This window comes from Metapseudomonas boanensis, assembly GCF_018704125.1.
In the GTDB taxonomy this organism is placed as follows: Bacteria; Pseudomonadota; Gammaproteobacteria; order Pseudomonadales; family Pseudomonadaceae; genus Metapseudomonas; species Metapseudomonas boanensis.
In genome coordinates this window covers 1-45,615 of the sequence record NZ_JAGTIS010000024.1, presented here as the reverse complement: position 1 = coordinate 45,615, position 45,615 = coordinate 1, and the positions used below count along the sequence as shown (strand labels likewise).

The 45,615-nt window shown below is 61.8% G+C and carries 39 protein-coding genes and 1 pseudogene; 19 read left to right on the top strand and 21 right to left on the bottom strand.

Going from position 1 to position 45,615, the window contains the following annotated elements; translation table 11 throughout:
• On the bottom strand, nt 1–142 hold a 142-nt coding region (locus J7302_RS24710; RefSeq protein WP_285899577.1), incomplete at its 3' end, for a serine dehydratase beta chain.
• A 498-nt stretch (nt 143–640) separates the two neighbouring features.
• Between J7302_RS24710 and J7302_RS24705 the strand changes: the two genes are divergently transcribed.
• Nucleotides 641–1,039: a thioesterase family protein gene (locus tag J7302_RS24705; RefSeq protein WP_215381063.1), complete on the top strand. Its 399-nt coding sequence runs from the start codon at nt 641–643 to the stop codon at nt 1,037–1,039.
• Nucleotides 1,040–1,058: 19 nt separating this feature from the next.
• Nucleotides 1,059–1,481, top strand: a complete 423-nt coding sequence (locus J7302_RS24700; RefSeq protein WP_215381061.1) for an acyl-CoA thioesterase — start codon at nt 1,059–1,061, stop codon at nt 1,479–1,481.
• Between the two features lie 231 nt (nt 1,482–1,712).
• Here J7302_RS24700 and J7302_RS24695 read toward each other — a convergent pair whose 3' ends face one another.
• Entirely contained in the window at nt 1,713–2,015 is a 303-nt protein-coding gene (locus J7302_RS24695) for a hypothetical protein (RefSeq protein ID WP_215381059.1), read from the bottom strand.
• A 332-nt stretch (nt 2,016–2,347) separates the two neighbouring features.
• On the opposite strand from J7302_RS24695, the gene J7302_RS24690 reads away from it, so the two are divergent.
• On the top strand, nt 2,348–3,388 hold the full coding sequence (locus J7302_RS24690; RefSeq protein ID WP_215381057.1) for a threonine aldolase family protein: 1,041 nt from the start codon (nt 2,348–2,350) through the stop codon (nt 3,386–3,388).
• 897 nt (nt 3,389–4,285) lie between these two features.
• Complete coding sequence (gene fusA, locus J7302_RS24685) at nt 4,286–6,331, top strand: elongation factor G (RefSeq protein ID WP_215381055.1); 2,046 nt, start codon at nt 4,286–4,288, stop codon at nt 6,329–6,331.
• Between the two features lie 374 nt (nt 6,332–6,705).
• Here fusA and gbcB read toward each other — a convergent pair whose 3' ends face one another.
• On the bottom strand, nt 6,706–7,806 hold the full coding sequence (gene gbcB / locus J7302_RS24680; protein ID WP_215381052.1) for a glycine-betaine demethylase subunit GbcB: 1,101 nt from the start codon (nt 7,804–7,806) through the stop codon (nt 6,706–6,708).
• Between the two features lie 354 nt (nt 7,807–8,160).
• Here gbcB and gbcA point away from each other — a divergent pair, with 354 nt between their 5' ends.
• Together gbcA and J7302_RS24670 are read left to right on the top strand one after the other, a co-directional pair.
• Complete coding sequence (gene gbcA / locus J7302_RS24675; RefSeq protein ID WP_215381050.1) at nt 8,161–9,453, top strand: glycine-betaine demethylase subunit GbcA; 1,293 nt, start codon at nt 8,161–8,163, stop codon at nt 9,451–9,453.
• A 560-nt stretch (nt 9,454–10,013) separates the two neighbouring features.
• Nucleotides 10,014–10,331 (top strand): hypothetical protein, encoded by a 318-nt coding sequence (locus tag J7302_RS24670; RefSeq protein ID WP_215381048.1) that lies wholly within the window; start codon nt 10,014–10,016, stop codon nt 10,329–10,331.
• Nucleotides 10,332–10,389: 58 nt separating this feature from the next.
• Here the strand turns inward: J7302_RS24670 and J7302_RS24665 are convergent, their stop codons facing one another.
• From J7302_RS24665 to J7302_RS24640, 6 genes are all read right to left on the bottom strand, one after another.
• A complete protein-coding gene (locus tag J7302_RS24665) occupies nt 10,390–11,277 on the bottom strand; it encodes an MrpH family fimbial adhesin (protein WP_215381046.1) in 888 nt (295 codons plus the stop codon).
• A gap of 87 nt (nt 11,278–11,364) precedes the next feature.
• Nucleotides 11,365–11,865 (bottom strand): fimbrial protein, encoded by a 501-nt coding sequence (locus tag J7302_RS24660; RefSeq protein WP_215381043.1) that lies wholly within the window; start codon nt 11,863–11,865, stop codon nt 11,365–11,367.
• Entirely contained in the window at nt 11,862–12,350 is a 489-nt protein-coding gene (locus tag J7302_RS24655) for a fimbrial protein (protein WP_215381041.1), read from the bottom strand. The genes J7302_RS24660 and J7302_RS24655 overlap by 4 nt, the downstream gene beginning before the upstream one ends.
• A 63-nt stretch (nt 12,351–12,413) precedes the next feature.
• A complete protein-coding gene (locus J7302_RS24650; protein ID WP_215381037.1) occupies nt 12,414–13,145 on the bottom strand; it encodes a fimbria/pilus periplasmic chaperone in 732 nt (243 codons plus the stop codon).
• Nucleotides 13,142–15,583: a fimbria/pilus outer membrane usher protein gene (locus J7302_RS24645; protein ID WP_215381034.1), complete on the bottom strand. Its 2,442-nt coding sequence runs from the start codon at nt 15,581–15,583 to the stop codon at nt 13,142–13,144. Before J7302_RS24645 ends, J7302_RS24650 begins: the two co-directional genes overlap by 4 nt.
• A 311-nt stretch (nt 15,584–15,894) precedes the next feature.
• Nucleotides 15,895–16,422 carry a fimbrial protein gene (locus tag J7302_RS24640; protein ID WP_215381032.1) on the bottom strand — a complete coding sequence of 176 codons (528 nt, stop codon included), beginning with the start codon at nt 16,420–16,422 and terminating at the stop codon, nt 15,895–15,897.
• A gap of 640 nt (nt 16,423–17,062) precedes the next feature.
• On the opposite strand from J7302_RS24640, the gene J7302_RS24635 reads away from it, so the two are divergent.
• From J7302_RS24635 to J7302_RS24615, 5 genes are all read left to right on the top strand, one after another.
• Nucleotides 17,063–17,647, top strand: coding sequence for a fimbrial protein (locus tag J7302_RS24635; RefSeq protein ID WP_215381029.1), 585 nt, complete (start codon nt 17,063–17,065; stop codon nt 17,645–17,647).
• A 76-nt stretch (nt 17,648–17,723) separates the two neighbouring features.
• Complete coding sequence (locus J7302_RS24630) at nt 17,724–18,476, top strand: fimbrial biogenesis chaperone (RefSeq protein WP_215381027.1); 753 nt, start codon at nt 17,724–17,726, stop codon at nt 18,474–18,476.
• 233 nt (nt 18,477–18,709) lie between these two features.
• Nucleotides 18,710–21,169, top strand: coding sequence for a fimbria/pilus outer membrane usher protein (locus J7302_RS24625; RefSeq protein WP_251702254.1), 2,460 nt, complete (start codon nt 18,710–18,712; stop codon nt 21,167–21,169).
• A 434-nt stretch (nt 21,170–21,603) separates the two neighbouring features.
• The gene (locus tag J7302_RS24620; protein ID WP_215381067.1) at nt 21,604–22,230 is read left to right on the top strand and encodes a response regulator transcription factor; all 627 of its coding nucleotides are present in this window, start codon (nt 21,604–21,606) and stop codon (nt 22,228–22,230) included.
• A 496-nt stretch (nt 22,231–22,726) separates the two neighbouring features.
• A complete protein-coding gene (locus J7302_RS24615; protein WP_215381022.1) occupies nt 22,727–23,356 on the top strand; it encodes a response regulator transcription factor in 630 nt (209 codons plus the stop codon).
• Between the two features lie 18 nt (nt 23,357–23,374).
• Here J7302_RS24615 and J7302_RS24610 read toward each other — a convergent pair whose 3' ends face one another.
• The 5 genes from J7302_RS24610 to choX form a co-directional block, all read right to left on the bottom strand.
• Entirely contained in the window at nt 23,375–24,316 is a 942-nt protein-coding gene (locus J7302_RS24610; protein WP_215381020.1) for an alpha/beta hydrolase, read from the bottom strand.
• A gap of 37 nt (nt 24,317–24,353) precedes the next feature.
• Nucleotides 24,354–24,839, bottom strand: a complete 486-nt coding sequence (locus tag J7302_RS24605; protein ID WP_215381018.1) for a thioesterase family protein — start codon at nt 24,837–24,839, stop codon at nt 24,354–24,356.
• Between the two features lie 97 nt (nt 24,840–24,936).
• Nucleotides 24,937–25,902, bottom strand: coding sequence for an L-carnitine dehydrogenase (locus J7302_RS24600; RefSeq protein WP_215381016.1), 966 nt, complete (start codon nt 25,900–25,902; stop codon nt 24,937–24,939).
• A gap of 128 nt (nt 25,903–26,030) precedes the next feature.
• Complete coding sequence (locus J7302_RS24595; RefSeq protein ID WP_215381014.1) at nt 26,031–26,915, bottom strand: BKACE family enzyme; 885 nt, start codon at nt 26,913–26,915, stop codon at nt 26,031–26,033.
• A 69-nt stretch (nt 26,916–26,984) separates the two neighbouring features.
• Nucleotides 26,985–27,923, bottom strand: coding sequence for a choline ABC transporter substrate-binding protein (gene choX / locus J7302_RS24590; protein WP_215381010.1), 939 nt, complete (start codon nt 27,921–27,923; stop codon nt 26,985–26,987).
• Nucleotides 27,924–28,145: 222 nt separating this feature from the next.
• Between choX and J7302_RS24585 the strand changes: the two genes are divergently transcribed.
• Nucleotides 28,146–29,114, top strand: coding sequence for a GlxA family transcriptional regulator (locus J7302_RS24585; RefSeq protein WP_215381007.1), 969 nt, complete (start codon nt 28,146–28,148; stop codon nt 29,112–29,114).
• Nucleotides 29,115–29,404: 290 nt separating this feature from the next.
• Here the strand turns inward: J7302_RS24585 and J7302_RS24580 are convergent, their stop codons facing one another.
• Genes J7302_RS24580 through J7302_RS24565 form a run of 4 tightly spaced genes read right to left on the bottom strand, consistent with a single transcriptional unit; the run spans nt 29,405 to nt 34,531 of the window.
• Nucleotides 29,405–29,629, bottom strand: coding sequence for a formate dehydrogenase subunit delta (locus tag J7302_RS24580; RefSeq protein ID WP_215381004.1), 225 nt, complete (start codon nt 29,627–29,629; stop codon nt 29,405–29,407).
• Nucleotides 29,626–32,502, bottom strand: a complete 2,877-nt coding sequence (gene fdhF / locus J7302_RS24575; protein ID WP_215381002.1) for a formate dehydrogenase subunit alpha — start codon at nt 32,500–32,502, stop codon at nt 29,626–29,628. The genes J7302_RS24580 and fdhF overlap by 4 nt, the downstream gene beginning before the upstream one ends.
• On the bottom strand, nt 32,499–34,058 hold the full coding sequence (locus J7302_RS24570; protein WP_215380999.1) for a formate dehydrogenase beta subunit: 1,560 nt from the start codon (nt 34,056–34,058) through the stop codon (nt 32,499–32,501). The genes fdhF and J7302_RS24570 overlap by 4 nt, the downstream gene beginning before the upstream one ends.
• Nucleotides 34,052–34,531 (bottom strand): formate dehydrogenase subunit gamma, encoded by a 480-nt coding sequence (locus tag J7302_RS24565; RefSeq protein ID WP_215380995.1) that lies wholly within the window; start codon nt 34,529–34,531, stop codon nt 34,052–34,054. Before J7302_RS24565 ends, J7302_RS24570 begins: the two co-directional genes overlap by 7 nt.
• A gap of 577 nt (nt 34,532–35,108) precedes the next feature.
• On the opposite strand from J7302_RS24565, the gene J7302_RS24560 reads away from it, so the two are divergent.
• From J7302_RS24560 to J7302_RS24530, 7 genes are all read left to right on the top strand, one after another.
• On the top strand, nt 35,109–36,086 hold the full coding sequence (locus J7302_RS24560; protein ID WP_215380993.1) for a dipeptidase: 978 nt from the start codon (nt 35,109–35,111) through the stop codon (nt 36,084–36,086).
• A gap of 159 nt (nt 36,087–36,245) precedes the next feature.
• A complete protein-coding gene (locus J7302_RS24555; RefSeq protein WP_215380991.1) occupies nt 36,246–36,776 on the top strand; it encodes a 4-vinyl reductase in 531 nt (176 codons plus the stop codon).
• Nucleotides 36,777–36,791: 15 nt separating this feature from the next.
• Nucleotides 36,792–38,852 carry a dimethylglycine demethylation protein DgcA gene (gene dgcA, locus J7302_RS24550; protein ID WP_215380988.1) on the top strand — a complete coding sequence of 687 codons (2,061 nt, stop codon included), beginning with the start codon at nt 36,792–36,794 and terminating at the stop codon, nt 38,850–38,852.
• 157 nt (nt 38,853–39,009) lie between these two features.
• Entirely contained in the window at nt 39,010–40,968 is a 1,959-nt protein-coding gene (gene dgcB / locus J7302_RS24545; protein WP_215380986.1) for a dimethylglycine demethylation protein DgcB, read from the top strand.
• Nucleotides 40,969–41,035: 67 nt separating this feature from the next.
• The gene (etfA, locus tag J7302_RS24540) at nt 41,036–42,262 is read left to right on the top strand and encodes an electron transfer flavoprotein subunit alpha (protein ID WP_215380983.1); all 1,227 of its coding nucleotides are present in this window, start codon (nt 41,036–41,038) and stop codon (nt 42,260–42,262) included.
• The gene (gene etfB, locus J7302_RS24535) at nt 42,252–43,031 is read left to right on the top strand and encodes an electron transfer flavoprotein subunit beta (protein ID WP_215380979.1); all 780 of its coding nucleotides are present in this window, start codon (nt 42,252–42,254) and stop codon (nt 43,029–43,031) included. The genes etfA and etfB overlap by 11 nt, the downstream gene beginning before the upstream one ends.
• Nucleotides 43,032–43,062: 31 nt before the next feature.
• Nucleotides 43,063–43,308: a hypothetical protein gene (locus J7302_RS24530; RefSeq protein ID WP_120653486.1), complete on the top strand. Its 246-nt coding sequence runs from the start codon at nt 43,063–43,065 to the stop codon at nt 43,306–43,308.
• A gap of 243 nt (nt 43,309–43,551) precedes the next feature.
• On the opposite strand, the pseudogene J7302_RS26725 reads toward J7302_RS24530, so the two are convergent.
• The 3 genes and pseudogenes from J7302_RS26725 to J7302_RS24515 form a co-directional block, all read right to left on the bottom strand.
• A pseudogene (locus J7302_RS26725) lies at nt 43,552–43,791 on the bottom strand (transposase family protein); the annotation flags it as partial.
• 172 nt (nt 43,792–43,963) lie between these two features.
• Complete coding sequence (gene gbdR, locus J7302_RS24520; RefSeq protein ID WP_215380975.1) at nt 43,964–45,070, bottom strand: choline metabolism transcriptional regulator GbdR; 1,107 nt, start codon at nt 45,068–45,070, stop codon at nt 43,964–43,966.
• A gap of 405 nt (nt 45,071–45,475) precedes the next feature.
• Nucleotides 45,476–45,615 (bottom strand): L-serine ammonia-lyase, iron-sulfur-dependent, subunit alpha (locus J7302_RS24515; RefSeq protein WP_215381065.1); only part of this gene is annotated, 140 nt, incomplete at its 5' end.

Below are 45,615 nucleotides of genomic sequence, written 5' to 3'. Positions count from 1 at the left end.
CCTCGACGCGGCTCACCCGCGCCAGCAGGCCGCGCTCGCGCAGGGCGCTGGCGAACAGGGCGCCCGCCCGCATCGGGCCCACGGTATGCGAGCTGGAGGGGCCGATACCGATCTTGAACAGGTCGAACACACTGATGGCCATGCCGATTCCTCTACTGGATCAGCGCGAATAAGCGCTTTGCAGCGGATTGTCCGGTGGTCTCCCTTGAGAAATCTGTCCAGATCCGACCCGAAAATGCACCTGTCCACCCCGCGCCTGGACCTTCCCCACAATTAGCGGGGATCAAGCTGTGGATAACCTGTAGACCTCTGGCCAAGGCCCAGAACCTTCGCCACATCCAGGTCTCTGGCTGTTTTTTGAGCCATATCAGCAGCTTGGGACCTGCATTGCCCCCATAAACTGTGCAGTGCACTGTGGATAACGTGTGGGCGCCCCGCTGCAGGACCAGCGGAGCGGGCCTTCCGAGATCATGATCAAAAAATGATCAATCAGTAGGGGGCAGAATAATTAAATACTTATTTAAATTTTGTAACTGCTGCTCCGACTCGCCCAGGGGCTTGATATAAAAAGTCCCGCTTGCTTTTCGATCAACCTTCTCCCGAAATCCAGCCCGGATCAGCCATTTTTCGGAGACCTCACATGACTCCCGGCACCCACGCAGAAGCCGAACTCGTCGTACAGGCCAGCGACTCCGCCAAGGCCTTGTCGCTTTCTCCCGCAGACGACTTCCCCGAGGTGTTCTCCACGTCCCGCATGATTGCCCTGATGGAATTGGCGGCAGCCCGCTGCATGAAACCGCTGCTGTCCGACGGCGAACTCTCGGTCGGCGTCGGTGTTGATATCCGCCATCTGGCCGCCACGCCTATGGGTGTGCGCGTACATACCCGCGCCACCTATGTGGGGCGGGAGGGCAAGTTGTACGCGTTCAAAGTCGAGGCATTCGATGACGGTGGCCTGATCGGCGAGGGCCATCACACCCGAGCAATCGTCAGCACCAAGCGACTGCTTTCCGGCGCTCACGCGCGCAACAACCGCTGATACCCGCAACGGAGTTCCCATGAACGAAGCCACCCTGACCTACCGCGGCGCCGTGTACCCCTGGCACTGCGACCACATGGGCCACATGAATGTAATGTGGTACGTAGGCAAGTTCGATGAGGCCACCTGGCAGCTCTTCACCCACCTCGGCCTCGCGCCCTCGCGCTTGCGTAATGACAGCGCCGGGATGGCAGCCGTCGAACAGCACATCGAATATCGCCGCGAGTTGCACGCTGGGGACGTGTTGTCCATCCGCTCCCGAATCCTCGAGGTGACGGAAAAGGCCATTCGCTTCTGCCACGAAATGGTCAACGACGAGACGGGGGAAGTAGCCGCGACCACCACCCTCGTAGGCGTGCATCTGGACACTCAGATGCGCAAGTCGAAGCCGCTCCCAAGTGAAGTGCGGGAGCGTGTGCAAGCCTGGCAAGCACCGGCCTGACCCCGGGCAGATTCCCCCCTAAAACGTGAACCAAGCGTTGGACAAGCTGTACACGTCTCACTGCTCACCAGACAGGCCGGGCGTTTGGCTTTCAGAGTGTTTTCTGAGCATTTTCAATCGGCTGCCAGCAGAACCGCACACAAAAACTGTGTGCCCCTTTGTGGATAAGCTGTGCGATGAGTGCTCTGCGCCATGGCTGCCGGGGGCGACCGCCTGTTGCTCACAATTCACTCAATTGTTCAGCTGGCTCAGGCAACTTTGAGCGGCCCGCATCACGCGTTGATGGGTCGCCTGCGGCAGCGGTGCCTTCTGCGCCTTCATCGCTTCCAGTTCGACCGTGCTGGACTCGCTGCCGACCTTGTCTGCAGCGCACGCACAGTAGCGCCGCAGAGTGTCTGCCGGCACCTCGGCCTGGGCGCCATTCACGCAATCCTCAACGAAACGCTCGCGCTCCCCCGCAGGCCAATCACCCGCCACCGCAGGCAAGCCGATGAGCATGGAGACGAACAGGACGATCAGTTTCCGGTAGCGCATTTCTGCTCCTCCTCTATGAGCACACCGCGATATACGTGCAGGCACTAATAATGTGAGGTCGCCAGCCTTGGCTGAGTTCCTCTTACCGGCCCTAGTGCATTTCCCCGAATCCCGTGAACGGCCGTACGGATAACCTGTGTGCGCCCGGCTAGAGCCCGTAGGAGCCGACATGCGCAGGTCGTTGAGCATTTTTGTTCAGACGACCGGCATTCCATCCCTTGAAAAGGATGTCGCCTCAAGGGAAATTTCTGACCGTATCCTGGCGTAAAGTTAGCGCTTATGCGCCAGCCCCTCGCCTGGGCGCTCCGGCGATCGGACCAAAGGAACAGGACATGACCGACCAGACCCAACAATTCGCCAGTGACAATTACTCCGGCATTTGCCCGGAAGCCTGGGCCGCCATGGCCGAGGCCAATCACGGCCATGAACGCGCCTACGGTGACGACCAGTGGACCGCCCGCGCGGCCGACCACTTCCGCCAGCTGTTCGAAACCGACTGCGAAGTCTTCTTCGCCTTCAACGGCACGGCCGCCAACTCCCTCGCCCTGGCCTCGCTCTGCCAGAGCTACCACAGCGTGATCTGCTCGGAGACGGCCCACGTCGAGACCGACGAATGCGGCGCGCCGGAGTTCTTCTCCAACGGCTCCAAGCTACTGCTGGCCAAGACGGTCGACGGCAAGCTGACCCCGGAGGCAATTCGCGAGATCGCGCTCAAGCGCCAGGATATCCACTACCCCAAGCCCCGTGTGGTGACCCTAACCCAAGCAACAGAAGTGGGCACCGTGTACCGCCCCGAGGAGGTCCGCGCCATCAGCCAGACCTGCAAGGAGCTCGGCCTTAACCTGCACATGGACGGCGCCCGCTTCGCCAATGCCTGCGCCTTCCTCGGTTGCTCGCCGGCCGAGCTGACCTGGAAAGCCGGCGTCGACGTACTGTGCTTCGGCGGCACCAAGAATGGTATGGCGGTGGGCGAGGCCATCCTCTTCTTCAACCGCGACCTGGCCGTGGACTTCGACTACCGCTGCAAGCAAGCCGGTCAGCTGGCTTCGAAGATGCGCTTTCTTGCCGCCCCCTGGGTGGGCCTGCTGCAGGACGACGCCTGGCTCTATTACGCCAACCATGCCAACGCCTGCGCCCAGCTGCTCGCCGAACTGGTGGCCGACGTGCCGGGCGTCAGCCTGATGTTCCCGGTGGAAGCCAATGGCGTGTTCCTGCAGATGTCCGAACCCGCCCTGGACTACCTGCGTGCCCGGGGTTGGCGCTTCTACACCTTCATCGGCGCCGGCGGCGCACGCTTCATGTGCTCCTGGGATACCGAGATGGACCGCGTACGTGAACTGGCTGCGGATATCCGTGCGGCCATGGCGGCATAAGACTCTCTCCGGCGGTAGGGGCGAATTCTCGCCAACCAGGCCAAAGGCCTGCCCAGCGTTTCCTGGGGCCGCTTTGCGGCCCTTTGCGAATGAATTCGCCCCCACAGTAAAACCCCTCCCGGCTGCTTACCCCCGATTTCCGTGGAGTTTCCTGTGGACAAGCTGTAGAGCCCATGCCGCAGGCCACGATCGGCGGCACATCCAGGGCTCTGGATGTTTTCTGATCTATTTCAACAACTTAAGTATCACTTGCGCACAAAAGCTGTGCAGCGAAACGTACACAAGCTGTGGATAAGGAGCTCGGGGCCCCGACCAGCATGGCGCGCAGGCTCGCGATCAGTTTTTGCACAGTGATCCATGACAAGAGATTCCTTCTCGGCTATTGGCGTCAAAAAGACCGACCAGGCTCCGTTACCTTCAAAATAAGTGGATAAGTCTGTGTGTAAGCTGTGCACTCGAACAAAGCTCTCAAGCCCAGACGTAGCAAGGCATTCAGCGCCTTTTCTCGGCCAAATAAAACGACTGACGCGAAACTTGCACACAGATGCTGTTTGTATCGCTGTGGAAAACCTGTTCGCCGATAGCTTAAAGCCTTTATTTTCAGCACGTTAAGCCGACTGATCATTCATTGCCCTACGCTCCATAAACCCGTTGAATGCAGTCTTTTTCCTATCTCCAGCGGCAAAAAGTGGCTTATTACCCACAAAGTGCGTGGAGCGTTCTGTGGACAAGCTGTACAGGGAACGCTGCAGCCCAGCAATGACAAGGCTTGCCGGCACTCGGTCATTTTTTGAGCTTTTTCAAAGACTTGCGGATCAGGTCCATGGACCACCCTGCAATCCTGCGGACCTGGAGCCCCTGCCTATACTGGAAAAACCCCAGCGCGCGGAGGTGCTCATGGCGAACTACACAGTGGAAGCCATCCGAACGATTGCCCTGGTCGGCCATGGCGACAGTGGCAAGACCAGCCTCACCGAAGCCCTGCTGCACCGCAGCGGCGCCATTGCCAACATGGGCAGCCTGGAGCGCGGCGATACCGTCTGCGACTTCGACCCGTTGGAGCGCGAGTACCGTCACTCGCTGGCTTCGGCCCTCGCCCACTGCAGCCATGCCGAAGCCGAACTCAACCTGATCGACACTCCCGGTTACCCGGACTTCATCGGCCAATCGATTGCCGCGCTTGCAGCCGTGGAAACGGCGCTGGTGGTGGTGAATGCGCAGAACGGCATCGAACTGACCACCCGCCGAATGATGGCGCTGGCCGCCGAACGTGGTCTCTGCCGCATCCTGGTGGTCAACAAGATCGACGCCGAAAGGGTCGACCTTCCTGCCCTGCTCGCCAACCTGCGCGAGACTTTCGGCAAGGAGGTCCTGCCGCTCAACCTGCCAGCGGATAACGCCAGTCGGGTTGTGGATTGTTTCTTCGCCCCCTCCGGTGATGCTGACTTCTCGTCCGTTGCCGACGCGCACCAGGCATTGGTGGATCAGGTGGTGGAAGTGGATGAGGAGCTGATGGCTCGCTATCTGGAACAGGGCGAGATCAGCCCGGCGGAACTGCACGAGCCCTTCGAGCGCGCATTGCGCGAAGGTCACCTGATCCCGTTGTGCTTTACCTCCACGCGCACGGGAGCCGGCATCGATGAGCTGCTGGATGTCCTGGCGCGGCTGGCACCGAATCCGAACGAGGGCAATCCCCCCCTTTTTCTCAAAGGCGCCGGAGAGCAGGCCAAGGCCTTCCGCGCCGTACCCGACCCGCAACGGCATGTGCTAGCACATGTGTTCAAGGTGGTGATCGACCCTTTCGTGGGCAAGCTGGGCATCTTCCGCGTGCACCAGGGAACCTTGCTGCGGGATATGCAGCTGTTCGTCGGCGACGGGCGCAAGCCGTTCAAGCTCGGCCATCTGCTGCGCCTGCAAGGCAAGCGCCATGAAGAGGTGACGCGCCTGATCCCCGGGGACTTCGGCGCCCTGACCAAGGTCGATGAGGTCGAGTTCGACGCCGTGCTCCACGACTCCCATGACGAGGATGAAATCAGCCTCAAGCCGCTGAACTTTCCGGCGCCTATGCAGGGCCTGGCCATCGAAGCCAAACGCCGCGGCGATGAGCAGCGGATCGCCGAAGTGCTCAACCGGATCCAGGCCGAAGACCCCTGCGTGAAGCTCGATTACCTGCCCTCGACCCAAGAGACCGTACTGCGCGGCATGGGTGAATTGCACCTGCGCTACCTGCTCGACCGCATCACCGGTACCTACAAGCTCGACGTGGAAACCCGTCCGCCGCGCGTGCCCTACCGCGAGGCCATCACTCGCCCAGCCGATGGCCACAGTCGCCACAAGAAGCAGACCGGAGGTGCCGGCCAGTTCGGCGAGGTGTTCCTGCGTGTCGAGCCTCTGCCTCGCGGTGCCGGTTTCGTCTTTGCCGATGAAGTGAAAGGTGGTGTGATTCCCTCCCAGTTCATTCCTTCAGTCGAAAAAGGCGTGCGCTCGGTGCTGGCCTGCGGTCCATTGGCCGGCCTGCCTGTGGAGGATCTCAAGGTCACCGTTTACGACGGCAAGCACCACCCGGTGGACTCCAAGGACATTGCCTTTCAGTCTGCAGGTCGCAAGGCGATGCTCGACGCCCTGCGCGCCGCCGGGGAAATGGTGTTGGAGCCGGTCGTGTCGATCGAGATCAGCGCCCCGGAAGCGCGACTGGGCGATATCACCACCGACCTGATCAGCCGCCGTGGTCAGGTCACCGGCACCGAGTCGCTATCCCAGGGCATGGCGTTGATCCACGGCCAGGTACCACTGGCAGAGCTCGAAGGTTATGCCGGCCGGCTCAAGGCGATCACCGCCGGGCATGGCGCGTACAGCATGCTGCTCAGCCATTACAGCGCCGCGCCCCAGGATGTGCAGCAAAAACTGGCCGGAGCCTACAAAGCGGTGCAGGAGGAGGATTGAGCCAGCAGGTCGCCGGCACGCTTTTCCTTGGGTGCGAATTCATTCGCCAAGGGCGGAGCAGTTGCCCCTCAGGCTCGAAAGGCAGCTCTATGCCCTGCTGTGCGAAAGAACGCCTACCCACCAAGCAAATGCCGCCCGGTATTTTACCCCCGGACCCCGTGGACCGACCTGTGGATAAGCTGTTCGCCCCTGACTGCAGGCCACGGCGCGCGCGGTTCCTGGAGAGCTGATTGTTTTATCAGCAGTTTCAACGAGTTACGCAACAGGTTGCACACAGGAACTGTGCACCGATGCGCCCACAAGCTGTGGATAGATGGCGCCAGCCCACACCACGCGTGGGCCGGCCGAAGATGCTCAATTATTGAGCAGAAGACTCAGTAGTCGATGGCCACATCGCCCTTGGGCACGCTGCAGCAGGACAGGATGTAGCCCTCGGCGACGTCTTCGTCGGTGATTCCGCCGTTGTGCTCCATCTCCACCTCGCCAGAGGTTTTCAGCACCTTACAGGTGCCGCAGATGCCCATGCCGCAAGCCTTGGGGATGTGCAGGCCAAGCTTGGCGGCAGCAGAATGGACCGTCTCGCCAGGCGCCACACGAATGCTCTTGCCGGTGCTGGTGAAGTCCACCAGGTTCATGTCGCCAGCCGGGATCTCTGCCGCCTCAGCGGCTTCCGCGGCGTGCTCGTTTACCTCTGCACGAATCTCTGGCGGAGTCGGGCCGAAGGCTTCTTCGTGGTAGCGCTTCATATCGAAGCCGGCAGCTTCCAGCAGGCGCTTCACTGCTGACATGTAAGGCGTCGGGCCGCAGCAGAAGATCTCACGTTCCATGAAGTCGGAAGCGATCAGGTCGAGCATTGCGCGACTCAGGTAACCGCGATAGCCAGACCAGGTCTCGCCGATCTCGTACTTCTCACAGATCAGGTGCAGCTTGAAGTTGTTGATCCGCGAAGCCATGTGGCGCAGTTCACGGTGGTAGATGATGTCTTTCGGCGTACGCGCACTGTGCACGAACACCATGTCGACTGCGCCGTTGGTATCGAAGAACCAGCGGGCCATGGACATCACTGGCGTGATGCCGACACCGCCGGAGAGAAACAGCACCTTCTCCGCCGGGAAGTCGATGGCATTGAACAACCCCACCGGCCCATGCACCGGCAGCACGTCACCTTCCTTCAGGTTGTCGTGTAGCCAGTTGGACACCTTGCCACCCGGCACGCGCTTGATGGTCAGCGAGAAGCTGTACGGCACCGATGGCGAGCTGGAAATGGTGTAGGAGCGCATGATCGGCTGGCCATCGATCTCCAGCTCCAGGGTCACGAATTGGCCCGGTTTGAAGAAGAACACCATCGGCTGGTCGGCCATGAAACAGAACGTGCGCACATCCAGAGTTTCCTGGATCGCCTTGACGCAACGCACCATGTGGCGGCCATTGCTCCAGGTCTGGGTAGTCACGGGGTTGAGGAAGTTGTTCGTCATGGAGGCTGCTCCGCGCGCGGCCGGATATCGGCCTATTGCGGTGAATTGTGCGTAACGCAAAAAACGCCCATTTACCTGTCTGCGACATTCACATGCTCATCGCGACCTGCCAGCAACCATCGGGCCTGCGGCGTCGGAAACGGATGTTCCCATGTCGCCCATGGATAAGGCCCTACCTGCCCACGCCGCCACACTCAATCCCAGCCGAACCATAAGGTTTTTTGGGCAAAACCACCCCCGGGCCGCCAGTCGGCAGGCGAGAAACGAGGGGCCGATCACGCCGCCTTGCGTGACAACCGAAACAGCCACTTTTTGCGGCGGTCGCGAATGCGACCAGCCATTGAGGAGTTACCGATGGACGTCACTTCTACCCTGAGCCTGGGCGATCCGCTTGAACCTGCACGCAAGGCCACGGCCGAAATGCTCCGCGAACGCGACCACAGCTTCTCCCTGCCGCAGCCGTTCTATAGCGACGAGCGCCTGTTCCAGATCGACATGCAGGAGGTCTTCCACAAGGAATGGCTGATCGCCGGCATGACCTGCGAAATCCCAGCCAAGGGCAACTATCTTACCCTGCAGATCGGCGACAACCCGATCATCGTGATCCGCGGCGCCGAAGGCCAGATCCACGCCTTCCACAACGTCTGCCGCCACCGGGGCTCGCGCCTGTGCGTCAGCGACAAGGGCAAGGTCGCCAAACTGGTTTGCCCCTACCACCAGTGGACCTACGAACTCGACGGCCGCCTGCTGTTCGCCGGCACCGAGATGGGCGCCGACTTCGACCTCAAGGACTACAACCTCAAGCCCGTTCATGTGAAGAGCGCTGGCGGCTACATCTTCGTCTGCCTGGCCGAGAACCCGCCAGCCATCGACGACTTCCTCTCCACGCTGGCCCATTACATGGAGCCTTACGACATGGAAAACACCAAGGTGGCGGTGCAAACCACCTTGATGGAAAAGGCCAACTGGAAACTGGTGATCGAGAACAACCGCGAGTGCTACCACTGCAACGGCTCGCACCCTGAACTGCTGAAGACCCTGCTGGAATGGGACGACGTGACCGACCCACGCGCCAGCCAGGCTTTCAAGGACCAGGTCGCCGCCTGCACCAAGGCCTGGGACGAAGAGAAGATCCCTTACGCCCACGCCAGTTTCGGCCTGCGCAACCGCATCGTGCGCATGCCGCTGCTCGATGGCACCGTCTCCATGACCATGGACGGCAAGCAGGGCTGCAAGAAACTCATGGGCCGTATCAAGAACCCCGACCTGGGCTCGATGCGCATCCTTCACCTGCCACATGCCTGGAACCACTGCATGGGCGACCACATGATCGTCTTCACCGTGTGGCCCATCAGCGCCCAGGAAACCATGGTCACTACCAAGTGGCTGGTGCACAAGGACGCGGTGGAAGGCGTCGACTACGACGTACAACGCCTGCGCGAAGTCTGGGATGCAACCAACGATCAGGACCGTCGCCTGGCCGAAGAAAACCAGCGCGGCATCAACTCCACCGCCTACCAGCCGGGGCCCTACTCCAAGACTTACGAGTTCGGCGTGATCAACTTCCTCGACTGGTACAGCGAGCGCATGCTCAACAACCTCGGTAACGTCCCTGCGACCAAGCTGCGCCAGGTAGGCACCGACTGATAGGGAAGGTTGGAGCCATGTCCCTGAGCCTTGGTTTCGCCATTCTGTTAACGCTTTACGGCCTGGCGTCCAGCCTGCTCCACGCCTGGTCCGACCGCACACACTGAGGTCCCCTCAAGGACCACCCTCGCCCTCGTCAGGATGTCGGCCCTGACGAGGGCTTTTTTTGTCCGACACCCAATGCCACATCGCAACTTTCACAACGTGCATAACCACTTTTTGGCAACGCCCTTCCCACTCGCAACAGGAAGATCTGCCTGGCTCACACACTCAGAGAATGATCGAGAACGAAATCCGGGGGCGGGCCGCTCCCGCTCCACCTTGATGCAAATAAAACCTAACCGAGGGATCGTCACCCAATTGGCAAGGAAATGTCGTGTCAGAACTTTCTGATCAATTGACTACTGAGTAGTGCCACACACTTTTCCCCTCAACTTACCCAAAACTGTGAACTATCCTCAGACCAACCCCGAATTCCTACAAAACAACGGAACATCCTAGATATGGCAAGTAGGAGCAACCTGATTTTTACTTACTAAAAATCGCACGGAGGGTTGGTCATGAAACGACTACTGCTTGTTGCCGTCATCGCATCGGGTGCATCTCCGACTGTTCTTTATGCCGACGAACCCAAGATTTTTCACGGGGTCATTCATTTTGTAGGCAGCATCGTCAGAGGACCTTGCGAGGTTGCGCCGGCCGCCTGGCTCCAGCACGCCGGCCGCGACCAGGGTCGCAGCCCCCATCAAGCGGCAGTGCCTGCGGTCGAGGGCAACTGCGCTGGTGTCCCCGACACACACTCGATCAGCTTTACACCGGTACGCAACACGCGGACCGGCGCTTTCGATGCCGGTACCATCACGGTGGTGTTCAACTGATATGCAGACCGCTACGCATGGAGAAGGCCCATCATCGAATGGGCCTTTGGGGGAGCGATCAGGGGATGGAAAGCACAGCGTACGTACTGCCTTTGAACGAGCCCACGCTGACAGCACCATCTGCTTTGAGCACTGATTTAATGGTCACGGCAGTATAGCTTGTGCCAGCGGAAATGCTGAGGGACCGACCACCGCCCACGCCGTCAGCATAGAGCGACGAAGTCAACCCGCTGACACCAGTCAGCTTCAAACTGCCCTGCGTACCAGGCGTCACCGCCAACTTGACGGTTGCTGACTTGCTGCAGGTTACGTAGACCGTGGTACTTGCCGTATGGCCGTTCACTGACTCAGGCGTCACATTGCCATGCCGCAGGTCAATGGAACCGTAGAGTGAGCAGGACAACTCAGGTTCGGGTGGCGCCCCTGGTATACCACCTCCTCCGCCGGGGCCCGTGCTACATGATGCTGGCAGATAATGCCCATCCATCCCATGGGCTCCCTGGATTTCCAGCAAGAAGCATATATCCCCCGTACTGGCGGGTCTGACAGTCGCGATTTTTCCCGTGATGGTCAGCTGACTTTTAAGTTGTGTCAGTGTTAATCCCTTTATGTTGCTTGTTTGCAATAACCTACCATTCACAACTGGGCTTGCATTAACTATCCGAACCAAGGTACAGGATTCGAATTTTCCTAACCCAGGAGCAGCCTTCTTCCAAGCTTGCTCACATGGATACGGGCCTATGCCCCTATCATTCAGAGCCGCCTTGTCGATTATGACACTACCGTCATATTCGATATGCCACTGAAAATCAGAGAACCATGTAGACTCAAAGATTCCGCCCCCCTTTCCCGTAGCAGCCCCGTAAGCCAATGCCGGAAACTCAACGCACATTAAAAGACACAGCAACAGCATGAAGCGCTTCAGCGCCAGAATGATCGATCTCATGTAGTACTCCATCAACGCTCTTGCGTTCACTCGGTTAGATACCTTGATGAAATAAGGGCCCGTATAATTCGCGGCCGTGTCTCGTCGTCAGTCGTACGCCGCCGACAATGTTGCCGACGCGGAAAAGGCCCCCGCCTGCAGTTCCGAACCCGGCTCCAGCACCAGCACCGCTTCAATGGAGTTATCGTTGGACGTAGAGGAATTGACGCTGCTGTTCGGTTTCCAAACGGCGTCATCGCGAACCCGGCGGATACGGATGCCCAGACCGCTGGCCGAGGTTTTCACCACATCCGTGGCAAAGCCCACGTCCGCTTTCAGTGTCAGGGTGATGGCGGCTGCCTCGGTTCCGCACTTGATGGTCAGCGGGATGGCCTGTTTGTATTGCCCGGAGGCGATCCGGGTGACATCCACGGTGCTGAACGACACACGCAGCGAGTTGCCCTGGTCGAACTTGCAGGTCGGCTTCACCACGGCTCCGGAAATGCTCACCGTCGACCTCGCGAGTTCGACGCCCTGCACCGTTGTGGGCAGCCAGAGGCACAGCGCCAGGTACAAGCCGCGCGGGCCGAAATGCTTCACGGCCTTCATGGGTAGCTGATCTCGAAGTTGGTGACGGCATTGAACGCGCCCGGCCCGATGGTTTTCCCCTTCAGCGGCCGCAGGTGGGCACTGAACGACAGACGCTTCTTTTCGCCGCCCGTTACCGCATATTCCAGGTTATCGACGTTGAGTTTGATGGCATCGCCCGCCGAGGTCTCCAGACCAATCGCCACACCGGAGGCTTCGCCTTCCAGGGCCAGCGACCCAGGCAGCAACGCCTCCTCCTTGCCCTTGAAGAGGACGCTGACCTTGGTAGCCTCCGAACAGGTCAGGATGTCGATATGAAAGGGCACGGCCGGCGTCCGAGGCACCGTCTCCAGGTCCCGTTTGTTGAAGATGCCGAGGTTCACCACCTGCTCGGTGTTTTCCACGACCAGCTCGCAGGCTGGCACCACCAGAGTCCCATCAAAGCTGAGAAGAATGTCGTCCGCGCTGAGCGCCGCTGTGAACACGCAGCCACCGATCAGCGCCATCGCGCACCCACTCTTTGTACTCACCATGTTCCGCTCCCCCCTTGAGCAATGCGCAACCGCCCGCTATGGCTTGGGTTTGAGCGAGCACGTGGCCGCGTCGCAGGCGTAGTTCAGCTTCTGGTAGCCGCCGTAATCGCTGATGTAAGTGAGGACCAGGTCCTTCCCGACTTCTCCGTCCGGCAGCACGGCCTCGACCGAGAAGGGCGCCAGCATCACCGGGTTGAAAGTGGTGCTGTCGCGCTTGTCGGCCGCGCTCTGCAGGTCGCTGATGGTGACGTGGTAAGGCGTGGGGTTCTCGATGCGAAAACCATTGCCAGTTCGGGTCACAACCAACCGTTCCTGCCAGACGTCTCCGGCATCGGGGGTGATGGACTCGGGCCGATAGAACAGCTTGATCTTGGTATGCAGGGCGATCTGCATGGTGTTCGGTTCGTCGCTACGTGGCGGGACCTCCCGCAGGTTGAAGTAGAACAGCGACTCGCGATCCTGGGGCAGCTGCTCCGCTTCCGGGGCTTTCACCAGCTTCACCTGCCCGCCGGAGCCCGGCTCGACACGCTGAAGTGGCGGCAGTACCACGATGGGGCCGGAGACCTTCTGCTGCTGCGGATTTTCGATCCATGCCTGGGCGAGGTAAGGCAACTCCTTGTTGTCGTTCCGAATGCCAAGGCTTACGGACTTGTGCGCACTACCGAAGATGATGCGGGTGCGGTCCAGGGAAATGGCGGCCTGGGCCGACGTACAGGACAAGGCGATGAGTGCCGCCAAGGTGAACGGCACGAGGGGGGATATGCTCATTTGAAGAGGCTCGATTCAATGAAGGGTTGGCACTGAAGTTCGTAACGCTGGTCGAGGGGAAAGACGCGTGGCATGGTCAGCCGGCATTGCTTGTTGCGCCCCCAGCTCACAACGAACTCCGAATCCGGCTGGATGCCGGTCAGGTAGGCGAAACCGCTGTCGGCGACGATGGCCACCTCCCGCCCTGCGGCATCGAGGACACTGGCACCAAATGGCGGGAAGGCGCCGCTGGGCAGGCGAATGGTGACCAGGGCCTTGTTGCCCTGGATGACGCTCAGCCTGCGGTATCCGATCGCGCCTTCGGTCAGGGTGGCTTCGGTTACCGATTTTTTGGCTTCCATGTCGTCAGCCAGTTTGTTCACATCGATCCGTACGTCTGTCCGGTAGTAGTCGTTGGCCGAGGGTATGACTGCGATGCCCAGGCGGTTGGTGCGCGCCAAGCCATCCTGCAGCGGCACGCCGGAAACCCCGTCGGTATCGACCATGAGCCGTGTACCGCCATCGAAGGCCGACTGGTGGAAGGCCGCACCTTTGGCCGTCGCTGTGAGCCCACCGCGCAGCGAAAGCCCCAGGTTCTGCGAGCCGCTGTCCTGATAGCCGCCACTAACGCTGACATCCGCCATCGAGGTGCGCGCAGTGAGGTAGCCCTGCATGGCGTCATTGCCGCGTCCGGTGTTGGCGCTGAGCAGATAGTTGTAGTCCTGCTCGTACCTGGAATAGGTAGCACCGTGGCGAACGCCGTCGCGATTGATGAAGCTGTCGTAGCCCACCCGTTCGCTGTGGCCGAAGGGCACGCTGAGCGAGAGCGACACACTGCTTTCCTGTTCGAAATCGGAGCGGCTATGGCTCAGCGATAGGCTCGCGGACAGCCCCTTCATGCGCCCTACATCGAAATAGCGGCTGAAGTAGGCGCTGAAACGCTCAGTGGAGGCGCGATCCCAGTAGTCCTCGCGGGTGTAGGACAGGTGACCGCTGAAGCCGAGGTCAAGGAACGCCTTGTTGGCCAAGGCGGTGTAGACGGCCTTGCTGTTGTTACGTGTTAGCCGGCCATCTCGGGCATCGAGGAATTCGTCCATGGTGACGAAGCTTCGCTCCGAGAAGCGGTAGCCGGCGAAGGTGATTTCGCTGTTGTACTCATCGAAGCGCTTGGCGTAGTTGATCCGCAGCGAATTGCCCCTCTGGCGGGGTTCATTGCGAACCTTGGCGCTGGCGTTGGTGATGTCCGCCGAGACCACGCCAAAGCGCTGGAGGTTACGCCCAACGCCAACGGCCAGTGCGGTGTAGCCGTCGGTCAGCAAGCTGCCGCCGTAGGTCGACCAGTTGTTATCTACCCCCCAGGACAGTTCGCCGCTGGCGAACATTGGGCCGGTCATTTCCCGATTCTGGTTCGCCGGGCGCCCAACGGCTAGCTTGTAGCGGAGTTGGCCGGGCCGGCTCATGTACGGCATGTTGGTGGTCTCGATCTGGAAACGCTGGACATGCCCGTCGTCTTCGCTCACCTCCACATCCAGCTTGCCGCTCACCGCGCTGTTGATGTCGCTGATGCGGAAAGGCCCCGGCGGCACCGTAGTCTCGTACAGCACGCGGTCGCCCTGGCGAACCGTGACCTTTGCATTGCTCTGGGCGACGCCGGTCACTTCCGGCGCGTAGCCACGCAGATCGGGCGGCAGCATCTGGTCGTCGGTGGCGAGACTGGCGCCGAGATAACGAAACGAGTCGAACAGGTTGGAGTTCAACTGCGTTTCGCCCAACAGTAACCTTGCCCCCTGCCTGCTCAGGGGTCGGTAGGCGTAAATTCGACTCCAGGCGAACTCCTGCTGCGTGTACTGCTTGCTGCGCTGGCGGCTTCCCTGGAAGTCGCCACGCAGGCGCCAAGCCCCTATGTTGAAGCCTGCGGTGCCATTACCGCTGATCTGGTGGGATCGGCTGGAATCCCGGCCTTTTTGCGTCGAGCCATTCAGGTTGTAGTCGAGCAGGGCACCGGGGATGCCGTTGTCCCACTCCTCGATCGGCGCCCAATTGGGATCTTGATATGCCATCCAGGCCTGGGGAATGTTGATGACCAGCGAGGCCGTCTCCATATCCGGCCGCAGGGTAATGCCGTCGACGCCACCGAGCTCCGCGCAGTCCCGCTCGGGCCAGCGGCCCAGGCCCTGCAGGATTTCCGGTTTTAAGCCAAGCCTTGCCGCCAGGTCCATGGGTACGCACACACGGGAGATTGCGTCGTCCCCATGCGATGGATAGAAGCGGATGGTCTGCTCCGAAAGAACCCGGCCATTCACCCGGATGCCCATCAGGTATTCGCCTGGCATGATGTAGCTCGCAGTGCGGAAGCGGCTCAGATCTATCGAGTCGCGCTCTTCCACGTCCATCACATCGAGGTTGAATTCGACAGGGTGCGAAACGGCTGGATGACAGGCGAAACAAACAAGCGCCACGGTCGGTAGAGTCTTCTTACCTGCAGCCATATAGTGCCGATAATGAAAGATGGTTTCCCGGATTCCCTGGACAACCAGATGAGAGTTCAGAAAACATTTATTGACCGAATGAATGCACCCGACGAATACAAATAGAGAATCGCCAGCGATTACTTCTAACTCACTCTTTGGTCGCAAATAAAAAGCGAATGTTCGCTATCGCCAGACTGTAGCGAGAGCAACGCTCAATAAAGGCTAAATATCAGAAGCGCCTGACTGCACTTTCAGGCGCTTCTGATCCATCTACGAGTGAGTTAGCTCGTGTTCGATGCTTACTCGTAGGCCAGTTGGAAGTTGGTGACAGCCTTGAACTCACCAGGGGTTACCGCCACATCCTTGGCAGTAGTGCCTTTCAGGCGGGCTCCGAACAACAGGGTGTTGTCTCCCGCAACCAGAGCGTGCGCCGGCAGGGCCTCGCCCAACTTGACCTGTTGGTTTCCCTTGGTGATGGCGATACCCGCACCACTTGCGGAGCCGGTGATGGCGAGGAGGGAGGGATCTGCAGTGTCGATGTCGCCTCCGAAGGTTACTTTGACCTTCTTGAGGGTGGCGGCATCGCACTCGCGCAACTCGATGGTGAAGTCCTTGACTTCGGACATGCCATTGTTGGCCAGTTGCTTGTTGGAAACCTGGTCAATGCGGACGGTCTGATTGGCGCTTTCCGCATCCAGAGTGCAGGGTGCGTCGATGATGGATCCTTCGAAATTCACCTTGCCGCTGCCTGCAGAAGCGGCATTTACGGCCGTGCTCGCCACTGCCAGAGCGCCGAACACTGCTAGAGACAACTTGCTTAGTTTCATGACCTTATCTATTCCTTTCAGTTTAAAAATTTCCCTGAGCGCGTAGAAACACTCTCTTCTTATAGCGACGAGTGCAACGCGAAAAGAACAATAGCAAGATCACAAGTTTATTTGTAAAGAGCACGTCCGACAGAGTGTGTAGGACATTTACGGACAGAACCTAAAGAATCTTTACTACCTTTTTAAATCAGGGTTTTACATGCAGCACTTTAAAAACGAAGGAATAGTTCAAGATACGAAAATCTCGTCATCACGACACACTCGCGACCGGGCAGACCAATTCAAAAGATCAGTCTTCTTGGTGATTTTTCCCAGTGCGCTGACTTTAAATTCATGAATTGAGAATTAATCCGCCTGCCAGCAGATAACCGTTACGAACACCGACTCCCCAACATGCTCCGACGACAGTTCGACAAATGACCTGGAGCGCCCAGTCAATCGGAGCTCCAGCCACTACCCAGAAAACAGAGAACCTCAACCACTCCACGGACAGCAAGAGACCACAAGAAATCGACTACAAAGAAGTAGTCCACTCCCTACAAGCCAAGAGAACCTCATCTGATACCCCCCAAAAGCGTCGGCGATTATCTTGGTCCGGCATTTCGATGCGGCACTTTTTCCAACACTTTTGGAGTTAATGATGAAACAGTTTTCCCTGGCATTTCTGACCATGTCCATGCTCGCGGCCACTGGCTCCGCCTTCGCTGCTGATCCGGTTACCCCCACCAAGGCGGGTACCGGCCAGATCAACTTCACCGGTGTGATCAACAACGACGCCTGCTCGGTTGAAGGCGCGGCCGGTAAAGAAAAAGCGATTGCCGTAGACATGGGCGCCGTGTCCATCAAAGACATGGGCACCGACACCGCTCCGAGCGGTGGCCGCCTGGCGGCCAACGACTTCAACCTCAAGGTCAACTGCAACCAGGGCACCAAGGTCTCCATGCTGTTTGACGCCAAAGCCGGATCCGGCGTGGTCGCTGGCAAGAAAGTCCTGGCCCTGAACGCAGGCACCGAGTCCGCGAAGAATGTGGGTATCGCCATCATGAATAGCAGTGGCGCCCTCATTGACCTGAGCGCACCGGCCACCGCCAAGATCGAGAGCGAGCTGAACGGTAGCGATGCCACCCTGACCTTCGCTGCGGCCTACGTCACTACCGCTGACCCGAAGACCGCCACCGCCGGTAACGGTAACGCGACCCTGCCGTTCACCCTGCAGTACGAGTAAGCAGGACCCACGGTTCTCAAGATTGGCGAGGCCCAACGGCCTCGCCACCTCGTTCTTGCTCCAAGTGGTAATGCCTATGCTCCGTCGCACAATTTCAGCCTGCCTGGGTGCCTTGAGCCTGGTGCTGGCGTCTCAAGTTTCCGCAGGAGTCTCCCTCAACTCCACCCGCATCATCTTCAACGGCTCCGACAAGGAAGCCAGCATCACGGTTCGCAACGGCGGCCAGCAAGCCCTGATCCAGTCCTGGATCGACAACGCAGATGCGACAGACACTCCTGCTCCGTTTGCTGTGACGCCGCCCCTGGCCCGTATTCTGGCAAACGAGCAACAGCTGCTACGTCTCCTCTATGAAGGTAGCGGCATGCCGACCGACCGCGAATCGGTGGTGTGGTTGAACGTCCAGGAAATTCCCCAGGCCGTCCATGGGCAAAACACCCTGCAACTGGCGGTACGTCAGCGGATCAAGGTGTTCTTCCGACCTACTGGCCTTGCCGGAGATGCGCGCCTGGCCCCTGAAGAGCTGCAGTGGAAACTGGAACTCCGGGGGGGCAAGTCCGTGCTCAAGGTCAGGAATCCCAGCCGGTATCACGTTTCCATGGCCGACGTGACGCTCGGCAGCGCCAATAGCTCGGAGGTTGCAGTCGACTCCACCATGGTCGCCCCAGGTGAAGAGAAAGAGTTCTCCGTCAAGCAACCTGCCTCTTCGAGCGGCGTGGAGCTCAAGTTCTCCAGCATCAATGACTACGGGGCACAGGTCCCCTACGCCGCAAAACTCTCGGCAGGCAACTCCGTTGGCGCAACGGCCACGCGGTCCAACCGAGATTCATAACGGGCTCTACCCGACTCGCAAATTCACCCCTGGTGGGCATCCCATCCGATGCCCCAGCACAACGCATTTCTTTCAGGGGGGTGATCCAGGATCCTCGCAGGCATTGAGAAATGAGCAACAGACCCAATCACTCCCTTGGGCGGAGCAGGCGGACTTCGGCTGAAAACCATCAGCCAGTGCCCTCCGGCATACCCAACCGGCTCGCGCTGGCGATCACCCTCGCGGTGCCCGCCATGGTACTTGGCGCAGAAACTCCGGTGGTTCAGCCAACCGATGAGGCACAGGTCGAGTCATTCAACACTACGTTCCTGAAGGGTGCCCCCTCGTCGGTAGACCTGCAGCTGCTGCTACGTGAAAACAGCGTCCTGCCCGGCAACTATCGGGTTGACCTCTACAGCAATCAGGTCATCGTCGGCCGTCGCGACATCGACTTCGTACGCAATCCGCAAACCGGCATCGTCGAGGCCTGCCTGAACTACGACCTGCTTCACCTGCTGGGCATCGACATGGCCAAGCTGATCGAGCAGGGCAAGTTGCACCCTGAGGCACCCGAGACCTGCTACGACCTGCCCACGTTGATTGACCAGGCCACGCTGCGCTACGACTCCACCCGATTGCGCCTGCTCGCCAGCGTCCCGCAAGTGGCCATGGCCCGGGGCATGCGTGGCTACGTCGATCCGGCACTGTGGGACAGCGGCGTTACCGCCGCGTTCGTCAACTACCAGTTCAACACCAACCGGAACCGGGACGGTTTTGGCCGGCAGGTTTCCAGCAACCTGAGCCTGCGCAATGGGATCAACCTGGGCGCCTGGCGCCTGCGCAACGAGTCCAACTACAGGACCGGTACCGGCCGCCCGAGCCAGTTCACCAGCAACCGCACCTACCTGCAGCATGACGTTACGCCCCTGAGGGGGCAGTTCAGCGTCGGCGAGATTTATTCCGACACAGACCTGTTCGATAGCGTGCGTTACCGCGGGATCAAGCTGGCCTCCGACGAGGGCATGAAGGCGGATAGCGAACGTGGCTATGCGCCGGTGATCCGTGGCGTTGCAGAAACCAACGCCACCGTGGAGATCCGCCAGAACGACTACATCCTCTACTCGGCGACCGTTCCGCCGGGTCCGTTCGAGATCAGTGACATCTACCCCACCGGGTCCAATGGCGACCTGGAGGTAACCATCATCGAAGCGGATGGTCGGCGCCGCGTGACCAAGCAGGCCTTCTCGAGCCTGCCGACCATGGTGCGTGAAGGGCAGGTGAAGTACAGCGCTTCGGCGGGCGAGTTCAACAGCAACAGTGACGGCCTGGAAACGCCGAAGTTCGTCAGCGGCACAGTGGCTTACGGCGTGAGCAGCAACCTGACGGGCATTGCGGGCGCACAGGTAACCCAGGATTTCAATGCGGTATCGCTCGGGGCGGGACGGAACACTTCGATCGGCGCCTTCTCGGTTGACATGACCCACTCGTCCAGCCGGGTGAAGGGCCTCTCCGCGCAGGGCAACAGCTTGCGCGCGCTGTACGCCAAGACCTTCACCGGCACCGACACGAGCTTTACGCTGGCCGCCTATCGCTATTCCACCGAGGGTTATCGGACGCTCTCGGACCATGTGCTGGAACTCAGCGAAGGCATCCAGTCCCAAAGTAGCCGCTCGAAAGTCCGTACCGACCTGACAGTCAACCAGACGCTGGGCGGGCGTAAGTACGGCAATCTTTACATCAACGCCAGCGACGAGCGCTACTGGAACCGGGGAGGATCGCGCAGCTTCTCCGCAGGCTATTCCAATGGCTGGCGGGATGTCAGCTACAGCTTCAGCGTCACCCAGACCAAGGACATTGGCAGCACGAATTCGTCAAACGACGACACGCAGGTCAACCTCTCCGTGTCCTTCCCGCTGGGGTCGAGGCCGCGATCGCCCAGGGCGTACCTGACCACCACCAGCCAGAAGCACAGCGACAATACCCAGGTCGGCGTGAACGGCTACCTGTCCGAGGACAGCGATACGTCTTATTCGCTTCAGGGCGGAAACAGTAGCAACAGTGGCAATTCCGCCTCCGCCAGCCTGAACAGCCGCACTTCCATCGCGGATATCACGCTGGGCTACAGCAAGGGCCGCGACTACACCTCGGAGAACCTCAACGTGTCTGGCTCCCTGGTGGCCCACGGCGGCGGTATCAATCTGGGCCAGCCTGTGGGGGAAACCTTCACCCTGGTCGAAGTGCCCGATATCTCGGGCGTGGGCATCAGCAACTACACCGGTGTAAGCACCGGCTACAACGGCTACGCGGTGGTGCCCAACGCCCAGCCCTACCGTGTCAACTGGATCACCCTTGACACGCGCAATCTCGGTGGCGACATCGAAATCGAAAACGCTACCCAGCAGGTAGTGCCACGCCGAGGAGCAGTGGTGCTGGCCCGTTACGCCGGGAAGAAGGGTCGCCGGGTCCAGTTCGAGTTGCTCGACGATCAAGGAAAGCCCATTCCGTTCGGAGCCTCGCTTGAGGATTCCGACGGCAAACAGCTTGCGATCTCCGACCCGAGCGGACGAGCGCTGGCATTGGTGGAAAAAGACGAGTCCACAGTGGTCATTAAATGGGAGTCCAAGCAATGCATGGCCAGCTATGCGCTTGCGCCACAAGACAAGACGATCAACTACGAACGCTACCGCCTAGCCTGTCGTCCTGAAGCCAATTGATCCGGTGGGCTGGGCTCGGACCTCGGCCCCGTTGCCCGTACCGACGATATTCACCTTTCCGTCAACCCATAAAGCGCCTTCATCCATAGGTCGGCTTGAAGGCCCCGCTCGCCATCGACGTGGGTGCAAGCCCAGCTTCAGTTCTTCTTTCTCATGACCCCGAACACGAGCTGCGGAGTGCGAGCACTCCGAACCGCGAGGCCGAGTTGCCTACTGCCGGGGTGCAAAGAGCCGTCCTGACAGCATGAGCCGAAGTCGAGCTGGCTACGGGCAGGACAAGCACAGAACGCCTACAGAAGATTCCTTCAATCCATTCAGGAGTTGTTCAGCATTCCTACGTTAGCGTAAGCATCGCAATCTATCGGCGAGTCATGGGCCTGGCCATACGAGGTCTGGATCGCCTTTGGAGATTACTCAAATGGAGTGAAATGGATATGTGCAAAGTCTTGTTGATCGATGATCAGCCCATGAGTCGACTGGCGGTAAGCGTGCTACTGGAGCAAGAAGGCATCGAAGTTGTTGGTGAGGCTGACAACGGCGTAAGCGGCATTAGCCTCGCCCGCTCATTGGAGCCGGAGCTTGTTATTCTGGATATTTCCCTGCCCAAGCTGGATGGCTTGGAAGTGCTTACCCGACTTCGCCAGTCCTTGGGTGAGTGCAAATTGCTGGTTCTGACAGCCTTGCCGGCCAGCCTTTACGCAAGTCGCTGCCTGAAAGCCGGCGCGAATGGCTTCCTGTCAAAACAGGAGGGGCTCGAGAACATGCGGATGGCGATCAAGTCCGTTATTTCAGGCTACAGCTTGTTTCCCGGCGAGGCTCATGCTTCCAGATCGCAACAATTGCACCGGGAACCAGGGACAGGGCTGGATGACCTCTCAGACCGGGAGTTGGCGGTGCTGAGGAAACTGGCCAACGGCAAGAACAACAAAGAGATCGCCGAGCAGCTGTTCATCAGCCACAAGACCGTGAGCACCTACAAGTCGCGACTGATGGAGAAACTGAATACCCGGCGCCTGGTCGATCTCATCGATTTCGCTCGGCAAAACGAGCTTTGCGCCTGATGTCGGATTGCTGTGCCACCCAGCGTGCCTCGCCCGTCTGCTGCGGAAAAAGCATTGCAGGTGGCCATCGGGTGATGCGCAAACAGCTAACTGGAGCAACTCAACTGTGCGTAGATCCAGTTCACACGATAGAACTCAATTTGCCGTAGGAATTTTCCTAAACACGCAAGTGTATAGCTGCCAAACAATATACTGACCGCCCTACACGCCAAGTGGCCGCTCCCTGAAGCGGGCCTTCAGTACATATGCACCTCAGAATTCCAATTCGAGCCGGCAACCTATCCAGAACCTTCTGACGAATAGGAATGGAATTATCTGACCGAGCGCCTGCGATGCACTTGTTTGAAACTCTAGAAGTTCATTTGTACCAGACGTAGTTCTGCACTGACTCAATGGCGAAAGCCGACTCACAAAACATTCAAGGCAGTTGATTCCGAAAGCGAGAGCTTCCGCCAACGCGCCTACTTGTGAAACAAAGTGAAGGAGCACCAAGGAGATGAGTAAGATCCTGCTTATCGACGATCAGCCGATGATCCGTTTTGCCACGCACGTGTTGCTGGAGCGCGAAGGATTCGAGATCGTCGGCGAGACCGAGAATGGAGTCGAAGGACTGAGCCTGGCTCGCTCTCTGAAACCTGACCTGGTGATCCTCGACATCGCGGTTCCGAAGCTGGACGGTCTGGAGGTGATCAGCCGCCTGAGTGCCCAGAACCCAGACTCCAAGCTACTGGTCCTCACCTCATTACCGGCGGCGCTATATGCCAACCGCTGCCTGCAGTCCGGTGCGACTGGCTACATTTCAAAGCAGGAACAGGCCATCAGCCTCGTTTCGGCGGTCAAGTCCGTGTTGTCGGGCTACAGCCTGTTTCCAAGCAGCGTCAACCTCCCAACCGCTCCGGAGTCGGGACAGACAGGTGACATTCAACTGCTCGGTTCCCTCTCGGACCGCGAGTTGGCCGTGCTGCAAAATCTTGCCAATGGCAAGAACAACAAGCAGATCGCGGAGCAGCTGTTCATCAGCCACAAGACTGTGAGCACTTACAAGTCAAGGCTCATGGACAAACTCAAGACGCGTAACCTGGTCGACCTGATCGACTTCGCCCGACGCTACGCGCTGATTAGCTGACGCCCACGCTGGTCGTCGTCAAGCCTCCGGAAGCCGCATGGCCCTGCGCAGCCAGTCGAACAACCGGCAATACAATCTGTCCACTTCCGCAATCTGACCCTGGCCCCGCAGGCAACCATGGACTAGCCCGTGGCCTGGGTCGAATTCGACCTGCACGCCATCCAGGGCTAGCCGTTGTGCATAGCGGGCGCCATCGTCGCGCAAGGGGTCGAACTCCGCGACCGTGACGAAAGCTGGTGGCAGCCCCGAAAAGTGGCTGGCGGCCAGCGGCAAGGCAAGCGGAGACTCGCGCGAACGCGGGTCCGGCAAGTAGCACTCAAGACAGGCCTGGAGATCCGCCAGACTCAGCAATGGGGCATCGGCGCACTCCAGATGGGATGGCAGCGGCTCCGGGCTCAAGGCCGGGTAAATCAATGCCTGAGCGCAGGGCAGTACCTGGCCCGCATCCCGCAAGGTCAGGCAAAGCGCCACGGCAAGGTTGCCCCCAGCGCTATCCCCTGCCACCGCCAGGCGGTTTGGATCGAGCCTGATTCCCGCAGCCCCCTCACTCAGTGCCCGCCAGGCCTGCAAGCAGTCGTCCAGCGCAGCGGGAAACGGATGTTCAGGTGCCAATCGATAATCGATGGCCACCACTGCGACAGGCAGGTGATCGGCAAGGTAAGCGCAGATGAAATCGTGGGAGGCGAGATCACCCAGCATCCAGCCGCCACCGTGGATGAACATCAGGCAGGGCCATCCGCCAGTTGGCGCCGGCAGCAGGGATTGGTAGAGACGCGCGGGCACGCCACCCAGATCGAACTCAGTGACTTCGAGGCCGGTTGGGCGCTCGGGAGTGAAAGCTCGGCACAGCGCACGGTAGGCCGCGCGCTGATCAGCCAGCGTCGGCCCCTGCGGCGTGAAGGTGTCACTGGCAGCGACGAAGGCGGCCATGGCAGGCGACAGGGGGTACTCGCGAGGCATGTGATTCTCCGGAACAGCGTCGAGCCGTGGAGTGGCCCTAGCCCTGATGACGGACCGGTAGCGCGATCACTCGTCCGACATGAGCCGGTGTCGGCAGTTGAGCGTGGGCGTCGGCGAGTTGGCGGATGCGTTCAGCAACGCCTTCCGCAAAGGGCGCAGAACGCGTTTGCCGGGTGTCGATATTCATCAGCATCTGCTCACTGGCGGCCAGTTCTTCAGTCGTACCGGCGTAATGCAGGCTGTGGTGAATATGCAGGCGCTTGCCGTCATGGCCGAGCAACTGCGTGCGCACTTCCACCTCAGCGCCGAGCTTCACCTCGTCCAGGTAATTGAGGTGGCACTCCAGGGTATAGAGGGTATGGCCGGTGGCCTCGCGCCCTTGGGCATCCAGGCCGAGATGATCCATCAAGGCATCGGTGGCGTAGCTGAAGATCAGCAGGTAGAAGGCATCGCGCAGGTGGCCGTTGTAATCCACCCATTCCGGGCGGATGGCGGTGCGGTAGGTGGTCAGGGCGTGGCTCATGCAGCAGCTCCAGCAAGGCGCCCTCTCCCCCACCCTCCCCTTGCAGGTCGCCCCTGAAAGGAGAGGGGATGGCGCGGAGTGGCGGGACGGTTGAAGGTTAGTCGGCAAAGGCGAATCCGTGTTGTGCCTTGGTGTCCTTGATCGCGCCAAGCACTGCAAGCAGGCAGTCGTCGCGGTAGCGCTCCAACTCGGCGATGCTTCTTGAGCCCTGCTGTTCGGAGGTTCCTTCCACGACGCGGTCGATCAGCGTCTCGGTGAGTTCCGGAGCGGGCAGATAGGTCCAGGGCAGCTGCAGGGCCGGGCCGAACTGGGCCATGAAGTGACGCATGCCGGCGTTGCCACCTGCCAGGGTGTAGGTGAGGAAGGTGCCCATGAACGACCAGCGCAGGCCGGCACCAAAGCGGATCGCATCGTCGATCTCGCCGGTGCTGGCCACGCCGTCGTTGACCAGGTGCAGGGCTTCGCGCCAGAGCGCTTCGAGCAGACGGTCGGCGATGAAGCCGGGCACCTCCTTGCGTACATGCAGCGGGCGCATGCCCAGCGATTCGTAAATCTTGATGGCGGCTTGCACGGCCTCAATGGCGGTCTTCTCCCCGCCTACCACCTCTACCAGCGGCAAGAGGTAAACCGGGTTGAACGGATGCCCCACGATGCAGCGCTCTGGGTGCGAGGCGTCGGCATAGAACTCGCTGGGCAGCAGGCCTGAGGTACTGGAGCCGATGATCACGTTCGGGCGTGCGGCTGCGCTGATCTTCGCGTGCAAATCGAGCTTCAGGCCGAGGCGTTCCGGCGCGCTCTCCTGGATGAAATCGGCATCCCGGACACACTCCTCAATGGTATCCACGAAGCGCAGGCGATCCTGCGAGGCACCGGGCGCCAGCCCCTGCTTCTGCAGGGCCGGCCAGGCATTGGCGATGCGCGCGCGCAGCGCTGCCTCAGCACCGGGCGCCGGGTCCCAGGCGATGACGTCGAGGCCGTGGGCCAGGGCGCGGGCAATCCAGCCGCTGCCGATGACGCCACTGCCGAGGGCAGCGAAGGTTTTGATCTGGGTGACGAAGGACATAGTGGCTCCTGAAACTGGCAAAACGAATCGGGTATGCGGGTGGAGCAGTCCGTAGGAGTGAGCTTGCTCGCGAATGACACTCCCAAGAGCTTCGCGAGCAAGCTCGCTCCTACGTGGTGTACGAAAAGTCAGCGCCGCTTGAGGTTCATCTTTTCGCGGCCTTCGGCGGGGGTCAGGGCGCGGCCGCCGAGGCGCTGGATGATCTCGACAGCCCGCTCCACCAGTTGGCCATTGCTGGCGTGCACGCCGCGATCCAGCCAGATGTTGTCCTCCAGCCCTACCCGCACGTTGCCGCCGAGCAGCATGGCCTGGGCGACCATTGGCATCTGCATGCGACCGATGCCGAAACCTGCCCAGGTGCAGCCTGCCGGGAGGTTGTCGGCCATGGCCTTCATGGTGGTGGTGTCCGCCGGAGCACCCCAAGGGATACCCAGGCAGATCTGGAACAGCGGGTCGTCGAGCAGTCCTTCCTTCAGCATCTGTTTGGCGAACCAGAGGTGGCCGGTGTCGAAGATTTCCAGCTCGGCCTTCACTCCAAGCTCGGTGATGCGTTTGGCGCCGGCGCGTAGCTGTGCCGGGGTGGAAACGTAGATGAAGTCGCCATCGCCGAAGTTCAGCGTGCCGCAGTCCAGGGTGCAGATTTCCGGCAGCAGCTCCTCGACATGGGCCAGGCGCTCCAGTGGGCCGACCAGGTCGGTGCCTGTGCCGAACTCCAGGGGCTGTTCGCCCTTGCCGATCTCCAGATCTCCGCCCATCCCGGCGGTGAGGTTGATGATGACGTCGGTGTCGCTCTCGCGGATGCGCTCCACCAGTTCGCGGTACAGCGCTACGTCACGGCTCGGTTTGCCGGTCTTGGGGTCACGCACATGGCAGTGGGCAACGGTAGCGCCGGCCTTCGCGGCCTCGATGGCGGCAGCAGCGATCTCTTTCGGGGTGACCGGGATGGCCGGGTGCTTGCCGACGGTATCGCCGGCGCCGGTGACGGCACAGGTGACGATGACTTCGTAGTTCACGGTTACGGTTTCCTTCTTACAGGCGAGCGAGGGCCGTGCGCGGTGAACCGCGCGCAGCAGGTTCGGTTATCACTTGAGGGCGGTGAGTACGCTGTCGGCGCCGTTCTTGCCGTCGAAGGTGGTCACGCCTTCGAGCAACCGACGCATTTCCGTCGGGTTGTCTTTCAGCCACTGACGTGCAACGTCCTTGGCGTCCTTGTGGGCCATGATCGGCTCCATCAGCGCGCTCTCCTGCTGAGTGGTGAAGGTCAGGTTGCTGAGCAGGCGATTGACGTTCGGGCAGCGCTCGGCGAAATCCGGCGCGGTGACGGTTGAGACCGACGCGGAGCCCTCGTTGGGGCCGAAGACATCCTGGCTGCCGGTCAGGTAGGTAAGCTTCATCTGGAGGTTCATCGGGTGGGGCTTCCAGCCGACGAATACCACCGGCTCATTGCGCTTCACCGCCCGGCCAACTGCCGCCAGCATGGCCGCCTCGCTGGACTCCACCAACTGGAAGTCGCCGAGGCCGAACTGGTTGCTGTCGATCATTTTCTTGATGTTGGCATTGGCGCCGGTGCCGGGCTCGATGCCGTAGATCTTGCCGCCCAGTTGGTCCTTGAATTTGGCGATGTCAGCGAAGGTTTTCAGTCCCTGCTCCGCGGCATAGGCAGGCACCGCCAGGGTAGCGATGGCGTCGGGCAGGCTGGGTCGCTCGAACACCTTGACCTGGCCCTTGTCGAGGAATGGCTTGATGTTGTTATCCATCGCCGGCTTCCAATAGCCGAGGAAGAAGTCGATCTGCTTCTTGTCGATGCCGGCGAAGATGATCTGCTGCGAAGCGGTGATCTGGGAGGTCTTGTAGCCGAGCCCATCGAGCAGGGTGGCCGCCACCGCTGTGGTGGCGACGACGTCCGTCCAGCCAACTACCCCAATGCGGGCCTGCTGGCAACTGGCTGGCTCGGCGGCGAACAGCGACGAACTGAACAGGGTGAGAACACAGCAACCGGCGAATGCGTTGAGACGTTTCATTGATGCTCCCCTACTGCCTTACGGTTTTATCGTTGTAATTGCAGAGGCCGGGAGGCCCCTTCCGTTGTTCAGGTTTGACTGCACCCGATAGCGTCACCTTACGCAGCACCGAAATCGCCAAATCGAACTAAAACGACTACCTGTTGAACAGAAGCGACCTCTTTTCTTGCACCCTCCGCACGGGTGTTTTTAAGTGGCCTATCGCACTTGCGGATCGCGGCCATGCTCCAAACGTTCTGCTTCCTTCTGCTACCCGGATTTTCCATGATGGGCCTGATGTCGGCCGTGGAGCCGCTGCGGGTGGCCAACCGATTCCGCGGTGAGCTTTATCGCTGGCACCTGCTGAGCCTGGACGGCGGCCCCGTGCAGGGTAGCAACGGCATATCGCTGAACGTGGACGGTGGCCTCGATACGCCGCTGGAGGGCGACTGCCTGTTCGTGGTGGCCGGCTTCGAACCGCTGGCCAGCTTCGACAGCCGACTTGCGCACTGGCTGCACCGCGCCGAGCGTCACGGATTGCTACTGGGCGGTATCGACACGGGGAGCTTCGTGCTGGCCGAAGCCGGCCTCTTCGGCAAGCAGCGGCTGACCCTGCACTGGGAGGCGATAGACGCGTTCCAGGAACGCTATCCCACTCTCTGCGTCACCCAGGAGCTTTTCGAAATCGATGGCCGACGCATCACCAGCGCCGGCGGCACCGCCAGCCTCGACCTGATGCTGACGCTGATCGGCCGCAGCCACGGGGAGGCGCTGGCCTTGCAGGTATCCGAGCAATTCGTGCTCAGCCGCATCCGTACCCAGCAGGACCACCAGCGCATGCAGGTCGCCAGTCGCTACAACGTCCACAACAAGAAGCTGGTGCAGGTCATCGGTGAGATGGAACGGCACAGTGAGACGCCGCTGGGCTCACGAGCGCTGGCCGAGCTGATCCACGTCACACCCCGCCAGCTGGAGCGACTATTCCGCCTGCACCTGAACGAGACGCCGTCGAACTTCTACCTCGGCTTGCGCCTGGACAAGGCCCGCCAGCTCCTACGGCAGTCCGAGCTGAGCGTGCAGGAGATTGCGCTGGCCTGTGGCTTTGAGTCGTCGTCGTATTTTTCCCGGAGCTACCGGGCGCGCTTTGCTACCAGCCCGAGTCAGGATCGGCACGAGCATCCGGATCAGGAACTGGGCCATCGGATCAGTTGAGCGGGGTCCTCGGGAAGCGATTCCAATCACCATTGAATTGGCTCTGCCCCTGTCAGGCATTGCACGGGATGCACCTCTTGTAGGAGCGAGCTTGCTCGCGAAAAGGTCCGACTCGCAAGCAAGCTCGCTCCTACAGGGCTCTCCGTCCGAATCGCGAGCAAGAACTCGGCGTCCCCCCCGCGCCTACAACACTCTCAGCCCGGCTGCTGATGACTGGCAACAGCCAATGCCGACCGAGCCAGTGGGTTCGCTCCCGCTACAGAAGCAGGGCACCTTCAGCCGAAACGACGTCAGGCCGTCACCCGCCCCGATTCAGTCAGCGCCGCCTGCACCAGCGGGTGCAGGTGCTCACCACGGTGCTCGACCTGCCAGGCCATCAGCTCGATACGCATCGCCGGCGTCCAGAATTGCTGCATGTGCTGGCACACGCCGCGCACGGCCTGTTCCTTGTCCGGCTCGGTGGCGAAGTACTGGGCGATCTGGTTCGCCATCTTGATCAGATTATCGATGCTCATCGGCGTGCCTCGGCTTTCTCGGTCTTGCGGCGTTCCTTGAGCAGGCGCCGTTGTTCGTCACTGAACTCCTGATAGCGCTTTTGCCATTCGGAGGGCTGGTAGACCCGCGAAACCTCCACCGCCGTCACCTTGTATTCCGGGCAGTTAGTGGCCCAATCGGAGTTGTCGGTGGTGATCACGTTGGCGCCGGACTCGGGGAAGTGGAACGTGGTGTAGACCACCCCTGGTGCCACCCGCTCGGAGACCTTCGCCCGCAGCACCGTCTGTCCGGCGCGGCTGCCCACGCCCACCCAATCACCCTCGACGATGCCGCGGCTTTCGGCGTCGGTCGGGTGGATTTCCAGGCGGTCCTCCTCGTGCCAGGCAACGTTGTCGGTACGCCGCGTCTGGGCGCCGACGTTGTACTGGCTGAGGATCCGCCCGGTGGTGAGCAGCAGCGGGTAGCGGCTGTTGACCTTCTCCTCGGTGGGCACGTAGCCGGTGAGCATGAAGCGCCCCTTGCCGCGCACGAACTCTTCGATGTGCATGGTCGGGGTGCCATCCGGCGCGGCGTCGTTGCATGGCCACTGCAGGCTGCCGTGGCGGTCCAGCTCGGCATAGCTGACGCGGGTGAAGGTCGGGGTCAGGCGAGCGATCTCGTCCATGATCTCGGACGGATGCTTGTAGTCCATTCGGTAGCCCAAGGCATTGGCCAGGGCAATGGTGGCTTCCCAGTCGGCCTTGCCACCCAGCGGGTCCATCACCTTGCGCACCCGCGAGATGCGGCGCTCGGCGTTGGTGAAGGTGCCGTCCTTCTCGAGGAAGGAGCTGCCCGGCAGGAAGACGTGGGCGAACTTGGCGGTTTCGTTGAGGAAGATGTCCTGCACCACCACGCACTCCATGGCCGACAGGGCGGCGGTGACGTGCTGGGTATTGGGGTCGCTCTGGGCGATGTCCTCGCCCTGGCAGTAAAGCGCCCTGAAGGTACCGTCCAGTGCTGCCTCGAACATGTTGGGAATACGCAAGCCCGGGTCGGGTTGCAGGGTCACGCCCCAGGCGTGTTCGAACTGGTGGCGCACCGCGTCGTTGGAGACATGGCGGTAGCCGGGCAGCTCATGGGGGAAGGAGCCCATGTCGCAGGAACCCTGGACGTTGTTCTGCCCGCGCAGCGGGTTCACCCCGACGCCTTCGCGGCCGATGTTGCCGGTGACCATGGCGAGGTTGGCGATACCCATGACCGCGGTGCTGCCCTGGCTGTGCTCGGTAACGCCGAGGCCGTAGTAGATGGCCGCGTTGCCGCCGGTGGCGTAGAGGCGCGCGGCGGCGCGGATATCGTCAGGCGACACGCCGCAGATCGGCCCCAAGGCTTCGGGCGAGTTCTCCGGCTTGCTGACGAATTCCCGCCAGCGAGCAAAGTCCGCTGACTCGCAGCGGGCGTCGATGAAGGGTTGGTTCAGCAGGTTCTCGGTGACGATCACGTGGGCCAGCGCATTGAGCATGGCCACGTTGGTGCCCGGGCGCAGCGCCAGATGGAAGTCGGCACGGGCGTGCGGAGAATCCACCAGGTCGATGCGCCGCGGGTCGATGACGATCAACCGAGCACCCTGGCGCAGACGACGCTTGAGCTGGGAAGCGAACACCGGGTGGGCGTCGCTGGGGTTGGCGCCGATCACCAGCACCACGTCGGCCTGCATCACCGAGTCAAAGCTCTGGGTACCAGCAGACTCGCCGAGGGTCTGTTTCAGGCCGTAGCCGGTGGGCGAGTGGCAAACGCGTGCGCAGGTATCGACGTTGTTGTTGCCGAAGGCAGCCCGCACCAGCTTCTGCACGAGGTAGGTTTCCTCGTTGGTGCAACGGCTGGAAGTGATGCCACCGATGGAGTCGCGCCCGTACTTGAGCTGGATGCGGCGGAACTCGCTGGCCGCGTAGTTCACCGCCTCGTCCCAGCTGACTTCCTGCCAGGGGTCGTCGATGTGCTTGCGGATCATGGGCTTGGTGATGCGATCCGGGTGCGTGGCGTAACCCCAGGCGAAGCGCCCTTTTACGCAGGAGTGGCCGTGGTTGGCTTGGCCGTTCTTGTCCGGAACCATGCGGACGACCTGATCGCCCTTGAGCTCGGCGCGGAACGAGCAGCCCACGCCGCAATAGGCGCAGGTAGTGATGACGCTGCGCTCCGGCTGGCCCATTTCAATCACGCTCTTTTCCATCAGCGTGGCGGTGGGACAAGCCTGTACGCAGGCGCCGCAGGACACGCATTCGGAGTCGAGGAAGTCCTCGCCACCGGCCGCACTGACCCGCGACTCGAAGCCACGTCCGGTAATGGTCAGAGCGAAGGTGCCCTGGGTTTCCTCGCAAGCGCGTACACAGCGGTTGCAGACGATGCACTTGCTCGGCTCGTAGTCGAAGTACGGATTGGACTGGTCCTTCTGGTCGTCCAGGTGGTTGGCGCCTTCATAGCCGTAGCGCACCTCGCGCAGGCCTACCTGGCCGGCCACCGTCTGCAGTTCGCAGTTGCCGTTGGCCGAGCAGGTCAGGCAGTCCAGCGGGTGGTCAGAGATGTACAGTTCCATGACGTTGCGGCGCAGGGTGGCGAGCTTGGGCGTCTGGGTATGCACCACCATGCCTTCGCTGACCGGCGTGGTGCAGGAGGCCGGGTAGCCGCGCATGCCGTCGATCTCCACCAGGCACATGCGGCAGGAGCCGAAGGCTTCCAGGCTGTCGGTGGCGCAGAGTTTCGGGATGGTGGTGCCGAGCAGCGCCGCGGCGCGCATCACCGAGGTACCGGCGGGCACGGTAATTTCGCGGCCATCGATGCTCAGGCTGACCTGCACCTCGCTCTCGCGTGCGGGTGTGCCGAGGTCGATGTCGCTGGCAGGGTCAAAAATGTTGATCATTGGTCGGCCTCCGTGGTCTCAAGACCGAAGTCGGCGGGGAAATGCTTCAAGGCACTGGCCACCGGATAGGACGTCATGCCGCCCAGGGCGCAGAGCGAGCCGTATGTCAGGGTGTCGCAAAGGTCCTTGAGCAGGATCACCTGTTCCTGTCGCTCGGCCTGGCTGGGCGCCGCCAGCAGGCGGTCGACCACCTCCACCCCACGGGTGGAGCCGATGCGGCATGGCGTGCATTTACCGCAGGATTCCTCGGCACAGAATTGCAGTGCAAAGCGCGCCATGTGCGCCATATCCAGGCTGTCGTCGGCCACCACTACGCCACCGTGGCCGAGCATCGCGCCCATGGCTGCGAAGGCCTCGTAATCCAGCGGCGTATCGAATTGCGACGGAGGTACCCAGGCGCCCAACGGGCCGCCCACCTGAGCGGCCTTCAGCGGGCGGCCACTGGCGGTACCGCCACCGTATTCTTCCACCAGCTCACGCAGGGTGAGGCCGAAGGCACGCTCCACCAGACCGCCGTGGCGGATGTTTCCGGCGAGCTGGAAGGGCATGGTGCCCAGCGAGCGGCCCATGCCGAAATCACGATAGAACTGCGCGCCACGGGCGAGGATGACCGGCACCGAAGCCAGGGTCAGCACGTTGTGCACCAGCGTCGGCAGGCCGAACAGGCCTTGCAGCGCCGGCAGCGGTGGCTTGGCACGAACGACGCCGCGCTTGCCTTCCAGCGAGTCCAGCAATGCAGTTTCTTCACCGCAGATGTAGGCGCCAGCCCCGACCCGGACTTCCAGGTCGAAGGCGCGGCCGCTACCGGCGACGTTCACGCCCAGATACCCGGCGGCGCGGGCGATATCCAGCGCAGCGCGCAGCGTCTCAACCGACTGCGGGTATTCGGAGCGCACGTAGATGTAGCCCTGGGTGGCGCCGACAGCGAGGCCGGCGATGGCCATACCCTCGATCAGCAGGAAGGGGTCGCCCTCCATCAGCATGCGGTCGGCGAAGGTACCGGAGTCGCCTTCGTCTGCGTTACACACCACGTACTTCTGCTCGGCCTGGGCCTCGCGCACGGTGCGCCACTTGATGCCCGCCGGGAATGCCGCGCCGCCGCGGCCACGCAGGCCGGATTCCAGCACGCTGGCGACGATCGCTTCACCGCTGCTTTCCACAGCCTTGGCCAGACCCTCGAAGCCGCCCTGGGCGCGGTAGTCCTCAAGCGACAGCGGCCGGGTAATACCGGCGCGGGCAAACAACAGGCGTTGCTGACTCTTCAGATAAGGCAACTGCTCGACCAGCCCCAGCGCCAGTGGATGCGCGGCGGCATCACCCTGCAGGGCATCGAGCAACGCCGGCACGTCCTCGGGTGCAACCGGGCCAAAGCCCAGGCGGCCCTCAGACGTCTCCAGCTCCACCAGCGGCTCCAACCAATACAGACCGCGAGAGCTGGTGCGGCGCAGATCCAGCGACAACTGGCGACGCTCGGCTTCGCGCACCAGGGCGACGGCTACGTCGTCTGCGCCAACGGCGCGGGCGATCGAATCACAAGGAACGCACAGCGTCAGCATGACCGATCCTCCAGGCAGCGGTTGAGCAGCTCATCCAGCTTGGTGGCATCGACCCGTGCATGCAGGCGACCATCCAGTTCCAGCGCCGGTGAACAGGCGCAGGCGCCCAGGCAATAGACCGGACGCAGACTGACTTGTCCGTCCGGAGAGGTGCCGTGATCATCCAGGTTCAGTCGTTCACGCAACTGCGCCGCCAGTTGGCCTGCCCCGCGACTCTGGCACGACTCGGCGTGGCACAGGCGCAGGGTATGCCGGGCAGGCGGCGTGGTGCGGAAGTCATGATAGAAGGTGATCACCCCACGCACCTCGGCCAGGCTGAGGTTGAGGGCATGGGCGATCTCGGGGACGGCGGCATCGGGGATATATCCGACGCCCTGTTGAATATCGTGAAGGATCTGCAGCAGGGCACCAGGAGTGCCCTTCAGTTTCTCCAGCACGTTGCGAACGATCTGCAACTGCAGGTCATCAGGCATGACTGCGTTCCTCGTAAGGACAGGACGAAGCAGGTCCAAGCCTGCTCGTCCAGAAATCGTCGGCTACGGTGGCCCTGCCACGCACGGTCTCGTGGCTGTTGCTGGCCGCCGGCCATGCACCCCGGCTGGGCATCTTCGGCCCGGCGCAGTCATGGCCGCACCTGCTCGGGGCATGCAGGGCAGCTTGCCATTGCCGCCAGTGCGCAGTTGCACGCGAGCGACCCGGCCCATCCTGATACCGACGCCGGACAATCAACAGGGCGAAGCAATCCCCCTATCGACAGTGTAGAAGTCCAGTACCCATGAGGCTTCGCCAATGGTCAGTCGTCCGACCGCAGCATCCCGCCGCCGACTCCCCCCTCTGACTCACGACCGTTCGAGAATAGCCGCCCCCATATAGAGAAAGAACCATTGATCCGGCGCCCCGTTGTCGCAGGCATACCCAAACACGACGCACGCTTGACGCTTTCGGCAATACCCCGGTCGCTTTTGCGCGATAGTGCCGAGCCCCCCGGGGATATGCTCCCCCCAAAGCGCCGGCAGAAGGTTCGGCGCATGAATAACAGGGGACAGCCTGATGAGCCCAGCCGAACTGCACGCCGACAGCATCGTTATCGATGGCCTGATCATCGCCAAATGGAACCGTGAACTTTTCGAGGACATGCGCAAGGGCGGCCTGACCGCAGCCAACTGCACCGTGTCCGTCTGGGAAGGGTTCCAGGCCACGGTGAACAACATCACCGCCAGCAACAAGCTGATCCGCGAGAACAGCGACCTGGTGATCCCGGTGCGCACCACTGCCGACATCCGCAAGGCCAAGGAGCAGGGCAAGACCGGCATCCTCTACGGCTTCCAGAACGCCCATGCGTTCGAAGACCAGATCGGCTACGTCGAGGTATTCAAGCAGCTCGGCGTGGGCATCGTGCAGATGTGCTACAACACCCAGAACCTCGTCGGCACCGGTTGCTACGAGCGCGATGGTGGGCTGTCCGGCTTCGGCCGCGAGATCGTCGCCGAGATGAACCGCGTCGGCATCATGTGCGACCTCTCCCACGTCGGCTCCAAGACCAGCGAAGAGGTCATCCTCGAATCCAAGAAGCCGGTCTGCTACTCGCACTGCCTGCCCTCCGGCCTGAAAGAACACCCGCGCAACAAGTCCGACGAAGAACTGAAGTTCATCGCCGACCACGGCGGTTTCGTTGGCGTGACCATGTTCGCGCCTTTCCTCGCCAAGGGCATCGACTCGACCATCGACGACTACGCCGAGGCCATCGAGTACGTGATGAACATCGTCGGTGAAGACGCCATCGGCATCGGTACCGACTTTACCCAGGGCCATGACAAGGAATTCTTCGAGTGGCTGACCCATGACAAGGGTTACGCGCGCCGCCTGACCAACTTCGGCAAGATCGTCAACCCGCTGGGCATCCGCACCGTCGGCGAATTCCCCAACCTCACAGAGACCCTGCTCAAGCGCGGCATGCCTGAGCGTGTGGTGCGCAAGGTGATGGGCGAAAACTGGGTACGTGTACTGAAGGACGTCTGGGGCGAATAACCGCTCCCTCCCCTCTCCCTTTGGGAGAGGGGCCGGGGGGTGAGGGATACCGAATCCCGCTCGCAACCCCATCAACCCTCACCCCAACCCTCTCCCAGAGGGAGAGGGGGTTAAAGCGGCCCGCAGCCGGGCCTAATCGAATTCCGGAGCTTGAACAACATGGCCAAACACGCCCCCGAACTGCCCATCGAAGTCGACAGCGAAACCGGTGTCTGGACTACCGACGCCCTGCCCATGCTGTATGTACCGCGCCACTTCTTCGTCAACAATCACATGGGTATCGAGGCCGAACTCGGCGCTGAACGCTATGCCGAGATCCTCTACAAGGCCGGCTACAAGTCCGCCTGGCACTGGTGCGAGAAGGAAGCCGAATGCCACGGCCTGGAAGGCGTCGCGGTGTTCGAGCACTACATGAAGCGTCTGTCGCAGCGCGGCTGGGGCCTGTTCCAGATCGAGCAGATCGACCTCGACAAGGGCACTGCCCAGGTGCGCCTGAAGCACTCCGCCTTCGTCTACGTCTACGGCAAGGTCGGCCGCAAGGTCGACTACATGTTCACCGGCTGGTTCGCCGGCGCCATGGACCAGATTCTGCAGGCCCGCGGCAGCAGCATCCGTACCGTGGCCGAGCAGGTCTACAGCGGTTCGGAAGAAGGCCACGACGACGGCCTGTTCATCGTCAAACCACTCTGAGGCGAGGACGAGAAGATGGCATTCGAAGCTATGTTCCAGCCGATCCAGATCGGCAAACTCACCATCCGCAACCGTGTGCTCTCCACTGCTCACGCCGAGGTCTATGCGACCGACGGCGGCATGACCACCGAACGCTATGTGAAGTACTACGAAGAGAAGGCCAAGGGCGGCATCGGCCTGGCCATCTGTGGCGGCTCCTCGGTGGTCGCCATCGACAGCCCGCAGGAGTGGTGGAGCTCGGTGAACCTGTCCACCGACCGCATCATTCCGCACTTCCAGAATCTGGCCGACGCCATGCACAAGCACGGCGCCAAGATCATGATCCAGATTACCCACATGGGCCGCCGCTCGCGCTGGGACGGTTTCAACTGGCCGACCCTGATGTCGCCCTCCGGCGTCCGCGAGCCGGTACACCGCGCCACTTGCAAGACCATCGAGGAAGAAGAAATCTGGCGCGTGATCGGCAACTACGCCCAGGCTGCACGCCGCGCCAAGGCCGGCGGCCTGGACGGCGTCGAGCTGTCTGCCGTGCACCAACACATGATCGACCAGTTCTGGAGCCCGCGCGTCAACAAGCGGACCGACGAATGGGGTGGTACCTTCGAGAAGCGCATGCGCTTTGGCCTCGAAGTGCTCAAGGCCGTACGCGCCGAAGTGGGCGACGACTTCTGCGTTGGCATGCGTATCTGCGGTGATGAATTCCACCCGGACGGCCTGTCCCACGAGGACATGAAGCAGATCGCCAAGTACTACAGCGACACCGGCATGCTCGACTTCCTCGGCGTCGTCGGTTCCGGTTGCGACACCCACAACACGCTGGCCAACGTGATCCCGAACATGAGCTTCCCGCCGGAGCCTTTCCTGCACCTGGCGGCCGGCATCAAGGAAGTGGTCAACGTCCCGGTGCTGCATGCGCAGAACATCAAGGACCCGAACCAGGCCACCCGCATCCTTGAAGGCGGCTACGTGGATATGGTCGGCATGACCCGCGCGCACATCGCCGACCCGCACCTGATCGCCAAGATCAAGATGGGCCAGGTGGACCAGATCAAGCAGTGTGTCGGCGCCAACTACTGCATCGACCGTCAGTACCAGGGCCTGGACGTGCTGTGCATCCAGAACGCCGCCACCTCCCGTGAATACATGGGCGTGCCGCACATCATCGAGAAGACCACCGGCGTGAAGCGCAAGGTGGTAGTCGTCGGCGGTGGCCCGGCCGGTATGGAGGCCGCCCGCGTGGCAGCCGAGCGTGGCCACGACGTGACCCTGTTCGAGAAGAAGGACCAACTCGGCGGCCAGATCACCATCGCCTCCAAGGCACCGCAGCGTGACCAGATCGCCGGCATCACTCGCTGGTACCAGCTGGAGCTGGCACGCCTGGGCATCGACTTGCGCCTGGGCACTGCGGCTGATCCGGACACCATCCTCGACCTGCGTCCGGACATCGTCGTCCTGGCCAACGGCGGCCATCCGTTCCTCGAGCAGAACGAGCATTGGGGCGCAGCCGAAGGGCTGGTGGTCAGCAGCTGGGACATCCTCAACGGCACCGTCGCGCCGGGCAAGAACGTGCTGGTCTACGACACCATCTGCGAGTTCAGCGGTATGTCTGCCGCGGACTTCCTGGCCGACAAGGGTGCCCAGGTGGAGATCGTCACCGACGATATCAAGCCGGGCATTGCCATCGGTGGTACGTCCTTCCCGACCTACTACCGCAGCATGTACCCGAAGGAAGTGATCATGACCGGCGACCTGATGCTGGAAAAGGTCTACCGCGAGGGTGACAAGCTAGTGGCCGTGCTGGAGAACGAATACACCGGCGCCAAGGAAGAGCGCGTGGTCGATCAGGTGGTCATCGAGAACGGCGTACGCCCGGACGAGAGCCTGTACTACGCACTCAAACAAGGTTCGCGCAACAAGGGTCAGATCGACGTCGAAGCGCTGTTCGCCATCAAACCGCAGCCCTGCCTGAGCCAGCCCGGCGACGGCTACCTGCTGTTCCGTATCGGCGACTGCGTGGCCCAGCGCAACACCCACGCGGCGATCTACGACGCTCTGCGTCTGTGCAAAGACTTCTAAGCCTGTCTCCCCCTCTCCCTTAAGGAGAGGGGTTGGTGGTGAGGGGTGGCGAGGGCCGGCACGGACTCCCAGTGACGCAAAGCCCCTCGCCCCTACCCTCTCCCTGAGGGAGAGGGAGCCATACGTGCCGCTTTCAGGTCCCGGTAGGAGACCAACAATGCTGAACACCATTCTCCCCATCCTGCTCTTTGCCGCCCTCGCACTCGCCGTGCTGGGTGCTGCTAAGCGCTTCCTCATGTGGCGCCGGGGTCGACCGTCGAAGGTCGATTGGATCGGCGGCCTCATGGCGATGCCGCGCCGTTACCTGGTGGACCTCCACCACGTGGTCGAGCGCGACAAGTACATGTCCAAGACCCACGTGGCGACGGCGGGCGGCTTCGTTCTATCCGCCGTGCTGGCCATCGTCGTGCACGGCTTCGGCCTGCAGAGCCGAATCCTAGGCTTCGCCCTGCTGGCGGCCACGGTGCTGATGTTCGTCGGCGCCCTGTTCGTCGCCAAGCGTCGGCGCAACCCGCCTTCACGCCTGTCGAAAGGCCCCTGGATGCGCCTGCCGAAAAGCCTGCTGATGTTCTCCGCAAGCTTCTTCATCGCCACCCTGCCAGTCGCCGGCATCCTGCCGGAAGGCTTCGGCGGCTGGTTCCTCGCAGGCCTCCTGGCTATTGGCGTGGCCTGGGGGGTGTCCGAACTGTTCCTCGGCATGACCTGGGGCGGGCCGATGAAGCACGCCTTCGCCGGTGCCCTGCACCTGGCCTGGCACCGCCGCGCCGAGCGCTTTGGTGGTGGCCGCTCCACCGGCCTCAAGGCGCTTGACCTAGCCGATCCTCAAGCCCCGCTGGGCGTGGAGAAACCCACCGATTTCACCTGGAACCAACTGCTCGGTTTCGACGCCTGCGTGCAGTGCGGCAAGTGCGAGGCCGTGTGCCCGGCCTTCGCTGCCGGCCAGCCGCTGAACCCGAAGAAGCTGATTCAGGACATGGTCATTGGTCTCGCCGGTGGCGACGACGCCAAGTTCGCCGGCAGCCCCTATCCGGGCATCCCGCTGGGCGAACACGCCGGCGGCCCGCACCAGCCCATCGTGGTTCAGGGCGGCAAAGGCCTGGTGGAAGCGGAGACCCTCTGGTCCTGCACCACCTGCCGGGCCTGCGTCGAAGAGTGCCCGATGATGATCGAGCACGTCGATGCCATCGTCGACATGCGTCGTCACCTGACCCTGGAGAAAGGCGCTACCCCGAACAAGGGCGCTGAAGTGCTGGAAAACCTGATCGCCACTGACAACCCCGGCGGTTTCGCCCCCGGCGGCCGGATGAACTGGGCGGCAGACCTGAACCTACCGCTGATGAGCGAAAAGAAACAAGCCGACGTGCTGTTCTGGGTGGGCGACGGTGCCTTCGACATGCGCAACCAGCGCACCCTGCGCGCCTTTGTAAAAGTCCTGAAGGCTGCCAACGTCGACTTCGCCGTGCTCGGCCTGGAAGAACGCGATAGCGGTGATGTGGCCCGGCGCCTGGGCGACGAGGCGACCTTCCAGCAACTGGCCAAGCGCAACATTGCCACGCTGAACCAGTACCGCTTCAAGAAGATCGTGTCCTGCGACCCGCACAGCTTCCATGTGCTGAAGAATGAATACGGCGCCCTCGGCGGCCAGTACGACGTGAAGCACCACAGCACCTTCATCAACGAACTGGTGCAGGGCGGCATGCTGAACCTTGGCCAGCACAAGGGCGGCAGCGTCACCTACCACGACCCGTGCTACCTCGGCCGCTACAACGGCGAGTACGAAGCTCCGCGCGCTGTGCTCAAGGCCATCGGCATCGAGGTCAAGGAGATGGAACGTTCCGGCTTCCGTTCGCGCTGCTGCGGCGGTGGCGGCGGGGCGCCGATCACCGACATCCCCGGCAAGCAGCGGATTCCGGACATGCGCATGGGCGACATCAAGGAAACCGGCGCAGAACTGGTGGCCGTGGGCTGCCCACAGTGTACCGCGATGCTTGAAGGCGTGGTCGCGCCACGTCCGGAGATCAAGGACATCGCCGAACTGGTGGCGGATGTACTGATCGAGGCACCGGTTGAAGCAAAAAAGCCGTCAGCAGCTAAAGCTGCCGTGGAGGTGGCGTGATGAACACCTTGACCTCCCCTCTCCCTCAGGGAGAGGGAGCTGTCCCTGCAGCCCTGGAGATCCGCCCATGAGTGACATCATCCGCCGCGACCCGCGTGCCGAGTGGATCGCCCGCAACCGCCTGCACCCGCTGCATGCTGCCATGCAGCAGCAGGGTCAGACGAGCTGGATGGGCCCCAACGGCCTGATCCGCAAAAATCCCCACGCCGTTGGCTTCATCGGCCCCAATGGCATTAAACGCATCGATCGAAGCGGTGCCCAGCAAGGGACCAGCGGCAAGCGCAGCGCAGCCACAGAGGTGGTGCAACTGCCGCTGCACGTGGTCGAACAACCGGCTTATTACATCTGCGTGGTACCGGACATGGTCGGTGGCCGCCTCGGCAGCCACGACAAGGACCTCCTGGGACTGGCCAACAAGCTTGCCGGCACCAGCGGTGCGGTCGTCGCCGTGCTGTTCGGCGAAGACAAGGAGGCCGCCTTCGACACTGCCGGCGTGGACCGCGTCCTGCGCATCGACGGCAACGAGTTCGACGGCTATTCACCAGAAGCACGTGTGCTCGCCTTGAGCGCAGTGGAAAGCCAACTGGCTCCGCGTCACTGGCTGCTGCCCGACAGCCGCACTGGTGGTGGCGAACTCGGCCGCCGCCTGGCCGCCAAGCTGGGCGAGCGCCCTGCCACCCGCGTCTGGCAGGTGGCCAACGAGCAATGCACCGGCCGTGCCGGCGCCGGCCGCGAGGACCTGGTGCGCCCCCTGCCCCGCCTGATCCTGGCGGCTGCCGAATGCGCCGATCCGGTCAGCGAGACTCGCCACGAGGCTCGCACCCTTGACCTTGAAGCCAAGGTCGCCCACAGCCTGCCGCGTATCGAGGACCTCGGCCCGGTGGCCGTGGACCCGGCGCAGATCCCCATGGCCGAGGCCGAGTTCATCCTCTCCGGCGGCAATGGAGTGAGAGACTGGACCCTGTTTCACAAGGCCGCTGAAGCCCTTGGCGCGACCGAAGGCGCCTCCCGCGTTGCGGTGGACGACGGCCACATGCCGCGCAATCGCCAGGTCGGTGCCACCGGCACCTGGGTCACCGCACGGGTCTACCTGGCCGTCGGTATTTCCGGCGCCATCCAGCACCTGCAAGGCATCGGCGCCTGCGACAAGGTGGTGGCGGTGAACATGGACCCGGGCTGCGACATGATCAAACGCGCCGACCTGTCGGTGATCGGAGATTCTGCCGCGATTCTCGCCGCGTTGATTCAACTGGCCACCGAATACCGTCAGGGAGGTGCACGCGATGCCGCATGACGCACTGAAGATCGTTACCCTGGTTTCCATCGGCGCACACCCCACCTCGGGCCGCGCGCGCCGCGCCGACCAGGATGCCCGTGCCGTCGAGCTTGGCCTTCGCCTCGCCGGCGCGCGCCTGCGGGTGCTGCATGCTGGCGATCCGCACGAAGAAGCCCTGCGCGCCTACCTGGGCATGGGGCTGGATGAACTCATCGTTCTCGATCAACCCAAACAGGCCGATGCGCTCCCTGCGCTCGGCGACTACCTGCGTGAAATCGGCGCCCAACTGGTGCTGACCGGCAGTCAGGCGGAAACCGGTGAAGGCTCGGGAATGCTGCCCTACCTGCTGGCAGAACGTCTGGGCTGGCCGCTGGTGGTGGGCCTGGCCGAGGTGGAAAAGGTCGAGAACGGCGTGGCCCAGGTGCTGCAAGCCCTGCCTCGTGGCCAGCGGCGCCGGCTGAAGGTGCGCCTGCCCTTCCTCGCCAGCGTCGACAACGCAGCCCCGACTGCCCGCCAGAGCGCCTTCGGTCCGGCCCGACGTGGCCGTGTCGAAGCCGAGGACGTGGAACTGGTGGAAGATACCCTGCTCGCCGAAGCCCAGCTACAACCAGCCCGCCCACGACCGAAGCGGCTCAAGGTGATCAAGGCCAAGACTGGCGCCGAGCGGATGAAAGCGGCCACCGCGAAAGCTTCTGGTGGCGGCGGCCAGGTGCTCAAGGATGTCTCGCCACAAGCGGGCGCCGAAGCTATCTTCAAACTGTTGATGGAAGAAGGTGTCCTGCGCTGACCCGCAGCCGCCGTAGTGGAGGAAACAGCCGATGATGCATGCCGATTTGATCGACCAGGAAGACTTTCGCGAGCGTCTGGTGGCGCTAGGCATCAGCATTCCGCCCGGCGTGAGTGCCGAGCAGGCGTGCGAGCAAGCCGTTAGCGGCCTGAGCCCGGAACGCGCAGTGGCGCTGCGTCGCCTGGTGGAGGAACTGCTGGGCGGCAGCGCCACGCTGCTGCCGAATGTGCGCGAGGCCATCTCGCGGACCCTGCTGCCGGCCCTGGTGCCACGCTGAAACGATAGCGAAATGACAAAGGGCGCCAAAGGCGCCCTTTTTCTTGGTTCATCGCGGAATCTGGGGGAGATGCGAGTTGACAGCCGGATAGCCGGTACTCTCTCTGTAGGAGCCAGCTTGCTGGCGAACCTGCGCCATTCGCCAGCACGCTGGCTCCTACAAGGTTTCGCGCGCCTTCGATGTGTCACTCCGACCGACAAGTCCGCCAAGGTGGTGTTGCAGGCTGCTTTCCGGGGAAGGCGGGCAGTCGACGCGACGCACCGGCAGTTGCAGCAGGACGCGCTGATCCTGCAGGTCACGATCCCGCACCTGGCGGATGTGCTGCTGCTCGTGGATCAACAGGTTGGGTTTGGCACAGCGGCCGCAAATCGGGAAGCGCTCGGTTTGCGGTTCAAGACTGATCAGCAGGGTGTCGTGAGTGGATTGGCGACAGGCGACGACCTCGTAGCCTGGCCAGAAAGCAGCAAGATCAATAGGATGCACGGCGACAGCAGGGGGGTGGGATGTTTGGCGATTGCCAATTTACCCACTTCCCCGACTGTCAACTCGCACTTCCCCCAGATTCCGCGAAGAACCTTTTTCTTGCCCGCGCGAATGCCGCTGTCAGGGCGAATTCATTTGCCAAGGGCCGCAACGCAGCCCCTGGCGCCGTGGCTTACAAACGCACGCTGGCGAAGGTCGACTCGCCCTGGGCGCGGCTCAGCGCCACGCCGGCGGTCGAAGGCGCTGGACGGACCAGGTCTTCCGGCATCGGCACCAGCGCTACCACGCTAGCACCGCTGCTCTGGCCGGCACGCTCATCACGCGGCGGAATGCCGAAGTATTCCCGGTAGCACTTGGAGAAGTGCGGGGTGGAGACGAAGCCGCACACCGATGCCACTTCGATGATCGACATGGCGGTCTGCTTCAGCAGCTGCCGTGCGCGGATCAGGCGCAGCTTGAGGTAGTAGCGCGAAGGCGAGCAGTGCAGGTACTTCTGGAATAGGCGCTCGAGCTGACGACGCGACACGTCGACGTAACAGGCCAGTTCATCGAGGTCGATGGGCTCCTCAAGGTTGGCTTCCATCAGCGCGACGATTTCCTGCAGCTTGGGCTGGTTGGTGCCGAGCATGTGCTTGAGCGGCACGCGCTGGTGGTCCTGCTCGTTGCGGATGCGCTCGTAGATGAACATCTCGGAAATCGCGGCGGCCAGCTCGCGGCCGTGCTCGCGGGAAATCAGGTGCAGCATCATGTCCATCGGTGCAGTGCCGCCCGAGGAGGTGTAGCGATTACGGTCGATGGAGAACAGGCGAGTCGTGATACCGGCGCGCGGGAAGGCTTCCTGCATGGCCGCCAGGCATTCCCAATGCACGCTGCATTCGAAACCGTCGAGCAGGCCGGCCTTGGCCAGCGCCCAGCTGCCGGTGCACACCGCACCGAGCTGACGGCCCTGGCGCGCCTGGACCTGCAAGAAGTGAACGTGATCGCGGGTGACGCAATGCTGGATGTCCACGCCGCCGCAGACGATGACCGCGTCAAGGGCTTGGGCGTTGTCCAGGCCGCTGTCCGGGGTGATCTGCAGGCCGTCACTGGCGCTGACCGGGCGACCATCCTGGCTGAGGGTGTACCAGCGATACAGTTCGCGTCCGGAGAGGTGGTTGGCCATGCGCAGCGGCTCTACCGCCGACGCCAGGGAAATCAGAGTGAAGTTATCCAGCAGCAGGAATCCGATGGACTGGGGAACACGGTTCTGGGGGCTTGCCCCTTGGTTGAACTGTGACATCGATGAAACCCTCAGGCTTGGCACACGGAGCGGAGCCTCGATTGGGAGGCTTATAGTTATGTTCTAGTACGATGAAACCAGTAAGTCACCCAACTACTAAGGCAAAGCCCGTGCCTAAATTGATTGAGCGTTCAATCAAAATAAAAATAATCCATCCAAGGCCCGTGCCATAGGGCCTAGGCGGGAGCGACAGAAGCATTCTGTTTACGACCGCCAAGGCCCGCCGTATCGGGGCCCTGGGGATTTCGGTAGCACTTCGCGTATCAGCCCCTGTCACCGCGCGCTGAAGGGGCATACCTTCAGTAACAGACGAAACAGTCTGATGGTGACCGATTGGTCATCAGGAATTTCGCCTCGCCCGTGCACCATTTCCTGGCAGCGAGGGGCAAGGCGAACTAAAGCGGATCAGCACTCGATGGCGCTGACTGCCAGGCCGCCGCGCGAGGTTTCCTTGTACTTGTCGTGCATGTCGGCGCCGGTGTCGCGCATGGTGCGGATCACCCGGTCCAGCGAGATGAAGTGCTCGCCATCGCCGCGCAGCGCCA

What these genes read in the sequence shown, in the direction of transcription:
- J7302_RS24610 (WP_215381020.1), bottom strand. Translation starts at nt 24,316, where the DNA reads ATGCCTCGCGAGTACCCCCTGTCGCCTGCCATGGCCGCCTTCGTCGCT.
- gbcA (WP_215381050.1), top strand. Translation starts at nt 8,161, where the DNA reads ATGGACGTCACTTCTACCCTGAGCCTGGGCGATCCGCTTGAACCTGCA.
- J7302_RS24530 (WP_120653486.1), top strand. Translation starts at nt 43,063, where the DNA reads ATGATGCATGCCGATTTGATCGACCAGGAAGACTTTCGCGAGCGTCTG.
- J7302_RS24620 (WP_215381067.1), top strand. Translation starts at nt 21,604, where the DNA reads ATGTGCAAAGTCTTGTTGATCGATGATCAGCCCATGAGTCGACTGGCG.
- J7302_RS24705 (WP_215381063.1), top strand. Translation starts at nt 641, where the DNA reads ATGACTCCCGGCACCCACGCAGAAGCCGAACTCGTCGTACAGGCCAGC.
- J7302_RS24615 (WP_215381022.1), top strand. Translation starts at nt 22,727, where the DNA reads ATGAGTAAGATCCTGCTTATCGACGATCAGCCGATGATCCGTTTTGCC.
- fusA (WP_215381055.1), top strand. Translation starts at nt 4,286, where the DNA reads ATGGCGAACTACACAGTGGAAGCCATCCGAACGATTGCCCTGGTCGGC.
- choX (WP_215381010.1), bottom strand. Translation starts at nt 27,923, where the DNA reads ATGAAACGTCTCAACGCATTCGCCGGTTGCTGTGTTCTCACCCTGTTC.
- J7302_RS24570 (WP_215380999.1), bottom strand. Translation starts at nt 34,058, where the DNA reads ATGCTGACGCTGTGCGTTCCTTGTGATTCGATCGCCCGCGCCGTTGGC.
- J7302_RS24670 (WP_215381048.1), top strand. Translation starts at nt 10,014, where the DNA reads ATGAAACGACTACTGCTTGTTGCCGTCATCGCATCGGGTGCATCTCCG.
- J7302_RS24665 (WP_215381046.1), bottom strand. Translation starts at nt 11,277, where the DNA reads ATGAGATCGATCATTCTGGCGCTGAAGCGCTTCATGCTGTTGCTGTGT.
- J7302_RS24585 (WP_215381007.1), top strand. Translation starts at nt 28,146, where the DNA reads ATGCTCCAAACGTTCTGCTTCCTTCTGCTACCCGGATTTTCCATGATG.
- J7302_RS24605 (WP_215381018.1), bottom strand. Translation starts at nt 24,839, where the DNA reads ATGAGCCACGCCCTGACCACCTACCGCACCGCCATCCGCCCGGAATGG.
- etfA (WP_215380983.1), top strand. Translation starts at nt 41,036, where the DNA reads ATGAGTGACATCATCCGCCGCGACCCGCGTGCCGAGTGGATCGCCCGC.
- J7302_RS24640 (WP_215381032.1), bottom strand. Translation starts at nt 16,422, where the DNA reads ATGAAACTAAGCAAGTTGTCTCTAGCAGTGTTCGGCGCTCTGGCAGTG.
- J7302_RS24630 (WP_215381027.1), top strand. Translation starts at nt 17,724, where the DNA reads ATGCTCCGTCGCACAATTTCAGCCTGCCTGGGTGCCTTGAGCCTGGTG.
- gbcB (WP_215381052.1), bottom strand. Translation starts at nt 7,806, where the DNA reads ATGACGAACAACTTCCTCAACCCCGTGACTACCCAGACCTGGAGCAAT.
- J7302_RS24635 (WP_215381029.1), top strand. Translation starts at nt 17,063, where the DNA reads ATGAAACAGTTTTCCCTGGCATTTCTGACCATGTCCATGCTCGCGGCC.
- dgcA (WP_215380988.1), top strand. Translation starts at nt 36,792, where the DNA reads ATGGCATTCGAAGCTATGTTCCAGCCGATCCAGATCGGCAAACTCACC.
- J7302_RS24690 (WP_215381057.1), top strand. Translation starts at nt 2,348, where the DNA reads ATGACCGACCAGACCCAACAATTCGCCAGTGACAATTACTCCGGCATT.
- J7302_RS24655 (WP_215381041.1), bottom strand. Translation starts at nt 12,350, where the DNA reads ATGGCGCTGATCGGTGGCTGCGTGTTCACAGCGGCGCTCAGCGCGGAC.
- J7302_RS24555 (WP_215380991.1), top strand. Translation starts at nt 36,246, where the DNA reads ATGGCCAAACACGCCCCCGAACTGCCCATCGAAGTCGACAGCGAAACC.
- J7302_RS24560 (WP_215380993.1), top strand. Translation starts at nt 35,109, where the DNA reads ATGAGCCCAGCCGAACTGCACGCCGACAGCATCGTTATCGATGGCCTG.
- J7302_RS24660 (WP_215381043.1), bottom strand. Translation starts at nt 11,865, where the DNA reads ATGAAGGCCGTGAAGCATTTCGGCCCGCGCGGCTTGTACCTGGCGCTG.
- J7302_RS24600 (WP_215381016.1), bottom strand. Translation starts at nt 25,902, where the DNA reads ATGTCCTTCGTCACCCAGATCAAAACCTTCGCTGCCCTCGGCAGTGGC.
- J7302_RS24695 (WP_215381059.1), bottom strand. Translation starts at nt 2,015, where the DNA reads ATGCGCTACCGGAAACTGATCGTCCTGTTCGTCTCCATGCTCATCGGC.
- J7302_RS24580 (WP_215381004.1), bottom strand. Translation starts at nt 29,629, where the DNA reads ATGAGCATCGATAATCTGATCAAGATGGCGAACCAGATCGCCCAGTAC.
- dgcB (WP_215380986.1), top strand. Translation starts at nt 39,010, where the DNA reads ATGCTGAACACCATTCTCCCCATCCTGCTCTTTGCCGCCCTCGCACTC.
- fdhF (WP_215381002.1), bottom strand. Translation starts at nt 32,502, where the DNA reads ATGATCAACATTTTTGACCCTGCCAGCGACATCGACCTCGGCACACCC.
- J7302_RS24565 (WP_215380995.1), bottom strand. Translation starts at nt 34,531, where the DNA reads ATGCCTGATGACCTGCAGTTGCAGATCGTTCGCAACGTGCTGGAGAAA.
- etfB (WP_215380979.1), top strand. Translation starts at nt 42,252, where the DNA reads ATGCCGCATGACGCACTGAAGATCGTTACCCTGGTTTCCATCGGCGCA.
- J7302_RS24700 (WP_215381061.1), top strand. Translation starts at nt 1,059, where the DNA reads ATGAACGAAGCCACCCTGACCTACCGCGGCGCCGTGTACCCCTGGCAC.
- gbdR (WP_215380975.1), bottom strand. Translation starts at nt 45,070, where the DNA reads ATGTCACAGTTCAACCAAGGGGCAAGCCCCCAGAACCGTGTTCCCCAG.
- J7302_RS24650 (WP_215381037.1), bottom strand. Translation starts at nt 13,145, where the DNA reads ATGAGCATATCCCCCCTCGTGCCGTTCACCTTGGCGGCACTCATCGCC.
- J7302_RS24625 (WP_251702254.1), top strand. Translation starts at nt 18,710, where the DNA reads ATGGTACTTGGCGCAGAAACTCCGGTGGTTCAGCCAACCGATGAGGCA.